We start from the raw sequence: 40,735 nt of genomic DNA, 5'->3' as shown, positions 1-40,735 counted from the left end.
CGGCGCAGCCGACCGCCACAGTCAGCGCCACCGTCGGCTGCCGCCTGTCGCGCCGGGCCGCGCCGCGCCGCACCGCACCGCACCGCGCGGATCGTCGGACGGAACGACCGGCTGCAATCAGCCCGAAGACAACGACCGCGCCCAGGTCACCACTGCGGCGCCACCGTGGCGAGGTGGCTGAGCCCCAGCAGGGCCTGCAGGCCGGCTGCGATGAAGAACGCCAGGCCCAGCGGCTCGAGGCGGCGGCGCATCAGCGCGCCCAGCAGCAGCGACACCGCGGCGCATTGCAGCGGCACACGGCCCAGGCGTTGCCAGCGCTCGGCCAGCAGGGCCTCGATGGTGGCCTCGTGCTGCGCCTTGCGGCGAACAAGCGCCTGGCCTTCGTGGGCCCAGGCGGGCGTGCCTGTTGCCTGCGTGATCTGCTGTTCGACCGCGGCCAGCTCGGTGCGGGCGGCGGCCAGGCCGGGCTGGGCATCGAGCGCCACGTACAGGCCGAACTGCATCGCCAGGGCCAGCGCCCAGGCCACCGCCACACGCGGGCCGCGCCATTCGGCCAGGGCCAGCAGGGCCGATGCCAGCCCGAGCACGATGGACCCGGCGGCCACCACGCCCTCGGTCGCGTGCCAGGGCCCCACCGAGAAGCCCAGCAGCAGCACCAGCCACAGCGCCGTGGCCACGGCCACCGCCCGCACCCGCCAACGCACCGCCAGCTGGGCACTGGCCCGCCATAGCCAGGCGGCGCCCCAGGCACAGGCGGCCATCGCCGGCACCAGGCCGACCATGAAGAACAACTGCATCACCGTCTCCCACCGCAGGGCCACGGCCAAGCCGACCAGCAGCGCGAGGACGCCGGGGAACAACAGGGCGGGTGCAGGCCGGTGGATCGACATGGTCGGCGGTCGGTGGGCTGGTGTTGGTGCGGGTGGGCTGGATCGTTCGAGGGGAGCCATGGGCCTGACAGCGATGGGGCGCGGCCGTGCTCGAGCGAACTCACGGCCTTGCTTCACTGGGGGCGGCCGCCGCAGCCCAGGTCTGCCACCAAGCCAGCCCCGCCTGCCGATGATGGCCGCGCGTGGCCGGTCGCGCAGTGCGCGCAATCAATGCGGGGCGCTGCGGCGCCGTGTCGGTATCGCACCGCGGCCGCCGCGCTGTCGGCAACCGAACAATCCCCACACACCCGGCCCACCGGCAAAAAAGTGCATCGGATCAAGCACTTGGCGTGGCGGCAGGCGGTGGCACAACGCTTGCAATCGCCTCTGTCCAGATGCCTGGAGCCGCCATGAACCGCCGCCCGCAAGACCCGCCCCCCGTCACGATCAACGACACCACCCTGCGTGATGGCGAGCAGACCGCGGGCGTGGCCTTCAGCGACGACGAGAAGCTGGCCATCGCTGCCGCGCTGGACGCCGCGGGGGTGCCGGAGATGGAGATCGGCATCCCGGCGATGGGCGCGCACGAGGTGGAGTTGATCACCGCCATCGCCGCATCGACGCGGCAGGCGCGCACGATGGTGTGGGCGCGCATGGCCGCCCCCGACGTGAGCGCAGCGCTGCGCTGCGGCGCCGACATCGTGCACGTGTCGGTGCCGGTGTCCGACATCCAGCTCACCCGCAAGCTGGGCCGCGACCGCGACTGGGCGCTGGCGCAGATCCGCCACTGGGTGGGCACCGTGGCCGACGCCGGCGCGGTGGTGAGCGTGGGCTTCGAAGACGCCTCGCGCGCCGATGCCGGCTTCCTGGCGCTGGCCGCCGAGACGGCGCAGCGCTGCGGCGCGGTGCGCGTGCGCTACGCCGACACGCTGGGCCTGCTCGACCCCTTCCAGACGCACCAGCGCATCGCCGCGCTGCGCCGCGCGGTGGACCTCGACATCGAGATCCACGCCCACGACGACCTGGGCCTGGCCAACGCCAACACGCTGGCCGCGGTGCTGGCCGGCGCCACGCACGCCAGCACCACCGTCAACGGCCTGGGTGAGCGCGCCGGCAACGCCGCGCTCGAAGAGGTCGTGATGGCCCTGCGCCACCTGTACGGCCTGGAATGCGGCATCGACACCGCCGCGCTCACCGGCATCAGCGCCCTGGTGGCACGCGCCTCCGGCCGCCCGGTGGCCGCCGGCAAGAGCATCGTCGGCGCCGCGGTGTTCAGCCACGAGTCGGGCATCCATGTGGACGGCCTGCTGAAGGACCGCCGCAACTACGAGGCCTTCGCGCCCGAGGAACTGGGCCGCACGCACCAGCTGGTGCTGGGCAAGCACTCGGGTTCGGCCGCCGTGATCGACCGTTATGCCAGGCTGGGCCTGCACCTCGAGCCCGAGCATGTGCCGGTGCTGCTGGAGCGCATCCGCACGCATGTGATGGACACCAAGCGCGAGCCGTCCAACCAGGATCTCACGCATTTCTTCCTCGAGTCCTGCACGCGCCTGCCGGCGCTGGCGCAGGCCTGATGACCGCCGTTCCCCCACCGGCGCACGCCCACGCCACCACCCTGCCAGCCGACAACCACGAGGAGCAAGCCACCATGGACCCGACCCTGATCCAACGCCTGAAGGCCCTGTCCAGCGCAGAGGACTTCCTGGACTTCTTCGGCGTGCCGTACGAGCCGCGCATCGTGCAGGTGAACCGCCTGCACATCCTGAAGCGCTTCTACCAGTACCTGCACAAGACCCCGGGCCTGTCGAACCTCGACGAGATCGAGATGTTCCGCCGCTACCGCGAACTGCTGGTGCAGGCCTATGCCGACTTCGTGGCCTCCACGCCGGCCAAGGAGAAGGTGTTCAAGGTCTTCCAGGACGCCGACGGCCGCCAGAGCGTGCCGGTGAGCGCGCTGCTCGACAGCCTGGCCCAACGCCGCCCGATGGCCGCCTGAGCGGCCTTCCTCTTCCACCGCACCGGAGCCCCTCCATGCACATCGTCGTCTGCATCAAGCAGGTGCCGGATTCGGCGCAGATCCGCGTCCATCCGGTCACCAACACCATCATGCGCCAAGGGGTGCCGGCCATCGTCAACCCCTACGATCTGTTCGCGCTGGAAGAGGCCCTTCGGCTGAAGGACCAGTTCGGCGGCCGCGTCACGATGCTGTGCATGGGCCCGCCGCAGGCCGAGGACGCGCTGCGCAAGTGCATCAGCTTCGGGGCCACCGACGCCATCCTCGTCACCGACCGCGCCTTCGCCGGCGCCGACACGCTGGCCACCAGCTATGCGCTGGCCGCCGCCATCCGCAAGATCGGCCAGGAGCAGGCGGTGGACCTGGTGTTCACCGGCAAGCAGACGATCGACGGCGACACCGCACAGGTGGGCCCGGGCATCGCCAAGCGGCTGGGGATGAACCTGCTCACCTACGTGAGCCGCATCGTCGAGGTCGACCTCGACAAGCGGCGCCTGAAGGTGGAGCGGCGCGCCGAAGGCGGCGTGCAGGTGCTCGACACCACGCTGCCCAGCCTGATCACCATGCTCGAAGGCACCAACGAGATGCGCTTCGCCACCATGGACGACATGCTGCGCGCCGGCCGCTGCCCGGTGCGCAAGTGGAGCAAGGACGACGCCGGCATCGAGGACGTCGCCAAGATCGGCCTCAAGGGCTCGCCCACCATCGTCAGCAAGGTGTTCGGCGCCAAGCCGCGCAACGAGCGCGCCGACATGCAGGTGGTCGAGGACTCGAGCGTCAACGACGTCTGCCTGAACCTGCTGCAGAAGATCTTCACCACCCACCCGACGCTGGAAGAAGAAACCGTCGAGCGGCTTTCGGCCTGAAGTAGGAGCACCCCAAATGAGCGCCGCCCCCAACCCAGTCACCCCCGCCGCACCGGCCGCCGCCAAGGCCGCCGGCCGTGCCGGACGCAACACCGAGCTGCCCGAACACCTGAAGTCCTACAAGGGCATCTGGGTCTTCATCGAGCACGACCGAGGCCACGTCAACCCGGTGAGCTGGGAACTGCTGGGCGAAGCCCGCAAGCTGGCCGACAAGCTGCAGGTCAGCGTGGCCGGCGTGCTGCTGGGCGGGCCCGCCGAGCCGCTGGACGCCTTCGCGAAGGAGGCCTACACCTACGGCGCCGACCGCTGCTACATCATGCGCGACCCGGTGCTCAAGGGCTACCGCAACGAGCCCTTCACCAAGGGCCTGACCGACCTGGTCAACACCCACCAGCCCGAGATCATGCTGCTGGGCGCCACCACCATGGGCCGCGACCTGGCCGGCTCGGTGGCCACCACGCTGGGCACAGGCCTCACTGCCGACTGCACCGAGCTGAACATCGACGGCCGCGCGCTGGCCGCCACCCGGCCCACCTTCGGCGGCAGCCTGCTGTGCACGATCATGACGCTGGCCTACCGGCCGCAGATGGCCACGGTGCGGCCGCGCGTGATGCAGATGCCGCGCCGCGACGACACGCGCACCGGCGACGTGGTCGAGATGCCGCTGGGCATGATCGAGACCGACATCGTCACCAAGCTGGTCGACTTCATCCCCGACGCGACGCGGCAGACGATCAACCTGGCCTACGCCGACATCATCGTCACCGGCGGCAAGGGCCTGAAGAACGCCGACAACTTCAAGCTGGTGTGGGACCTTGCCCGCGTGCTCGGCGCCGAGGTGGGCGCCACCCGCGCGGTGACGCAGGCCGGCTGGACCGAGACCGAGCGCCAGGTGGGCCAGACCGGCAAGACGGTGCGGCCCAAGCTCTACATCGCCGCCGGCGTGTCGGGCGCGATCCAGCACCGGGTGGGCATGGAGGGCTCGGACGTGATCGTCGCGATCAACACCGACCCCAACGCGCCGATCTTCGATTTCGCGCACCACGGCATCGTCGGCAACGCGATGCAGGTGCTGCCGGTGCTCACGCAGGCCTTCCGGGCCCACCTCGACAAGCGCGTGCGCAAAGTCGCCTAACTGGAGAACCACATGTCCAAAGAGAAGTTCGACGCCATCGTCGTCGGTGCGGGCCCCTCTGGCAACACCGCGGCCTACACGATGGCCAAGGCCGGGCTGAAGGTGCTGCAGATCGAGCGCGGCGAGTACCCCGGCAGCAAGAACGTGCAGGGCGCCATCCTGTACTCCGACGCGCTGGAGAAGGTGATCCCCGACTTCCGCGACGACGCCCCGCTCGAACGCCACATCATCGAGCAGCGCATCTGGGTGCTCGACGACAACAGCTTCGTCGGCACGCACTACCGCAGCGACGACTACAACAAGCCGCCGTACAACCGCTACACCATCATCCGCGCGCAGTTCGACAAGTGGTTCTCCAGCAAGGTGCGGGCCGCCGGCGCGCTGCTGATCTGCGAGACCACGGTGGAAGAGCTGCTGATGGACGGCAACCGCTGCATCGGCGTGCGCTGCGACCGCCAGGGCGGCGAGGTGTATGCCGACGTGGTGATCCTGGCCGACGGCGTGAACAGCACGCTGGCGCGCAAGGCTGGCTTCCACGGCGACATCCTGGCCAAGGACGTGGCGCTGGCGGTGAAGGAGATCCTGTTCCTGCCCGAAGAGGTGATCCAGTCGCGCTTCAACATCAAGGAAGACGAGGGCGTGGTCATCGAGATGATGGGCACGGTGACCGAGGGCATGGTGGGCACCGGCTTCCTGTACACCAACAAGGATTCGCTGACCATCGGCGTGGGCTGCATGCTCAGCGACTTCAAGGCCAACCCGCAGCGCACCGCGCCGTACACGCTGCTCGAGAAGCTGAAGAAGCACCCCAGCATCGCGCCGTTGATCGAGGGCGGCGAGATGAAGGAGTACTGCGCCCACCTGATCCCCGAGGGCGGCTTCCACGCCGTGCCCAAGGTCTACGGCGACGGCTGGATGATCGTCGGCGACTCGGGCGGCTTCGTCAACGCGGTGCACCGCGAGGGCAGCAACCTGGCCATGACCACCGGCCGCCTGGCCGCCGAGACGGTGATCGCCGCCAAGGCCGCCGGCGCGCCGCCCACCGCCAAGACGCTGAAGGCCTACAAGGACAAGCTCGACGAGAGCTTCGTGATGAAGGACCTGCACAAGTACCGCGACATGCCGCAGGTGCTGCACGACAGCCCGCACTTCTTCACCACCTACCCCGAACTCGTCAACCGCGCCGCCAAGACCATGTTCACGGTGGACGGCATCGACAAGAAGGCCAAGGAGAAGGCGATCTTCGGCAGTTTCAGGACCGCCCGCCGCGTTCGCGGCCTGGTGGGTGACGCACTCAAGCTCTGGAGGGCCTTCCGGTGATGGGCCCACCCCCGAGCGGCTTTGCCGCTCCCCCTCGAGGGGGCGCCGCCAGCGGTCTGGCAAAGCCAGTCCCGCGGCGTCCGCTTGGCGGCGTCGCGCCAGCGCAATGATCCACGAAGAGGTTCCGTCATGAACGTCAATGTCGAAGAGAAGCTGTTCCAGAATCGCTACAAGGTCGACCACGGTCGGCCGCACATCACCATCAAGGACGCGGCCGTCTGTGCCAACGACTGCAAGCTGCAATCGTGCACCTACGTCTGCCCGGCCAGCTGCTACAAGGCCGAGGGCAACCGCACCGTCACGCTGATCACCGACGGCTGCCTCGAATGCGGCAGCTGCCGCGTGGTCTGCACCGAGCACTTCAACGTCGCGTGGGAGTACCCGCGCGGCGGCCACGGCATCCTGTTCAAGTTCGGCTGACACCATGACCTCCAATGATCCGACCGGGGCCGACGACACGCCCGACGACGCCACCGCACCCTGGGGCATCCCGAGCAGTGTGGAACGCAGCGCCGTCGAACGCTTCCTGGCCCACGCCATCCAGCTCGAGGCCGAGGCCGCGCGCCGCTACGAAGAGCTGGCCGCGGCCATGCAGACCGACGGCAACGCCGAGCTGAAGGCCTTCTTCCTGCGCATGGCGCACTTCTCGCGGCTGCACCTGGCCGACGCGAAGGCGCGCGGCGGCTTCCGCGAGCTGCCGAAGATGGCGCCCGAGGAGTACGAGTGGCCCGAGGGCACCTCGCCCGAAACCGCCGAATGGGCGGGGGTCGACGCGCAGATGGACGCCGGCGACGCGCTGCGGCTGGCGATCGGCAGCGAGCGGCGCGGCCACGCCTACTACGCCGCCATCGCGGCGTCCACCACCGACCAGGAGCTGTCCGCCATCGCCCGCGAATTCGCGGACGAGGAGGCGCAGCACGTCGTCGAGCTCGAGAAGCTGATCGCCGCGCGCGCGACCGCCTGACCGCCCTCCGGCGGCCGGGCGGCGGCGCAGGCTTCGGCGCCGCCCAGGTGGGTGCGCTCAGCGCTCAGCGCTCAGGTCGGCGTGCCGCCGCGCGTCTCCACGTAGACGGCGTAGAGCGACTGGCTGCCGCACATGAACAGCCGGTTGCGCTTGCTGCCGCCGAAGCACACGTTGGCGATGATCTCCGGCATGCGGATCCAGCCGATGCGCACGCCGTCGGGGGCGAACACGTGCACGCCGTCGAAGCCGTCGCCGGCCCAGCCCATGCCGGCCCAGACGTTGCCGTCCTCGTCGCAGCGGATGCCATCGGCAAAGCCGACCTTGCCGTTGAACGTCATCTCGGCAAACACCCTGGCATTGCGCAGGCGCTTGCCGTCGACGTCGTAGACCCAGATCACGCTCTTGGCGTTGGGGTAGTGCGAGATGCCGGTGTCGGCGACATAGCACTTCTTGTAATCAGGCGAGAAGCAGATGCCGTTCGGCTTGAACGGCTCGTCGGCCACCTTTTCGAGCTGCCCCGGGGCATCGATGCGGTAGACGGCCTCCTTCTGGATGGGCTGAGGGCTGCTGGCGCTGGACGGCAGGCGGTTGCCTTCGTATTCCATCAGGCTGCCGTAGCCGGGGTCGGTGAAGAACAGCCAGCCGTCCGGGTGCACCGCGCCGTCGTTGGGCGCGTTGAGTTCCTTGCCGTTGGCCCGGTCGGCCAGCACGGTGACCTTGCCGCTGTGCTCGTAGCGGACCACGTTGCGCGTGCCGTGGCAGAACGAGATCTGCCGGCCCTGCGCATCGAAGGTGTTGCCGTTGGCGTTGCCCGACGGGTAGCGGAAGCGCCGGCCGACATGGCCGTCTTCCTCGGACCAGCGCAGCACCTCGTTGTTCGGGATGTCGCTCCACACCAGGCAGCGCGCGGCGCCGTTCCAGGCCGGGCCCTCGGCCCACATCGTGCCGCGGTACAGCCGCACGATGGGGGTGTTGCCCAGCTTGTACTTGAAGCGCTTGTCCAGGCCGATGACGTCGGGCTCCGGGTAACGCACCGGCGGCGCGTCGGCGGCATAACGGTCGGTCGCCTGGGCGAAGACCTGGCCGGTGGCACTGGCCGCGAAGGCGGCCATGCCGGCCGTGCGCAACATCGAGCGGCGCTGCTTCAGTCGGGCCGACGCATCGTCGGGCGCCTCGATGGTCAGATCGACGAGCCGCAAGCCTTGAACGGTTTCCATGGGTGTCTCCTCTGGGTGGGTCGAGGGTTCGTCGACCCTCGCTTGTCGCTGAGCCGGCCAGTCCGGGGGCGGCCAGTGTGCGCCGCCCGGCGCCGTAGATCAAACATGCGTCAAACAGGGTTTATTCCTCGGTCGCGCGATGGCCGATCGGCGGCACGGGGTGGCGCTGCGGCCCAACGGCATTGCCCTGGCCGGGCAGGGTCGCGAGCTCGCGACCCGGGCCGATTCGGTGTCACGGGCGCTGCAGTGTTGCGCTTGCGCACCACTCCGGGGCCTGCGCGCGCGTTGGCGGCGTCCGCTCAACGGTGATGGGCCGGGCAGCGGAGATGATGCGGGCAACCACCACCCTGAGAAGGACCACCATGGCCACTCGCCAACCCAAGAAGTCGGAACTCGCACAAGCCACCGGGCACCTCAGCAAGGCGGCGAAGGAAGTCGGCACCGCGCTGTCGCACAAGGTGGAGGCCGTGGGCGACGCCGTCGCCGCAGGCGTGGGCAAGGCCCGCAAGAAGGTGCTGAAACAGCGCGACCAGGTCCAGCGCCGCATCGGCGGACTGGTGAAGATGGCCGAAGCCGAACTGGGCAAGGCCGAGAAGCAATTGAAGAAGGCCACCGCCGCCGCACGCAAGGCCGTGGTCGCGGCCGAGAAGAAGCTCGAATCCACGCAGCGCGACGCGTCGCGGCAGTTGGCGGCGCTGCAGTTGAGCGTCGAGCGCAAGGCCAAGGCCGCGAAGAAGGCGGTCGAGAAGGAGGCCAAGGCGCTGAAGAAGACGGCCGGCAGCACGAAGGCCGCCGTGACGAAGGCCGTGGCCAAGGCCGCACCCGCCAAGCCGGTGGCCGCCAGGAAGGCCGCCGCCAAGCCGGCACCCGCCAAGCCGACACCAGCCAAGAAGGCAGCACCCCGGCGAGCCGCAGCCAAGCCCGCCGTGAAGGCGGTGGCAAAGAAGGTGGCAAGGAAGACCGCCAAGTAGTCCCCGGGCGGGCCGGACACCGCGCCGGCCCCGTCACCGCCCGCACCGCCGGTTGCTCCGCCAACCGCACCGACCGCGACCCTGCCGGCCCCGCCGCCCGGCGGCGCATCGGCGCGCGCTGACACGCACGGACGCGCCCCATTTCTTGACATGCATCAAGATTGGGTGGTCCGTGCCCTGCGCCGGGTCCGCGGTGGCCCGATCCGGCGTGCTTCTTGCACTTGACGTCCGACAGGCCCGCCGTGCGGCGCCGCGCGCCCGACAACGATGCGCGGCATGCACTGGCGGACGGCGCGCCGCACCGGCGGGCCGCTCACACTGGACGAAAGAGGTGCGTGATGCTGGCCCGTACGTCGACCACAGACCGCTCGCATGTCGAGCTGATCACCGTCTACGAAATCTGCCGAATCCTCGGCGCTTCGCTCGACATCGCGCGCACCTTCCGCGCCTCGCTCAACGTGTTGGCGGCGCACCTGGCGCTGCCCCGCGCCATGATCGTGATGGCCGGCCAGGGCGATGACGACGACGTCCGCCTGCGCGTGCACAGCTCGGTCGGCCTCGACCGCGACCAGGAGACCCGTGGCCATTGGCAGTACGGCGAGGGCGTGATCGGCCATGTCTATGCGTCGGGCATGCCCATCGTGGTGCCAGATGTGGCGCAGGCCGACGAGTTCATCGACCGCACGGGCGCCTTCGGCGGGCAGCCCGACCGCATGATGGCCTTCGTGGTGGTGCCGCTCAAGACCGACCGCGGCGTGGTGGGCGTGCTCGCCGCGCAGCGCGAGGTGAGCGGCGCCGCGCGTCTGTCCGACGACCAGCGCATCCTCACCATGGTGGCCACGCTGCTGGCCCAGGCCGTGGGCCTGCACAGCGCCGTGCGCGACGAGCACCAGCGCCTGCAGCAGGAGACCACCCGGCTGCAGAAGGCCCTGGCCCGCGAACCGCGCGGCCGCCACTCGATCGAGAACGTGATCGGCGAATCGCGCCCGATGCAGAAGGTGTTCAACGAGGTGCACCAGGCCGCACCGTCGCGCGCCACGGTGCTGCTGCGCGGCGAGAGCGGCACCGGCAAGGAGGCCATCGCGCGGGCCATCCACTTCCAGAGCCCGCGCAAGGACGCGCCCTTCATCAAGGTGAACTGCGCGGCGCTCACCGAATCGCTGCTCGAAAGCGAGCTGTTCGGCCACGAGAAGGGTGCCTTCACCGGTGCCATCGGCGACCGAAAGGGCCGCTTCGAGCTGGCCCACGGCGGCACGCTGTTCCTCGACGAGATCGGCGACATCTCGCCGGGTTTCCAGGCCAAGCTGCTGCGCGTGCTGCAGGAGCGCGAGTTCGAACGCGTCGGCGGCACCAAGGCGGTGAAGGTGGACGTGCGCCTGATCTGCGCCACCAACCGCGACCTCGAGAAGATGGTGCAGCGCGGCGACTACCGCGCCGACCTGTACTACCGCATCAACGTGGTCAGCATCTTCCTGCCGCCGCTGCGCGAGCGCCGCGCCGACATCCCGCCGCTGGTGACGCACTTCGTCGACCGCTTCAACAAGGAGAACCGCCGCCAGCTCAAGGTGACGCCCGAGGCGATGAAGGTGCTCTCGAGCTGCTACTGGCCGGGCAACGTGCGCGAGCTCGAGAACTGCATCGAGCGCACCGCCACGATGGTCAATGGCGACGTGATCCGCGAGTTCGCCTTCCCCTGCAAGCAGAACCGCTGCCTGACGCAGACGCTGCACTTCCTGGACAAGGCCGATGCGGTGGCCGCGGCTGCACCGGTGCCGATGTCGGGGCCGGTGTCGCGCCTGCCGCCCCCGGGCAGCCACCCCGGCCAGCCTTCGGGCGGACACTCGCCGGCCCACAACGGCAGCCACCACGGCGGCGGCCACGCCCACGGCCATCCGCACGAAGACGACGACGGTGGCCACGCGGTCGACGACGACGCGCCGCCCGACGGCGACGACGTGATCCGCATCGGCCCCACCGAGCACGTGAGCAGCCCGCGCAGCTTCGGCAACGAGCCGCCCGACGGCGAGCGCGACCGCCTGATCTGGGCCATGGAGCAGTGCGGCTGGGTGCAGGCCAAGGCCGCCCGGCTGCTGAAGGTCACGCCGCGGCAGCTGGGCTACGCGCTGCAGAAGAACCGCATCGAGGTGCGCAAGTTCTGAGGCAGCGGCGCGGGGTCGACGCCTTCAGGCCGGCGGCGCCGGATCGGCCGGTTGAGCCTTCGCTGGGGGCGTGAACCACTTCGCCGGCGGCACCACCTGCGGTTCGAGCGGGTCGGATCGGTAGTGCGGCGACATGATCTGCACGCCGTGCTCGTTGAACACGTCCTGGATGTTTCCGTGCAGCTGGTTCATGGCCTCGGCGCGGCGGCGCGGGGCACCGCGGTCGGCCTGGGCGCAGAGCCGGTACTCGACGTAGAAGTCCGACAAGGCCGTCTGCATCACGTAGGGCGGCGGCTCCTGCGCCACGCCCGGCGTGCGCCGCGCCGCCTCGAGCAGCATCGCATGCACCTGGCGCCAGGGCGTGCCGTAGCCGATGGTCAGCGGCGTGTGCAGCACGAACTGACCGTCCTGCACCAGGCGCGAGAAGTTGCGCACCGACTGGCTGAAGACCACCGCGTTGGGCAGGCTCACCTCCTCGCCCAGGCCGGTGTGGACCTTGGTGGCGAACATGCCCACCAGCGTGACCGTGCCCTCGACATCGCCGATCTTCACGTATTCGCCGACGCGCAGCGTGCGCGAGTACATCAGGCTCAGGCCCGAGACCACCTGCCCCACCACGCCCGAGGCGCCCAGCGACAGCATCAGGCCGGCCAGCACCGACACGCCCTTGAAGGCCTCGCTGCTGGCCCCCGGCAGGAAGGGGTAGGCCAGGGCCAGCGCGAACAGCCAGATGACGAAGTTGCCCAGGCGGCGCGTCGGCCCGGCGGTGTCGCGGTCGAGCCAGCCGACGTGCACGTCGCCGCGCTCCACCCGGCGCATGAACAGCGAATTGGTGCGCGTGATGAGCCGGGCGATGACGAAGATCAGCGCGGCAGTCAGCAGCCCCGGCACCGCGCCGGCGGCGGCCAGCGCAAACTGCTGCAGCACGTCCAGCAGCCAGGCGGTCGAGCGCTCGCCCCACGGCCGGGTGTAGGCGAACTGCCGCAGCACGAAGGTGACCCAGACGTCGGCCAGCAGCAGCGCCAGGCCCCAGGTGAGCGCGGTGGCGGTGGAACGGGCCGCCGTCTGCGCATGGTCGGCGTAGGTGTTGACCACGCTCTTGCCGGGATGGTCGCGCTGCCAGCGCTCGAGCTGGCTGTCGAGCCGCGCCACCACGCGGCGCCGCAGTGCGAAGAGCAGCCGCCACAGCAAGAACGCCAGCACGCTGGCACCGGCGGCCCAGGCCGCCCCCAGCGCCAGGCGCCGCGGGTCGGTGGCCTCGCGGGCCTCCTGCACGGCCATGCGCAGCCGCGCCTCGGTCTTCTGTGCCGCCGCGTCCAGCATCGCCACGGGCCGCGGGCCGGGCACGTCGTCGGGCACGAGGAAGAAGAGCGTGGTGCCGTCCAGCTCGAAGCGCACCGCCTCGCCGGCCGCCGTCCGCGTGACCACGCCGGCGCTGCCTTGGGCCACCGCGGCCTTCAGTGCCTCGCGCGCCATCGCGGCCCGCTCGGCCGGCGAATCGCCGAGCAGCGTGGCGCGGAAGCTGACGATGCGGCGGTTGTTCAACGACACCGTCGCGGCCTCCTCGGGCGAGGCGGTCGAGCCGATGGCGGCGGGGGCAGCCGCGGTGTCGTCCTTGGCCGGCGCGGCCGCCGGCAGGTCCAGCGGCTGCGCCCAGGCGGGCGATGCGCCCACGGCCACGACCGTCACGAGCGCACAGGTCAGCGCGAACGCCGCCACCGCGCTCACGGCCCCCCGGCACAGCCCCCCATCGTCCCTGCGCCGCTTGGCCGCGATCTGTTCCGTCAATGCACACCTCGCTCCGACACGCCCTGCCCCCGAGCTTGCCGCAGCTTGACAGCCCCGTCGAGGGGTGCAGACCACAGGTGGGCGCGTCGCCGGCCGGCTGCTGCGCGTTCGGGCAGGGGCCCACGGCGCGCGTGGCGCCTCGCTGGAGCGCCCGGACGCCGACGACGCGCCATCGGCTGGATCACCCCGGCGCCGTCGGCGCCGGATCGAGCGTGAACTCGGCCACCGTGCCCACGCCGGGGGCGCTGCGCAGGCGCACCTCGCCGCCATGGTGATCGACGATGCGCCGCACCACGCTCAGGCCGACGCCGGTGCCTTCGAAACGGCCGCCGGCGTGCATGCGCTGGAAGGGCTGGAACAGCGCCTGGGCGCGGGCCATGTCGAAACCGTCGCCGTTGTCGGTGACGCGGTACCAGGTGCCGCGTTCGTCGCGCCAGCTGTCCACGCGCACCTTCGGCTGCGCCACGTCGGCGCTGTACTTCGCAGCGTTCTCGAGCAGGTTCTGCCACACCTGGGCGGCCAGGTCGGGGTCGGCCTGTGTCGGCAGCAGATCCTCGATGCGGCACTCGGCCCGACGCTCGGGGTGCGACGACGACTGCAGCGCCCACGTGTCCTGCGCCAGCTGCCGCATGTCCACCGGCCGGCGCTGCAGGGGCTGGCGCGCCACCTGGGCCAGACGTGCCAGCGAATCGATCATCGAGTTCATGCGCCGCGCGGCGCGCTCGATGTGCTCGGTGTGCTTCAGCGCCTCCTGCACATGGCCGGCCACCAGGCGCTGACGCAGCAGGCCGGCGAAGCCCTGCACCGCGTGCAGCGGCGTCTTCAGGTCGTGCGCCACCGTGCGGGTGAACTCGTTCAGCGAGCCCTCGGCACGGGCCTGTGCCTCGCGGGCGGCCTCCAGCTCGCGGCGCGACTGCGCCAGCTGCTCGGACAGCGCGTCGTAGGCGCTGCGCAGGGCCGCGTCACCGGCCAGTTGCTCCGAGATGTCGCGCACGATGCAGAAGACATGCCCCGCGCCGTCGATCTCCACCACGTCGGCGCTGACCAGGCAGTCGAGCGCGCGGCCATCGCCGCGCCGCAGCCGCAGCGGCACGGCCGCGAGCGCACCGTCGCTGGCCAGCGACTGCACCAGGTGGTGCAGCGCGGCGCCATCCACGTGGCGGTCCAGGTCAGCCAGCGCGCGGCCGATCACGGCCTCGGCCGGCGCGGCCAGCAGGGCCAGCAGCGCGGCATTGGCGTCGCGCACCAGGCCGCTGCCGCGCTCGACGATGAGCATCGGGTCGGGGTGGTGGGCGAAGGTGCGGGCCAGCAGGTCTTCGGCGCGCAGCAGCGCGGCTTCGACCTCGGCGCGGCGCTGCCGTTCGGCGGCGATGCGCCGGCCGCGCCACCACAGGCCGCCGCCCAGCGCCATCACGGCCAGGGCCGAGGCGCCGGCCAGGCCCCAGGTCCAGCTGCGCTGGCGGCTGAGGCCCTGCTCCAGCACGGCGCGCTGGGCCAGGTCGCGGTGGCTGCTCAGCCAGCGCTGGCGCAGCGCCTCGAGGCGGCCGTTGCCTTCCAGTTGGTCGAGGGCCTGCTGCAGGGCGGCACGCAGTGCATCCTGGCCGGGCGCGACGGCAAAGGCATAGGCCTGCAAGGCGAGGTTCAGGTGGCTGGCCACCAGGCCACCGGCGTTGTCCTTGGCCAGCAGCGGATCGGCATAGGCACGGGGCAACAGCGCCACGTCGGCCAGGCCCTGCTGCACGGCCAGCAGCGCCAGGCGCGCATCAGCCGCCTTCACGAAGGGCCCCGGCACGCCGGCCAGCCAGGTGCCCAGCGTGTCGCGCATGGCCTCGCGATCGAGCACCGCGATGCGCAGCCCCACCAGCCCCTGCAGGCTCTGGGCCTGGGCCTGGCCGGGCCGCTGGTACAGCGCCATGGCCGGGGTGGCGTGGCCACGGGCGAAATGCGCCCACTGGCGCCGCGAGGCGGTGTCCACCATGGCCACCAGGTCGACACGGCCCTGGCGAAAGGCGGCCTCGGTCTGCGCCCAGGGCTGCAGCGCGATGTCGAACTGCACGCCCATCAGCGCCCCCAGGTCCGCCAGCAGGTCAATCTGGAAGCCTTGGGGCCGGCCCTGGCCGTCCAGCGATTCAAAAGGGGCGAACCCGGCATCGCCGCCGTAGCGCAGGCGCTTCGGTTCCGCGGCGGCCCGGCCCTGCTCGACGACGAGCGCGGCCACCGCGCCGCCGAGAAGGTGTCGCTTGCTCACTTGCCAGACCGCCGTGCACGGGCCATGTGCCCCTCCAGGGTCCATGGTAATGCCGCGGACGCTTGCCACCATGCCGGTTTGACGCACATCACGCCAGGTGAGCGGCCTGCATCGGCGCTGGGGTCCGGCGCGCCGACGGTCTCAGCGCGTCATCGGCAGTGCCAGGCCCATGGCCACGAACATGCCGCCGCAGGCGCGGTTGAAGCGCCGCCCGGCCCGCTGCAACGCCGGGCGGATGCGGTGGGCCAGCCGCGCCAGCAGGATCTCGACGACGATCTCGACCAGCACGAAGACGATGGCCATGACGACGAACTGCAGCAGCAGGTCGCGCGCGGGGTCGATGAACTGCGGCAGGAAGGCGCCGTAGAAGAGCAGCGCCTTCGGATTCGACACCGCCGTCAGCAGCCCCTGGCGGAACAGCGTGGCGCCGCGCGCATCGGCCCTCGGGGCGGCCGGATCGAGTTGCAGCGCAGGCGCACGCCAGAGCTGCACGCCCAGCCACACCAGGTAGGCGCCGCCCAGCAGCTTGAGCACGGCCAGCGCATGGGCCGAGGTCTCGAGCAGCGCGCCGATGCCGGCCATCGACAGTGCGATCAGCGCCAGGAAGCCGAGCGCACCGCCGCCGATGGTGAACAGCGTGCGGCGGTGGCCGTGCAGGGCGCCATGCGTCAGCACCAGCAGGCTGTTGGGCCCGGGCGTGAGCGACAGGCCGACGGCCGCGACGAAATACAACAACCAGGTGTTCAGGGCCATCGTCGGATGCGCAGGCAGGTCGGTGCGGGGCGGCCAGTCTACGGCCGCCCGTGCGATCGGCGCCGCATGGGCGGCGCGGGCCCGCGGCAGCCCCTACCATCGCGGGTCCACGACGACCGCCCCCGGAGACCCGCTTGAAGCTCAAGATGTCGGAGAACTCGCTGTTCGCGATCCTGCTGCGCAAGCCGTGGTGGATCAGCCTGCTCATCTTCGCGGTGGTCGGCCTGGTGTGCGCGGCCCTGTTCCCGGCCGAGTTCCGCGTCGTCGGCGCGATGTCGGGCCTGCCCTTCGCAGTGATCGCCATCATCGCCGCGCGGCGCCAGTGGCACCTGCCCAGCAGCGCGCGCATCGAGCAGACGCACCAGGCCGTGGCCGCGATGGCCTGGCCGGCCTTCTCGGCGCTGCTGGCGCAGACCTTCCGGCAGGATGGCTACACGGTGCGCCAGGGCGGCGCCTCGGGCGCAGACTTCGAGCTGGAGCGAAAGGGCCGCCTCATGCTGGTGAGCGCGCGCCGCTGGAAGTCCGCCCACACCGGCCTGGAGCCCTTGCGCACATTGCAGACCGCTCGCGACGCCACCGACGCCCCCGACGCGCTGTACATCGGCCTGGGCCCGCTGAGCGACAGCGCGCGGGCCTTCGCGGCCGAACATCGCATCGCGGTGTGGGGCGCGGCCGAGCTGGCGCAGGCCTTGAAGAGCCTGCCGGGCTGACGCGCTCCGATCGGCGGACGGTGAACCGATGGTCGGCCACCCCCCTGATTCGAGGGGGCGTGGGCGACATCACGTATCTGACGCGGCTTTCTCGCTCTGTTGCGTCGGTTCATGGCCTGCTCGCCAGCAGCATCGACCGCAATCCACCTCCTGCGCTTGGAGCACCCATGACCCGCTGTACCGCCTCCCCGACCTTCCTTCTGCCCTGGCTGCTGGCCGCCGCAGTGCTGCCGGCGCACGCCGCCGTGCAGCCGGTGTCGCTGGATTTCGAGTCGAACTGGGGCGATCTGGCCGTCAACAGCTTCGTCCAGCTCACCACGTTGGCACCCACGCCGGGCGGGCTGAACTGGGGCGATGGCTGGTACGGACAGACCACCTCGACGCCGCTGGTCAACAACAACGAACTGCGGCTCGGCGGCATCGGCACCTTCACCGTCGACTACTTCGGCAATCCGTTCTTCCTGGACAGCGTCGACTTCCGCAAGCTGCAGTTCGGCGGCAACATCGTCTTCGACTTCGTGGTGCGCACCTACGACGCCGCCAGCCCGAGCGGCATCGGGACGCAGATCGTCTACAACCTGAAGATCGACGGCGCTACCGATGTCGCGCAGCCGCTCGTGTTCGCCACCGTCACCGACACCGCCGCGCTGGGCCCGCTGCACAGTTTCACCTTCGCGAACTTCAAGGCCGGCGGCGAGACCACCGACCGCAACCTGTTCGTGATGGACAACCTGCAGCTGCGGCTGGACCCGGCCCTGGCCCCGGTGCCCGAACCCGGCGCCGCCGGGATGATGGTCGCCGGCCTGGCGCTGCTGGGCTGGGCCCGCCGCCGGCGCGCCGCCGTCGAGCGCTGACCGCGCGCTGAACCGCTGCACGGGCACCCGCCAGGCAGGCGCCTGCTCACTCTGCCGGTGAGCCGGTCGAGCCGCCCGCGTGGGCCGGCGGCGGCGCGCTCAGCGCGGCAGCACCGTGGTCACCGCCTCGGCCACGGCCGTGACGATGCGGTCGACGGTGGCCTCGTCGCTCACCAGCGCCGGCCCCAGGTACAGCGTGTCCCCGCGCCCGCGGGTGATGACGCCCAGGCGGCGCAACTCGGCCAGCACCTGCGGGCCGATCTTGCGTGCCGGGTCGAAGCTGGCCTTGCGGCCGCGGTCCTCCACCAGTTCCACCGCGGCGATCAGGCCCAGGCCCCGGATGTCGCCCACGTGCGGGTGGCTGGCCAGGGTCTCGCGCAGGCCCGCATGCAGCCGCTCGCCCAGCGTGGCCGCACGCGCCACCAGCCCTTCGCGCTGCACCACGTCGATGGCGGCCAGCGCCACCGCGCAGGCCACCGGGTGGCCGCTGTAGGTGTAGCAGTGCATCCAGGTGTCGGCGCCGGGGCGGTCGAAGACCGCCGCCACCTTGTCCGACAGGCCGATGCCGCCGAGCGGGACATAGCCGCTGGTGATGCCCTTGGCGAACTGCACCAGGTCGGGCGTGACGCCCCAGTGGTCGAGCGCGAACAGGCGGCCGGTGCGGCCGAAGCCGGTGATCACCTCGTCGGCCGCGAAGAGCACGTCGTACTTGTCGCAGATCTCGCGGATGCGCTTGAAGTACCCGAGCGGCGGCACGTAGGCCCCGCCGCCCATCACCGGCTCGGCGATGAACAGCGCCACGCTGTCCGGCCCCTCGGCCAGGATGGCGCGCTCGAGTTCGTCGGCGGCGGCGGTGTCGGGGTCGGCGCCCGGCGGCACCGAGTAGCGGTAGACGTCGTGGTTGGGGATGTGCGCGAAGCCCGTCATGCGCGGCTCGAAGGCGGGCCAGTAGGCCGGCATGCCGGTGGCGCACATCGCGGCCAGCGTGACGCCGTGGTAGCCGCCCAGCAGGCTGATGGTCTTGAATTTGCCGGGCCGCCCCATCGCCTTCCAGTAGTAGCGCGCCGTCTTGATGGTGCTGTCGGTGGACTCGCCCCCGCCGGACGTGAAGAAGAAGCGGTGGATGTTCGGGTAGACGCACTCGGACAGCACCTCACCCAGCTCCAGCGCGCGCAGGTTGGAGTTGCCGGCATAGCCCGAGGCGTAGGCCAGTTCGCCCATCTGCTTGGTGGCCGCGTCCACCAGCTCGCGGCGACCGTAGCCCAGCGTCACGTTCCACAGGCCGGACATCGCGTCGACGTAGCGCTTGCCATCGCCGTCGATCAGGTCGGTGCCCTCGCCGCGGACCCACACATTGCCGGCCAGGTGGGCGGCCTCGTTGTGCAGCGAGTGCACCAGGTGGCGGTGGTCGCGCCGCAGCAGTTCGGCGTTCAGGCTGTCGGTCATGGCAGGTCTCCTTCGAAGGGGTTCAGGCCGCGGGCGTGCGCAGCGCGTGCTCGGTGACGAACAGCCGCTCGCGGCGCGCCACGTGGGCCATCGAATCGGCGGCGACGGCGCGGCCATGCTCGGTGGCGTAGGCGGCCTCGAACGCGGCCTGGCTGTCGAACCACAGCTCCGACACGCCGTCGACGTCGCCCGCGGCGTCGCCCTCGACCAGGTTGAAGCAGAGGCCGCGCAGCCCGGGCAGGCCCAGCGCCAGCTGGGCATGGGCCCCCAGCCACCAATGGCTGAACTCGGCGCGGCTCATGTCGGCGCGCCGCTGCAGCAGGATGATCGCCTTGAACATGGCCCGGCCCTCACTTGACCGGCTGCACGCGGTGCAGCGGACGGCCGCCGATGCCCAGCACCAGCGCCACCAGCACCTCGTCGGGCCGCGGCGAATCGGGCACGGTGATCTCGGCCGCGTCCATGTCGTCGAAGTTCCAGATCCGGTTCTTGTTGGTCACCGGCATCACGATCGTCGAACCCGGGCCGCCGACCTTCTTGGTCGACGGGATGATGTCGTCGCCCTTGTGCACCGCACGCCGCACCGGCGCGCCGAAGCGCGGGTGCAGCAGCGCCGCGGCATGCTCCAGCTCACCGGCGGTGCCGACGATGGCGCCCTTGCCGTAGCTCGTCACATCGTCCGGCGCCACGCCCAGCGCGGCCACGCCGCGCGCGGCCAGCAGCTCGGCCACCTGGGCGCCCAGGTCGACCAGCACCGACAGGTCTTCGACGTACTGCCCGGCGCAGGGGTTGGCGATCACCGCCGCCACCGTGACCTTGCGCGACGGCGGGTCGACCGCGCGCCCCATCTCGGTGTGGGTTTCCTCGAGCTGGATCACCAGCTTGCGCAGGCGCAGATCGGCCATGGGGTCTCGCTTGGAAGTTCGACAGAAGCGGCCACTGTAGGGCGACGCCGCGTTGCTGAAAACATAAACTTCGTGAGCTGACAGTTCACGGTTCGTCAACTGACCCATGCTCCTGGATCTCGAACAACTGCGCACCCTGGTGGCCTTCGCCGACGCCGGCAGCTGCCGTGGCGCGGCCCATCTGGTGCACAAGACGCCGTCTGCGGTGAGCATGCACCTGAGCAAGCTCGGCCAGCAACTGGACCGCGACCTGCTGCAACGCCAGGGGCGGCGGCTGGCGCTCACCCACGACGGCAACGAGCTGGTGCGCTATGCGCGCCGCATGCTGGCGCTGCAGGCCGAGGCGCTGGCGCACTTCCAGGCGCCGGAGTTCGGCGGCAACCTGCGCGTGGGCCTGCCGGACGACTACATCGCGGCGCTGATGGGCCCGCTGCTGGCCACGCTGGCCCGCCTGGCGCCGCAGGCGCACATCGAGGTGCTGTGCGCGCCCAGCGCCGAACTGCGGCCGCTGGTGGCCGACGGTCAGCTCGACCTGGCCATCCTGTCCGCGGAGACCGACACGCAGGAGGGCATGGTGCTGCGCACCGAACGCGTCGTGTGGACGGCGTCCGCCCATTTCGATGCCACCAGCACCGACTGCCTGCCGCTGGCGCTGTTCCCCGACGGATGCATCTTCCGCAAGTGGGCCCTGGCGCAACTGCGCCAGCGCCGCCGCGAGCACCGCATCGTCTGCACCAGCCGCAGCATGTCGGCCATCCAGGCGGCCGTGCGCGCCGGCTTCGCGGTCTCGGTGGTCGCCGAAAGCTGCGTCCCGGCCGACGCCGTGGTGCTGACCCCGTCACAGGGGTTTGCGGCCCTGCCCGGGGTGACGATCATCCTGGCGGCATCGCCGTCCACCGACGCCGCCCTGGTGCAGCGCCTGAGCGAGCAGATGCGCGGGCCCATGCAGCGGCTGACATCGTTGTGATGCCGCCGCTGTCGGCCGCGGCGCGCGCGGCCGACGCCCGGCCGATCAGCCGCGCGCCGCCGCCAGCACCGAGTTGAGCGTGGCGCTCGGCCGCATCACGGCTTCGCACTTGGCGGTGTCGGCCAGGTAGTAGCCGCCGATGTCGGCTGGCTTGCCCTGCACGGCGGCCAGTTCCTGCACGATCTTCTGCTCGTTGTCGGCCAGCGCCTTGGCCAGCGGGGCGAAGCGGGCGGCCAGCGCCTTGTCGTCGGTCTGCGCGGCCATCTCCTGGGCCCAGTACATCGCGAGGTAGAACTGGCTGCCGCGGTTGTCGAGCTGGCCGGTCTTGGGGCTGGGGCCCTTGTTGTGGTCGAGCAGCTTGCCGGTGGCGGCGTCCAGCGTCCTGGCCAGGATCTTGGCCGGGCCGTTGCCGGTCTTGATGCCGAGGTCTTCCAGGCTCACCGCCAGGGCCAGGAATTCGCCCAGCGAATCCCAGCGCAGGTGGTTTTCTTCCACCAGCTGCTGCACGTGCTTGGGCGCCGAGCCGCCGGCACCGGTCTCGTACATGCCGCCACCGGCCATCAGCGGCACGATCGACAGCATCTTGGCGCTGGTGCCCAGCTCCATGATCGGGAACAGGTCGGTCAGGTAGTCGCGCAGGATGTTGCCGGTGACGCTGATGGTGTCCAGCCCGCGCACCACGCGCTCCAGCGTGTAGCGCATGGCCCGCACCTGGCTCATGATCTGGATGTCCAGGCCGGTGGTGTCGTGGTCTTTCAGGTAGAGGTTGACCTTCTTGATCAGCTCGTTCTCGTGGGGGCGATACGGGTCGAGCCAGAACACCGCCGGCATGCCCGAATTGCGCGCACGGGTGACGGCCAGCTTGACCCAGTCGCGGATCGGCGCGTCCTTCACCTGGCACATGCGCCAGATGTCGCCCGGCTCGACGTTCTGGCTCATCAGCACCTCGCCGGTGGCGATGTCGACGATGTTGGCCACGCCGGCCTCGGCGATCTCGAAGGTCTTGTCGTGCGAGCCGTACTCTTCGGCCTGCTGCGCCATGAGGCCCACGTTGGGCACCGTGCCCATGGTCTTCGGGTCGAAGTTGCCGTGCCACTTGCAGAAGTTGATCATCTCCTGGTAGATGCGGGCGAAGGTGCTCTCGGGCATCACGGCCTTGACGTCCTTCAGGCGGCCGTCGGCGCCCCACATCTTGCCGCCGTTGCGGATCATCGCGGGCATGGACGCGTCCACGATGATGTCGTTGGGCGAGTGGAAGTTGGTGATGCCCTTGGCCGAATCGACCATCGCCAGCTCGGGGCGGTGCTCGTGGCAGGCGTGCAGGTCGCGCTTGATCTCGTCCTGCGTGCTCTGCGGCAGCGTGGCGACCTTGTCGTACAGGTTGGCCATGCCGTTGTTGACGTTCACGCCCAGCTCGTCGAAGAGCTTGCCGTGCTTGGCGAAGGCATCCTTGTAGAAGATCTTCACGCAGTGGCCGAAGACGATCGGGTGCGAGACCTTCATCATCGTGGCCTTGACGTGCAGCGAGAACATCACGCCGGTCTTGTGCGCGTCCTCGATCTCCTTCTCGTAGAAGTCGCACAGCGCCTGCTTGCTCATGAACATGCTGTCGATCACCTCGCCGGCCAGCAGCTTGGTCAGGGGCTTGAGCACCACGGTCTTGCCGCTGGCCGTGACCAGCTCCATGCGCACGTCGCGGGCCTTGTCCAGCGTCATCGACTTCTCGCCATGGTAGAAATCGCCGTGGTGCATGTGCGAGACGTGGGTGCGCGAGGCCTGGCTCCAGTCGGACATGCTGTGCGGGTTCTTGCGGGCGTATTCCTTCACCGCACGGGGCGCCCGGCGGTCGGAGTTGCCTTCGCGCAGCACCGGGTTCACCGCGCTGCCGATGCACTTGGCATAGCGCGCGCGGATGGCCTTCTCTTCGTCGGTCTTCGGGTCTTCGGGGAAGTTGGGGATCGCGTATCCCTTGCCCTGCAGTTCCTTGATGCAGGCCACCAGCTGGCCCTGCGAGGCGCTGATGTTGGGCAGCTTGATGATGTTGGTCTCGGGCTCCAGGGTGAGCTTGCCCAGCTCGGCCAGATGATCGGGCACGCGCTGGGCCTCGGTCAGGCGCTCGGGGAAGGCCGCCAGCACCCGCGCCGCCACCGAGATGTCGCTGGTGGCCAGCTCGATGCCCGCCGGCGCCGTGAAGGTGCGGATGATCGGCAGGAACGCGCAAGTCGCCAGCAGGGGCGCTTCATCGGTGAGGGTGTAGATGATCGTGGGCTGCTTGGTCGTCATGGACGCGTCTCCTGGATGTGGGGTCGGGCGTCTCCAGCCGGCGGCGAACCCGCGGCCTGGCAGTGTGCCCGCGCAGCGCACTCTGCCACCGGTTGCTGTACCGGCGCTGACTGGCAGGCGCTCCGGCGGGTGTTCGATGGCGGCGCAGTTGACGCCCGTCAGGTGCCGCGGCCGGCCGCGGGTGTGTCGGCCCGTGACAGCGGTGAGCGGAAGCGCCGCGCCGGTGTCACCCGGCGGGGTGCAGCCGCCGCCCGAAGAGGCTGAACAGCCGCTCCCAGTGCCGCTCGGCTGAGGCCTTGTGGTAAGCGCCGGCGCGCAGCGGGAAGGCGAAGCCGTGCTCGGTGCCCGGGTACCACTCCACCCGGTGCGGCGCGGCCGACGCCTGCAGGCCGGCCTGCAGCGCCTGGATGTCGGCCGGCGGCGCCCAGCGGTCGGTCTCGGCACAGGCGAAGTAGCTCTCGCACTGCAGCGTGGCGGCCACGCGGTGCGGCGAATCGGGCTGGTCGGTGGCCATGTTGGCACCGTGGATCGACGCGATGCAGCGCAGCCGGTCGGGAAATGCCGCCGCCGCCCACACCACGAACGGCCCGCTCATGCAGTAGCCGACGGCACCCAGCCGGCGGGCGTCGGCCAGCGGCTGCGCGTCGACGTACGCCAGCATCGCGCGGGTGTCGCAGACGGTGCTGGCGCGGTCCAGCGTGGCCATCAGCGCGAACATCTCGGACAGCGCCGGCTCGGTGCGCTCGAGCAGCTTGAAATCGCGCGAGCGCCGGTAGTAAAGGTTGGGCAGCACGACGAAATAGCCCACCGAGGCCAGGCGCCGCGCCATGTCGTGCAGCTCTTCGCGCTTGCCGGGCGCGTCCATGTAGAACAGCACGACGGGGAACGGCCCGCCCTCGTCGGGGTGGACGACGAAGGTGTTCATCGCGCCGTCGGCGGTGGGCAGGTCGAGGTGGTGTTCGATCATCGCGGCGCGCCAGCGGGTCGGTTCAGCGGGCCACGCGCGCCGCGGCGGCCGCGTCCAGCGCGCCTTCGCCGCGCGCGATGGCGGCATCGAACATCGCCGCCACGCCGGGCATCACGAACAGGTCGACCCCGCCGCGCTGCGCCTCCTCGATCATCAGGCGCACGTCCTTGCGGGCCATGGCCATCTCGAACGAGGGCTGGGTCAGGTCGCCGGTGGCGATGCGCTCGGCCCGCGCCGGCAGGAACTGGCCCGGGTTGAAGTGCTTGAACAGCGAGAACGCGTCCTGCGTGGAGATGCCCACCGACTGCGCCAGGCGGTTGACGTCGCCCAGCACGCCCATGATGCCCAGCAGCGTGAGGTTGCCGAAGAGCTTGAAGGCCGCCGCCCGCTCGGGCGCCTCGCCCAGGTAGAGCACGGTGCCGGTCATCTTCTGCAGCGACGGCAGCAGCACGTCGTGGCGCGCCTGCGCGCCGGACACCAGCATCAGCCCGGTGCCTTCCAGCGCATTGGCCGGGGCCATGAAGACCGGGGCGTGCACGAAGCTGCGGCCACGCACCGTCCAGCGCGCGATGCGCGCGGCGGTGGGCGCCACGGCGGTGGTGGTGTGGTCGACGATCCAGGTGGTGGTGGAAATGCTGGCGGCGATCGGCTCGAGCACCGCATCGACCGACGCGTCGTCGCCCAGCGACAGATGCAGCCGGTCGGCGCCGGCCAGCGCCTCGGCGGGGTCGTCGAAGGCGCGGATGCCGTCGGCCTCGAGCGCGCGGGCCTTGGCGGGGCTGCGGTTCCACACCTGCAGTTCGTGGCCGGTGGCGCGCAGCCGGCGGACGAAGCCCGAGCCCATCAGGCCGGTTCCGAAAAAGGCGATCTTCATGGGCGGGTGTCCTGGCATGGCGATGCGCCACCATACCCGCATCGGCCGCCCACGCGGGTCGGGCCGACCCCTTAGGCGCAACGCCCGCCCGCCACCCTAAACTGGCGTGATGAAGTGGTTTCGGGCCTGGCTGGAGCGGCGTCGACCGAAGGTGCTGTCGGAGCGCCAGCGCGCGCTCGACCTCATCGCCGCGGTGGATGCCGGCGGCGTGCCGCTGAACCCGGCGCGGGTGAACGACATCGCGCGGCAGCTGGGGCTGGAGGTGTCCACCCGGGCGCGGGTGGAAGACACCATCGAGCGCATCCGCGCGGCGCTGGCGCGGCAGCCGACGCCCTGACGAGGCTCGGCGCAGCGACCGGCGGCGGACGGGGGCCGAGACCGCGAGGGGCCCTCTGGCAAGGGCCGGGGCTCAGCGGACGACCGCGATCGCCTGCGCGAAGACGATCTGGTCGAAGGTGCGACCCAGCGACTTGGCGTTGAAGTTGCGCATCTCGGCGCCGCCTTGCCACTGCACCTTGTCGCCGGGCTTCATCGGGGTTTCCATTGCGGCCACCCAGACCACCTTGCCGCCGCGGTCGACCTCGACGTAGCTGTAGCCGCCGGCCACGGCCACGCTCTTGACGACACCCGTGTTGTTGGCGTCGGCCACGTCGGCCACCGTGGGCGTGGGCATGCTGCCGTGCACCGGTGTGGCCACTACGGGCGCGCCGGCCTTGCCCCAGCTGTTGACGAACAGGATCGAGTCGAAGGTGCGGCCGATCGACTTGGCGGTGAAGTTGCGCATCACCGAATAGTCGCCCCACTGCACCTCGTCGCCGACGTTGACGGCGATCACCGTGCCGGCGATCCAGGCGCGCTGTCCGTTGGGGCCTTCGACCTCGGCGTAGGTGTAGCTGCCGGCGTGCTGCACCTGCATCACCTTGCCGGTGTTGGGCGCGGGCTCGAGCGAGCGAACCTGTGACGGCACTGACGGTGCCGCCGGCGCAGCCGCCGGAGCGGGCGCGGCGGGGGCGGCAGCGGTGGTCGCAGGTGCGGCCGCCTGCTCACCCTTGGAACAGGCCGCCAGGCACACGGTGGCAGCCAAGGCCAGGACGATCGAGCGTTTCACGGTGTTCTTCCCCAGGGCGCTGCACTGCAGCAAAAGCTGGCGATTCTATGCAGCCGGGATGAACACGTCGTCAGCAGGGCGCCAGGGCCTACGCCGCGGGCCCCGTCGGGGGCGGCCGGCCCTGGCGGGCCTTGGGGCGTTCAGAACTGCACGCCCTTGGTCAGCGCGCCGTCGACCACCAGGTTGGTGCCGGTGATGAAGCTGGCCGCCGGGCTGGCCAGGAAGGCCGCCGCATTGGCCATCTCCTGCGGCGTGCCCATGCGCCCGGTGGGGTTCAGGCTCATGGCCAGCTTGAATAGTTCGGGGTTGCCGTGCTCGATCTGGTCCCACACACCGCCTTCGAAATAGGTGTTGCCGGGCGACACCGAATTGGCGCGGATGCGCTTGCCCGCCAGGTGGTAGGCCACGCCCTGCGTGTAGTGGATGATGGCCGCCTTGAACGCGCCGTAGGGGCCGGAGGCGAAGTCGATCTCGCGGCCCGACACGCTGGAGATGGTGACGATCGACGCGTTCGTGCTCTTCTCGAGCCAGGGCATCGCGGCATTGACCAGCCGCACCGTGCCCATCATGTCGACCTCGAAGCCCTTCTGCCACGCCGCCTCGTCGGGCGCGATGGCCAACGCGCTGACGTTGGCCACCACGATGTCGATGCCGCCCAGCGCGGCGGCGGACTCGTCGACCCAGGCGGCCAGGCCGGGGCCGTCGGCCACGTCGACGGCGCGGCCGACGACCTTGACGCCATAGCGCTGGCCGAAATCGGCCGCGGTGGCCGCGACCTCGGCGGCGTTGCGGGCGCACAGCGCCACGTCGGCGCCCTCGGCGGCCAGCGTCTGCGCGATGGCGCGTCCGATGCCCTTGGTGCCGCCGGTGACGATGGCCTTCAGGCCCTTGAGTCCGAGATCCATCTGCGTTCCTTCGGTGAGGGGGTTCGAGGAGGCGCGGCGACCCCGTCGCGACCCGACGGTGCCGTGGCCGGGCCCGGTGGCCCCGGGCCGGCCCGCGGATCATAGCCACGCCCCGCCCGCCGTGCGAGCGCTCCGCCACCTGTCGGGTTTGTCGCCAACCCAACAGCCGGCACGGCCCGGCCGACAGCGCCAAGCCCCTGATCCACAAGGCTTTTTCCGGCCGGCACGGTCTGGCACGCCTCTCGCAATGGGGGACTCAACTCCCACCTGCACACCGAGGCGTCCCCCATGTCCAGCACCACGGCGTTTGTTTCGATCGGCGACCTGCGCAAGGGCCGCAGTGCGGTCAGTGCCCCCGTCGAGGTGGCGGCCGGCGGCTGCAGCACGCAGGGCGGCGAGGGAAAGGCCAGCTGCGGCTCGTCCGGTGGCCCCGACGACATGCCGGCCGAGATCTGGGAGAAGGTCAAGAACCACCCCTGCTACTCGGAAGAGGCGCACCACCACTTTGCGCGCATGCACGTGGCCGTGGCGCCGGCCTGCAACATCCAGTGCAACTACTGCAATCGCAAGTACGACTGCAGCAACGAAAGCCGCCCCGGCGTGGTGAGCCAGAAGCTCACGCCCGAGCAGGCGGTGAAGAAGGTGCTGGCGGTGGCCAGCGAGATCCCGCAGATGACGGTGCTGGGCATCGCCGGCCCGGGCGACGCGCTGGCCAACCCGAAGAAGACCTTCGACACCATGCGCGAACTGTCAGAGAAGGCGCCGGACATCAAGCTGTGCCTGTCCACCAACGGCCTGGCGCTGCCGGACATGGTCGACGAGATCTGCAAGTACAACATCGACCACGTCACCATCACCATCAACATGGTCGACCCGGCGGTGGGCGAGAAGATCTACCCCTGGATCTTCTGGGACCACAAGCGTGTGACCGGCTACGAGGCCGCGAAGATCCTGCACGAGCGGCAGATGCTGGGCCTGGAGATGCTCACCGCCCGCGGCGTGCTCACCAAGATCAACTCGGTGCTGATCCCGGGCATCAACGACGAGCACCTGATCGAGGTGAACCGCGAGGTGAAGAAGCGCGGCGCCTTCCTGCACAACATCATGCCGCTGATCAGCGAGGCCGAGCACGGCACCGTCTTCGGCCTGACCGGCCAGCGCGGCCCCACCGCACAGGAGCTGAAGGCCGTGCAGGATGCGTGCATGGGCGGCGCCAACCTGATGCGCCACTGTCGCCAGTGCCGCGCCGATGCGGTGGGCCTGCTGGGCGAGGACCGCAGCGAGGAGTTCACCCTCGACAAGATCGAGGCGATGGACGTGGTGTACGACATCGACAAGCGCCGCGCCTACCAGCAGAAGGTGGAGGCCGAGCGGGCGGCCCAGCACCAGGCCAAGGTGGACGCGCTGGCCGATGCGCTGGACGCCAGCCTCATTGCCGGTGAAGAGGACCTGAGCGTGCTCGTGGCCGTGGCCACCGAGGGCCAGGGCCGCGTCAACCAGCACTTCGGCCACGCCACCGAATTCCAGATCTATGAAGTCAGCCGCAAGCAGGCGCTCTTCGTCGGCCATCGCCGAGTGGACCTGTACTGCCAGGGCGGCTTTGGCGAGGACGAGCAGCTGCCGTCCATCGTCAGCGCCATCAACGACTGCCATGCGGTGCTGGTGTCCAAGATCGGCGCCTGCCCGCGCGACGAACTCACCGCCGCCGGCATCGAACCGGTCGACCAGTACGCGCACGACTTCATCGAGAAGGCCGCGCTGCAGTGGTTTGCCGACTACTGCGCCCGCGTGGCCAGCGGCGCCATCGTGCACCAGCCGCGCGGCGATGCGCGCATCCGCCAGGGTGCGTTCACCGGCGCCGTCGAATCCGCCGCCTAGCCTTCCAAAAACGCGTCCAGCCGGCAACCGCTTCCCCCTCCCCACCACACCCCCCAGGAGAACCCCATGGCCCTGAAGATCATCGCCTCCATGTGCACCGCCTGCTCGGCCTGCGAGCCCGAGTGCCCCAACGTTGCCATCCGCGAGAAGGGCGGCACCTACACCATCGACCCGAAGAAGTGCACCGAGTGCGAAGGCCAGTTCGACGCGCCGCAGTGCGTGGCCGTGTGCCCGGTCGACGGCTGCATCAAGAAAGCCTGAGGCCCCCGATGCTGCAACCCCAGATGACCGTCACCGCCGCGGCGGAAAAGTTCATGGCCCGCATGGTGCGGTTCTCCGAGCACCCCACCGGCGGCTTCCGCCTGACGGTGTCGCCCGGCGGCTGCTCGGGCTACTCGAGCGAATTCACGGTGGAAGCCGCACCACGCGACGGCGACGCCGTGGTGGCGGTGAACGGTCTGCGCCTGTTCCTGCCCGCCGAGAGCCGCCTGATGCTCGACGGCGTGACGGTGGACTTCTCCGAGTCGCCCACGCAGGGCGGCCTGACCTTCTTCAACCCGGCGCAGGCGGCCTGCGGCTGCTCGACCTCGGGCGATGCCGCCCCGGCGCGACCGGCCGAGGCCAGCGTGCTGGCCGGCTCGATCAAGCGCGTCGCCAAGGTGTGACGCATGCGGCCTGACGCCATGGACCCGGCCGTCGACTTCGACGACGCGGTGCTCGGCGCCGGGCTGCCGGCGCAGGCCGAAGCGGCCTTGCGCCTGGCCGGCGAACTGCGCGGCCAGGACCCCAGCCAGGCCATGGCCCAGCTGATGCGGGCGCAGGCCCTGGCGCCGGGGCACCCGGCGGTGCTGATCGCCTTCTACCGCCACCACTTCTACGGCCACCGGCTGGCCGCCGCGCGCGACGTGGCGCGCCGGGCGCTGGTGGTCGGTGCGCAGGCGCTGGGCCTGCCACCGGTGTGGCGCGACGTGCCGGGGCAGCCGCTGCCCGGCGCGCGCACCGAGGCGCGCACCCGCTTCTACCTGTTCGTACTGAAGGGCTACGCCTACCTGAGCCTGCGCCTGGACGACGCCGTCGAGGCCCGCGACGCGCTGGCCAAGCTGCGCGAGCTCGACCCCGAAGACCGCGTCGGCGGCGCGCTGATCGAGGCCGTGCGCGTGCGCGCGCTGGTCGGCGAACTCGACGACGACGCGCCCACCGGCGACGAGGCCCCGCCGGTCTTCGGCGCGGCGGCCTGGGCCCGCGCCTCCGGCCGGCCGAACGCCGCCGAACGCCCCCTGGCGCCGCCGGATGCCGCCTGACGCCGCCATGGACACGCCCGCGCCGGCTGCCGCAACCCTGCCCGACGGATCGGGCAGCCGGTCACCGGCGTGGGACGACATCCCCGCCCGCGACTGGCAGGGCCGCGCCATCGACTGCACCGCCTGCGCCCATCACGTGCTGCGCGCACGCAGCGCCGACGACGGCGGCTGCGAGCCCGGCCGCTGCTGCATGCAGGACGCCTACGCGCGCCGCATCGACCGCTTCTTCCGCCGCCACCCGACCCTGGCCGGCGCGCACCTGCAGCACCCCTACTTCGAGGTGCGGGCGATCGCGGCACGGCATGTCGAGCTGTTCAGCCTGCCGGCGTTGATGGACGACCCCGACGAGACCGTGCGCCTGCAGGTGGCCCTGCGGCTGCCGCAACGCCTGCTCGCTCGGATGCGCCAAGACCCGCACCGCGAGGTGCGCCTGCGCGTGGCCTGGCGCCTGGCCGAGGCCGAACTGCCGGCCCTGCTGGGCGATGTCGACGAGGCCGTTCGGCTGGTCGTGGCCCGCCGCATCGCGCCGCCGCTGCTGGCCGCGCTGATGCACGACCCCGACCGCCAGGTGCGCGGCGAGGTGGCACTGCGGCTGCCCATGCCGGCACTGCTGGGCCTGGTGGCCGACCCGGCGCCCGAGGTGCGCCGCGTGGTCGCCGAGCGCCTGCCGGCGCCGCTGCTCGATGCGCTGTCGCACGACACCGACTGGACCGTGCGCTGGACCGTGGCCGGCCGCGCACAAGGCGCGTTGCTGCAGCGTCTGCTGCGCGACGACGAACCCGACGTGCGCGAGCGCGCCGCCCAACGACAGGACGAACTGGAGGCCTCCCATGGCTGACATCGCCCGCGACGACGGCGAGGTCGAACTTGCCCACCCGCCGCGCTTCGACATCGGCGAGCGCGTGGTCTGCCGCAGCGTGGTGCGCAACGACGGCACCTTCCAGGGCCGCGACATCGGCGAGGTGCTGGTGCAGAAGGGCCAGCTCGGCTACGTGCGCTCGGTGGGCACCTTCCTGCAGCAGTTCTACATCTACGAGGTCGAGTTCGTCGAATCGGGCCACCGCGTCGGCATGCGCGCCAAGGAGCTGTGCACGCTCGACCACCTGCCGCCCGAGGTGCTGGCCGTGCTGGCCGAGAAGTTCGGCCCGGCCGGTGGCACCCCCGGCGCCTCGCTCACCGACCCCATCACCGCCCTGCGCGCGCTGCGCTGATCCAACGAGGAACCACCCGCCATGATCGATCCACGCGAACCCAAGTACGCCTGGGGCCAGTCCGTCGTCGCGGCCGTCGACCTGTACAACGACGGCAGCGTGCCCGAGGTGCCCGAGGACCACCTGCTGATCGTCGCCGGCGGCCCCGGCGAGATCGTGCAGATCGGCCACCACGCCGAGGCCAACCTGCCGCTGTACATGGTCGACTTCGGCCTGTGCGTGCTGGGCTGCCTCGAGGAAGAGCTGCTGCCCGCCGCCGAGGCCGGGCGCCTGCTGGCAGCCCCGGCGGCTGCCCCGGAGGCGCTGGCGTGACCCCACGGCCCGCCCCGGGACGGCGCGGCGGCGGCAATGGCCGCTCGCGCCCGCCGCCCACACGCCAGGGTGGGCCAGGTGGCCCGGGTAACCCGGGCGGCCCGGGCGGCGCCGTGGTCGAACTCGACCGCCGCCGCATCGAAACTGCCCTGCGCCGCCGCACCCGCTACCGCTACGTGCAACCGCACGTCGAGCGCGACGGCGACGGCTGGCGCATCGCCAGCCCCAACTGCTCGCGCAGCATCGACAAGCAGGGCGGCGAGATCGACATCGCCCGCTTCGTGCCCGAGGGCGACGGGCGCTGGTCGGTGCTGTCGCGCGACCACGCCGCCGGCGCCTGGCAGCCGCGCGCCGACGACCTGTCGCTGGCCGAGGCGCTGGCCCTGGTCTGCGAGGACCCCGACCGGGTGTACTGGCCATGATCTACCTCGACCACAACGCCACCACCGCCCCCTCGCCCGAGGTGGTGACCGAGATGCTCGACGCCCTGCAGGGCGCCTGGGCCAACCCGTCGTCCACCCACGCGCCGGGCCAGCGCGCGCGCCGGCTGCTGGTCGATGCGCGCACGCGGGTGGCCAGCTTCCTGGGCTGCCAGGGTGCCGAGCTGGTGTTCACCAGCGGCGCCACCGAGGCCAACCACATGGCGGTGCGCGGCGCCCTGGCGCTGGCCCGCGGCACCGAGCGGCGCCGGCTGGTGCTGTCGGCGGTGGAACACCCCGGCCTGCTGGCCCTGGCGCGCCGGCTGCAGGCCGAGGGCGTGCCGGTCGACCTGATCCCGGTGGACGCGCAGGGCCGGCTCGACCTGGCGGCCGCCCGCGCGCTGATCGGCCCCGACGTGGCCCTGGTCAGCGTGATGGGCGCCAACAACGAGACCGGCGTGCACCTGCCGATCGCCGCCCTCGCCGCGCTGGCGCACGAGGCCGGCTGCCCGCTGCACGTGGATGCCACGCAGCTGGTGGGCAAGTCGCACTTCGACTTCGCCGGCAGCGGCATCGCCCTGGCCAGCGTGTCGGCGCACAAGCTGCACGGCCCCAAGGGCATCGGCGCGCTGCTGGTGCGCAAGGGCCTGGCGCTGCAGCCGCTGCTGGAAGGCCGGCAGGAGCGCCACCGCCGCGGCGGCACCGAGAACCTGCCCGGCATCGCCGGCTTCGCCGCCGCCTGCGAGCGCACCGCGCACACGCTCAGCGCCGACCTGGCCCGCATGGCGCAGCTGCGCCAGCGGCTCGAATCCGGGCTGCTGCAGGCCCTGCCCGAGGCGCGCTTGCTGGGCGATGCGGCCGAGCGGCTGCCGAACACCTGCTGCCTGCGCTTCGGCACGCTGGACAGCGAGCGCGTGCTCGACCGCCTGGAGCGCGCCGGCGTGGTGGCCTCGTCGGGCGCGGCCTGCAGTGCCGGCGGCACGCAGCCCTCGCACGTGCTGCTGGCCATGGGCCTGAGCGCCGCGCAGGCCAAGGCCGGCGTGCGCTTCTCGCTGGGCCGCGACACCCGCGCCGACGAGATCGAACGGGCCCTGGACGCCGCGGTGCGCGCGATCGCCCCGCTGCTGGCCCGCGAGGCCGCCGACACCTGTGCGGCCCTCGACTGACACGAACCGAACCGATCGACCCCCTGGAGAAAACCCATGAAAGTGATGATGCGCCGCAATGCGGCCGGAGTGCTCTCGGCCTACGTGCCGAAGAAGGACCTGGAGGAGCCGGTGGTGTCGCAGGAGCTGCCCGGCCTGTGGGGCGGCACCATCACGCTGGCCAACGGCTGGACCCTGGCGCTGCCCGAGATGGCCGAGGGCACCTCGCTGCCGATCACGGTCGAGGCGCGCAGGCTGTCGGCGGAATGAGCACCCTGCCTGCATCGTCCACCATGGACGCCGTGGCGCTGCAGGAGGCCCTGGCCATCGCCGAGGCCGCTGGCACCGTGCGCGAGGCCGCGGCCGCGCTGCGGGCACGCCACGGCGCGCTGAAGGTGGTGGTGGTCGATGCCTTCGACATGCGCGGCGAAATCCCCGTCGCCAGCGGCAGCCGCCGCGCGCTGTACTTCGGCGCCAGCGACGGCCATTGCTGGCAGGTCACCACCGATGCGGCGCGGGCCGCCGGCCTCTTCGTGTCCGACCTGGCCTGAACATGGACAAGGCCCTCGTCCCCGAACTCGTCGATCCGGCCGAGGGCGACCCCCGCGCGGCCGATGCGGACCTCGGCGAGGTCGAGGCCGAGATCCCGCTGAGCCAGCCCGACCTGGGCGACGTCGAGCTCGGCCTGGTGCAGGCCGCGCTGGCGCAGCCTCGCCTGTCCGGCGGGCGCATGGTCGCTCACTTCGAGCGCCAGTTCGCCGACTCGCTGAACCGCCGGCACGCCGTCGCGGTGGCCAGCGGCACGCTCGGCACCTGGCTGGCCCTGCGCGCGCTGGGCATCGGGCCGGGCGACGAGGTGATCGCCTCGCCCAACGGCTGGCACCAGGTGGCCCACGCGGTGACGCTGACCGGCGCGCGGCTGGTGCTGTCGGACATCCACTACTGGACGGGCTGCCTCGACCCGCTGCGCGCGGCGGCGCAGATCGGGCCCGCCACCCGCGCCATCCTGGCCGGCAACGTGAACGGCCACCCCGCCGACTGGACGGCCCTGCGCGCCCTGGCCACCCGCCAGGGCCTGGCGCTGATCGAGGATTCCACCGAGGCCATCGGCTCGCTGTGGCGCGGCCAGCCGGTGGGCCGCTTCGGCGACCTGTCGGTGTTCGACTTCTCGCAGCCGGCGGCGCTGTGCTGCGGCGAGGGCGGCATGGTGGTCACCGACGACGACGCGCTGGCCACCGAACTGCGCTACCTGCGCTCGCGGTCTCTGGCCGACCGGCGCTCGGTGTCGGTGGGCGCGCGCGTGCCCCTGCAGGCCGGCATGGGCGAGCTGACCGCCGCGCTCGGCGCCGGCCAGCTGGCGCGGCTGCCCGAGCTGCTGGAGCGGCGCGCCGCCGTGGCCGCGCTGTACCTCGACCGCATGCAAAGCTTCGAGGGCATCAAGCCGCCGTTCCGCGCGGCCGGTGTGGACGCCGTGCACTGGATGCTCTTCGTCGTGCACCTGGGCCAGCGCTTCACCGCCAGCGCCTGCGCGCAGATCGTCGACGACCTGGCCGGCGAGGGCATCGAGGCGGCGCGCTGGTGCCAGCCGCTGCACCAGCAGTTCGCCTACCGCCAGCAGGGCTGGCTGCGTGGCCAGTTCCCGCTGGCCGAGCGCATCGCCGACCGCGCGGTGGCCCTGCCCTTCCACGCCGGGCTCGACGCCGACCACGTGCGCTTCATCGTCGAGACGCTGAAGGACTCGTCGGTCAACGTCGGCGCGGGCGCCGCCATCTACTGATCCCTCCCCCTCGAAAGCCCCCCATGCCGTCTTCCACTCTGTACGACCTGCCCGCCACCGTGGCCGATGGCCTGGCCGCCGGCACGCTGGCGCCCTACCTCGGGCCCGGCATGCTGGCGCTGTGCGACGGCCCCACGCCGCCGGCCGACCCGGTGGCCCTGGCCGCCGTGCTGACCGCCCGCGTGTCGGTGCCCGGCAAGATCCGCAACCGGCTCACCGCCGCGGCGCAGTTCATCGAGAACTTCAAGCACCGCAAGACGCTGGTGTCGGCGATGAACGAGGCGTTCAAGCAAGCCGCCGCGCCGTCTGCGCTGCACCGCTGGCTGGCCACGCTGGGCAGCCCGGTGATCGTCGACACCTGGTACGACGACACGCTGCGCCAGGCGCTGGCCGCGCGCAGCGACTGGGCCGAGGTGCAGGGCCTGAGCCAGAGCGAGCACTTCGGCACCTGGACCGGCTGGACGCTGCCCGACGGCACGCCCAGCCCCGACCCGGTGGCCGCGCGCACGGTGCTCTACAAGCCCTGGGGCGGCCGCGTGCCGTCGGGCAACTTCCTCGTCTCGGACTCCGACTTCGTCGAGGTGCTGACCGAGATCGACATCCAGACGCCGATCCCCGCGCTCGTGCAGCAGCGACGCGCCAGCCTGGGCTTCGTCTTCCTGGGCTGCCGCTTCAACGACCAGTTGCCGCGGGCCTTTGCGCGGCAGATCATGAAGCGCAGCGCCGGCCCGCACTTCGCGGTGCTGCCCGACGAGCCCACGCGCATGGAAGCGCGCTTCCTCGAGGAGCAGGGCATCACCCGCATCGCGCTGCCGCTGACCGAGGTGGCGGCGCGCCTGGCCGCAGGCGCCACGGCCACCGCCTGACCCCATCGATTCCACCGACCGACCCCACGGACACCCCCTGCCATGACCACCATCACCCTCCGCCCCTCGGGCAAGACCGTCGAAGTCGAGCCCGGCACCGTGCTGCTCAAGGCCGTGATCGACGCCGGCGAGCAACTGCTCGACAAGTGCACCGGCAAGGCCGAATGCGGCTCATGCCACATCTTCGTCACCGAAGGCCGCAAGGGCATCAACCGCATCGGCCCGGCCGAGAACGCCAAGCTCGACACGCTGGTGGGCATCGGAGCCAAGTCGCGCCTGGCCTGCCAGGTGGTGGTGGGCACCGAGCCCCTGACGGTGGAACTGCTCGGCGCCATGTCGGGCTGAACCTCCGCCACGACATGGCCCCATCGCCGCACCAGCGCCCGCCCGACCGGGGTTCGCTCGACGGTCCGCCGCTGGCCCAGGTGGCGGAGCACGGCTGGGCCATCGCCACGCTGCTGGCCCCGATGCAGGACGAGGACGAGCTGTTCGCCAGCGCGCTGACGCTCGGTGCGGTCGAGGGCCACCTGCGCGCGATGGTCGACGCGCTGGGCCGCACCACGTCGGCGCAGCAGCAGGCGCTGGTGCAGCTCGACTGGCGGGGCTGGGCCGTGCTGCCCGCCGCACTGCAGGGCAGCGCGCAGCCGCGCCGCGAGGCCACCTGGTACGCCATCAACGGCCTGGTGCCGCAGACGCTGGAGCTGCTCGACGCGCTGCGCCGCCGGCAGCCCGGCTGGTTCGGCGAATCGCCGTGACGGCCGCCACCCAGCCCACGGGGCCGCCGCGGTGAAACACTACGCGCGCAGCCGCGCCTGGTGCGAGTGGGAAAACTTCGACACCTGGCGGCCGCGCGCGCTGGCCGCGCTGGCCGACCCCGACGCGGCGGCCACGCCGCCCTTCCACCTGCTGTCGCTGCCCGGCATCACCGCCGCCGAGCAGCGCCGCTGCGCCGAGCGCTGGATGGCCGCACGGCTGCGCGCCAACCAGGGCGACCGCGACCGGCTGGCCGCCGAGTTTGCGGGCCAGCACCACGGGCCGGGCGCCGACCGGCCCACCGAGCACGGCACGGCTGGCGACAGCGCGCCGCGCCGCCTGCGCCTGGGCTACCTGTCGGGCGACCTGCAGCAGCACGCCACCGCCTGGCTGATGGTGGAGATGCTGGAGGCCCACGACCATGCGCGCTTCGAACTGCACGCCTACAGCCACGGTGCCGATGTCGGCGGCGGCATGCGCCAGCGGCTGGCCGCCGCCTTCGACGGCTTCCACGACATCGCCGCGCTCGACGACACCGCCGCGGCACGCGCCATTCATGCCGACGGCATCGACATCCTCGTCGACCTGAAGGGCTACACCGCCGGCAGCCGCACCAGCCTGCTGACCTACCGGCCGGCGCCGGTGCAGGTGGGCTTCCTCGGCTACCCGGGCACGCTGGGCGGCGATTTCTGCGACTACCTGGTGAGCGACCGCTTCGTCACGCCGGCGGCCGCGGCGGCCGACTACAGCGAGGCGCTGGCCTGCCTGCCGCACAGCTACCAGCCGCACGGCCGGCCGGCCACGGTGGCCGCCACGTCCACGCGCGCAGCCGCCGGCCTGCCCGACGACGGCCTGGTGCTGTGCTGCTTCAACCAGGCCTTCAAGTTCACGCCCGAGGTCTTCGGCCTGTGGTGCACGGTGCTCGACCAGGCGCCGGGCAGCGTACTGTGGCTGCTGGGCAGCGAGGCCGCCGAGGGCAACCTGCGGCGCGAGGCCATGGCCCGCGGCGTCGCCCCGCACCGGCTGGTGTTCGCACCGCACCTGCCGCAGGACGAGCACCTGGCCCGCCTGCCGCTGGCCGACCTGGTGCTGGACACGCTGCCCTGCAACGCCCACACCACCGCCAGCGACGCGCTGTGGGCCGGCGTGCCGATGCTCACCTGCGCCGGCGACACCTTCGCGTCGCGCGTCGCCGGCAGCCTGCTGCACGCGGTGGGCCTGCCCGAGCTGGTGACGCATTCGCTGGACGACTACGCCGCGCTGGCCGTGGCCCTGGCCACCGACGCCCCGCGGCTGGCCGCGCTGCGCGCGCGGCTCGAGGTGCTGAGGCGGGACGCGCCGTTGTTCGACGTGCCGGCCTACACCACCGACCTGGAATCGCTGTACGACGCGATGTGGCGGCGGCACTGCAGCGGCCTGCCGCCGCAGGCCATCTGCTGACGGGGCCGCGTCGCCATCAGCGACCGCGGGCCGGCCAGCGGCGCTATTGCGACACGTGGATCACGTCCCGCACCACCGGGTAGATGTGGTTCTGCCAGCGCTTGCCGCTGAACACGCCATAGTGGCCGACGTTGGGCTGCACGTAGTGCGTGCGCATGTAGGGCCGCAGGCTGGACGCCAGGTCCTGCGCGGCCAGGGTCTGGCCGATGGCGCAGATGTCGTCTCGCTCGCCCTCCACCGTCAGCAGCGCGGTGCGGCGGATCGCGGCCGGGTTGACCAGGCGGTCGCGGAAATGCAACTCGCCCTTGGGCAGCGCGTACTCCTGGAACACCAGGCGCACCGTCTCGAGGTAGAAATCGGCGGCCAGGTCGGCCACCGCCATGTACTCCTCGTAGAAGGTGCGAGTGATCTCGGCCTGCTCGAACTCGCCGTCCACCAGGTGCTTGTAGTACGACTTGAAGGCCTGGGTGTGGCGCTCCTTGTTCATGCTGATGAAGGCCGACAGCTGCACGAAGCCCGGGTACACCCGGCGGCCCGCACCGCGGTGGCGCCAGGGCACGCGGCTGATCAGGTTCTTCTCGAACCACTCGATCGGCTTGGTGGTGGCCAGCTTGTTGACCTCGGTCGGGCTGATGCGGCAGTCGATCGGGCCGGCCATCAGCGTCAGGCTGGCGGGCGTGGCGGGGTGGTCGTCCTCGGACATCAGCGCCACCGCGGCCAGCGAGGCCACGCAGGGCTGGCACACCGCGATGATGTTGGCGCCCGGCCCCATCGCGGCCAGGAAGTCGATGATGTGCTGGGTGTACTCGTCCAGCCCGAAGCGGCCGTCCGACAGCGGCACGTCGCGCACGTTGTGCCAGTCGGTGACGTGCACGTCGTGGTCGGCCAGCGCGGTGCGCACCGTGTCGCGCAGCAGCGTGGCGAAGTGGCCCGACATCGGCGCCACCACCAGCACCTTGGGTTGATCGGGCGCACCGGCCTTGCGAAAGCGCCGCAGCGTGGCGAAGGGCGTGACCATCACCTCTTCCTCGGTCACCGGCACCGCCTCGCCCTTGACGTCCACGCTGTCGATGCCCCAGGGCGGGCAGCTGTGCGTCACCTGCGCCAGGTCCAGCACCTTGCAGGCCGCCGCCAGCCGGCGCGACAGGCGCGGCGCGGCCAGCGAGGCGCCATGGAGATCGAGCGCGGGCGGCATCAGCGATGCCAGCGTGCGCATCGGCCACATCAGATCCGACTGTGCCTGGTAGGCCTGGTACATCATGGGATCTCCGATCGCGGCAGGGGCAGCGAGTGCAGCGGCGCATGCAACAAGCGAGCCAGCGACGCCCCAGGGTCGACCATCGGCGCCCCCGAAGCGGGCCCCGGCACCCCGGCGGTGCATGTGGCACAGGGCTTGCGTGATGACCGGGGCTGCACCAGCCCTGGAGTCCGCCGATGCCCTCTGCCACCGTGTCCAAGCCCCGCCGCGCCGCGGCCTCCGGTGGGCGCGCACGCGTGCCCGCAGCCAGCACCACCACCACGCTGACGCTGAGCAGCCGCAACTATTCGTCGTGGTCGCTGCGCGGCTGGCTGCTGGTGCGCTTCGCGGGGCTGCCCTTCACCGAGGTGATGGTCTCGCCCGACGATGCCGACGCGCGCAAGGAACTGCTGCTGCTGGCCCCGTCGATCCGCGTGCCCTGCCTAGAGCACGACGGCGCGAAGGTGTGGAACACCATGGCCATCGCCGTGTACCTGCATGAGCTGCACCCCGAGACGGGGCTGCTGCCGGCCGACCGCCTGGCCCGCGCGCACTGCCTGGCGGTGTGCGGCGAGATGAACTCGGGCTTCGCCAACCTGCGTTCGTCGCTGCCGGTGAACCTGAAGGGGCGCTTCCCCAAGCACAAGGTGTGGGCCGGCGCCCAGCCCGACATCGACCGCGTGATCGACATCTGGACCGACTGCCTGGCCACCTATGGCGGCCCGTTCCTCTTCGGCAAGCAGCGCAGCGCGGCCGATGCGATGTTCGCGCCGGTGGTCACGCGCTTCATCACCTACGACGTCAAGGTGCCCGCGGTCTGCGCGGAGTACGGCAAGACGATCATGGCGATGCCCGAGATGAAGGAGTGGGTGGCCGCCGCCAAGCTCGAACCCGACGAGATCGAGGAACTGGACATGGATTTCTGAAGCGGTCCGGGACTCTCCGCCTCGACTTCTTGTGCGGCTTGGGGCTCATAGCAGCAGTTCATTCCGTCCGACGATCTGCGCGGCGCGGCAGGCGGCAGCCGACGGTGGCGCTGACTGTGGCGGTCGGCTGCGCCGACTGCGCTGCGA

The 40,735-nt window shown here is 71.3% G+C and carries 44 protein-coding genes; 30 read left to right on the top strand and 14 right to left on the bottom strand.

Annotated features, from left to right (window positions below; genetic code table 11):
- Positions 1-146 precede the first annotated feature (146 nt).
- The gene (locus EOINJALH_RS23205) at positions 147-890 is read right to left on the bottom strand and encodes a hypothetical protein (RefSeq protein WP_088284594.1); all 744 of its coding nucleotides are present in this window, start codon (positions 888-890) and stop codon (positions 147-149) included.
- Between the two features lie 389 nt (positions 891-1,279).
- Between EOINJALH_RS23205 and nifV the strand changes: the two genes are divergently transcribed.
- The 7 genes from nifV to EOINJALH_RS23170 all read left to right on the top strand — a co-directional run bounded on the left by nifV (position 1,280) and on the right by EOINJALH_RS23170 (position 7,168).
- Positions 1,280-2,443, top strand: a complete 1,164-nt coding sequence (nifV, locus tag EOINJALH_RS23200) for a homocitrate synthase (RefSeq protein WP_088284592.1) — start codon at positions 1,280-1,282, stop codon at positions 2,441-2,443.
- Between the two features lie 74 nt (positions 2,444-2,517).
- Positions 2,518-2,865 (top strand): nitrogenase stabilizing/protective protein NifW, encoded by a 348-nt coding sequence (gene nifW, locus EOINJALH_RS23195; protein ID WP_088284610.1) that lies wholly within the window; start codon positions 2,518-2,520, stop codon positions 2,863-2,865.
- 35 nt (positions 2,866-2,900) lie between these two features.
- Positions 2,901-3,749: an electron transfer flavoprotein subunit beta/FixA family protein gene (locus EOINJALH_RS23190; RefSeq protein WP_088284590.1), complete on the top strand. Its 849-nt coding sequence runs from the start codon at positions 2,901-2,903 to the stop codon at positions 3,747-3,749.
- 16 nt (positions 3,750-3,765) lie between these two features.
- Positions 3,766-4,884, top strand: coding sequence for an electron transfer flavoprotein subunit alpha/FixB family protein (locus EOINJALH_RS23185; RefSeq protein WP_088284588.1), 1,119 nt, complete (start codon positions 3,766-3,768; stop codon positions 4,882-4,884).
- A gap of 12 nt (positions 4,885-4,896) precedes the next feature.
- The gene (locus EOINJALH_RS23180; RefSeq protein WP_088284586.1) at positions 4,897-6,204 is read left to right on the top strand and encodes an FAD-binding protein; all 1,308 of its coding nucleotides are present in this window, start codon (positions 4,897-4,899) and stop codon (positions 6,202-6,204) included.
- A gap of 129 nt (positions 6,205-6,333) precedes the next feature.
- Positions 6,334-6,624 carry a ferredoxin family protein gene (locus tag EOINJALH_RS23175; protein WP_088284584.1) on the top strand — a complete coding sequence of 97 codons (291 nt, stop codon included), beginning with the start codon at positions 6,334-6,336 and terminating at the stop codon, positions 6,622-6,624.
- A gap of 4 nt (positions 6,625-6,628) precedes the next feature.
- Positions 6,629-7,168, top strand: a complete 540-nt coding sequence (locus EOINJALH_RS23170) for a ferritin family protein (protein WP_144290137.1) — start codon at positions 6,629-6,631, stop codon at positions 7,166-7,168.
- A gap of 71 nt (positions 7,169-7,239) precedes the next feature.
- On the opposite strand, the gene EOINJALH_RS23165 is transcribed toward EOINJALH_RS23170, so the two are convergent.
- Positions 7,240-8,385, bottom strand: a complete 1,146-nt coding sequence (locus EOINJALH_RS23165; protein WP_088284582.1) for an SMP-30/gluconolactonase/LRE family protein — start codon at positions 8,383-8,385, stop codon at positions 7,240-7,242.
- Positions 8,386-8,747: 362 nt separating this feature from the next.
- On the opposite strand from EOINJALH_RS23165, the gene EOINJALH_RS23160 reads away from it, so the two are divergent.
- Both EOINJALH_RS23160 and nifA read left to right on the top strand, forming a co-directional pair.
- Positions 8,748-9,356, top strand: a complete 609-nt coding sequence (locus EOINJALH_RS23160; protein WP_088284580.1) for a histone — start codon at positions 8,748-8,750, stop codon at positions 9,354-9,356.
- A gap of 338 nt (positions 9,357-9,694) precedes the next feature.
- Entirely contained in the window at positions 9,695-11,515 is a 1,821-nt protein-coding gene (gene nifA, locus EOINJALH_RS23155; RefSeq protein ID WP_088284578.1) for a nif-specific transcriptional activator NifA, read from the top strand.
- 24 nt (positions 11,516-11,539) lie between these two features.
- Here nifA and EOINJALH_RS23150 read toward each other — a convergent pair whose 3' ends face one another.
- From EOINJALH_RS23150 to EOINJALH_RS23140, 3 genes are all read right to left on the bottom strand, one after another.
- Complete coding sequence (locus EOINJALH_RS23150) at positions 11,540-13,204, bottom strand: mechanosensitive ion channel family protein (RefSeq protein ID WP_158219860.1); 1,665 nt, start codon at positions 13,202-13,204, stop codon at positions 11,540-11,542.
- A 280-nt stretch (positions 13,205-13,484) separates the two neighbouring features.
- Positions 13,485-15,551, bottom strand: a complete 2,067-nt coding sequence (locus tag EOINJALH_RS23145) for an ATP-binding protein (RefSeq protein WP_158219859.1) — start codon at positions 15,549-15,551, stop codon at positions 13,485-13,487.
- Between the two features lie 141 nt (positions 15,552-15,692).
- On the bottom strand, positions 15,693-16,304 hold the full coding sequence (locus EOINJALH_RS23140) for a LysE family translocator (RefSeq protein ID WP_088284572.1): 612 nt from the start codon (positions 16,302-16,304) through the stop codon (positions 15,693-15,695).
- Positions 16,305-16,438: 134 nt separating this feature from the next.
- Between EOINJALH_RS23140 and EOINJALH_RS23135 the strand changes: the two genes are divergently transcribed.
- Together EOINJALH_RS23135 and EOINJALH_RS23130 are read left to right on the top strand one after the other, a co-directional pair.
- Positions 16,439-17,014: a restriction endonuclease gene (locus EOINJALH_RS23135; RefSeq protein ID WP_234413999.1), complete on the top strand. Its 576-nt coding sequence runs from the start codon at positions 16,439-16,441 to the stop codon at positions 17,012-17,014.
- Between the two features lie 167 nt (positions 17,015-17,181).
- On the top strand, positions 17,182-17,868 hold the full coding sequence (locus EOINJALH_RS23130; protein ID WP_088284570.1) for a PEP-CTERM sorting domain-containing protein: 687 nt from the start codon (positions 17,182-17,184) through the stop codon (positions 17,866-17,868).
- A 99-nt stretch (positions 17,869-17,967) separates the two neighbouring features.
- On the opposite strand, the gene EOINJALH_RS23125 is transcribed toward EOINJALH_RS23130, so the two are convergent.
- Genes EOINJALH_RS23125 through EOINJALH_RS23115 form a run of 3 tightly spaced genes read right to left on the bottom strand, consistent with a single transcriptional unit; the run spans position 17,968 to position 20,219 of the window.
- Complete coding sequence (locus tag EOINJALH_RS23125; RefSeq protein ID WP_088284568.1) at positions 17,968-19,314, bottom strand: aspartate aminotransferase family protein; 1,347 nt, start codon at positions 19,312-19,314, stop codon at positions 17,968-17,970.
- A 22-nt stretch (positions 19,315-19,336) separates the two neighbouring features.
- Positions 19,337-19,654: an EthD family reductase gene (locus EOINJALH_RS23120; protein ID WP_088284566.1), complete on the bottom strand. Its 318-nt coding sequence runs from the start codon at positions 19,652-19,654 to the stop codon at positions 19,337-19,339.
- 10 nt (positions 19,655-19,664) lie between these two features.
- Entirely contained in the window at positions 19,665-20,219 is a 555-nt protein-coding gene (locus EOINJALH_RS23115) for an amino acid synthesis family protein (protein ID WP_088284564.1), read from the bottom strand.
- A 106-nt stretch (positions 20,220-20,325) separates the two neighbouring features.
- Between EOINJALH_RS23115 and EOINJALH_RS23110 the strand changes: the two genes are divergently transcribed.
- Positions 20,326-21,186, top strand: coding sequence for a LysR substrate-binding domain-containing protein (locus tag EOINJALH_RS23110; RefSeq protein ID WP_088284562.1), 861 nt, complete (start codon positions 20,326-20,328; stop codon positions 21,184-21,186).
- A 45-nt stretch (positions 21,187-21,231) separates the two neighbouring features.
- On the opposite strand, the gene EOINJALH_RS23105 is transcribed toward EOINJALH_RS23110, so the two are convergent.
- The 3 genes from EOINJALH_RS23105 to EOINJALH_RS23095 form a co-directional block, all read right to left on the bottom strand.
- Positions 21,232-23,469: an NADP-dependent isocitrate dehydrogenase gene (locus EOINJALH_RS23105; RefSeq protein ID WP_088284560.1), complete on the bottom strand. Its 2,238-nt coding sequence runs from the start codon at positions 23,467-23,469 to the stop codon at positions 21,232-21,234.
- A 226-nt stretch (positions 23,470-23,695) separates the two neighbouring features.
- On the bottom strand, positions 23,696-24,436 hold the full coding sequence (locus tag EOINJALH_RS23100; protein ID WP_088284604.1) for a dienelactone hydrolase family protein: 741 nt from the start codon (positions 24,434-24,436) through the stop codon (positions 23,696-23,698).
- A 22-nt stretch (positions 24,437-24,458) separates the two neighbouring features.
- Positions 24,459-25,310 (bottom strand): NAD(P)-dependent oxidoreductase, encoded by an 852-nt coding sequence (locus tag EOINJALH_RS23095; RefSeq protein ID WP_158219858.1) that lies wholly within the window; start codon positions 25,308-25,310, stop codon positions 24,459-24,461.
- Between the two features lie 109 nt (positions 25,311-25,419).
- Between EOINJALH_RS23095 and EOINJALH_RS23090 the strand changes: the two genes are divergently transcribed.
- Positions 25,420-25,647 (top strand): hypothetical protein, encoded by a 228-nt coding sequence (locus EOINJALH_RS23090; protein ID WP_088284556.1) that lies wholly within the window; start codon positions 25,420-25,422, stop codon positions 25,645-25,647.
- 72 nt (positions 25,648-25,719) lie between these two features.
- On the opposite strand, the gene EOINJALH_RS23085 is transcribed toward EOINJALH_RS23090, so the two are convergent.
- A complete protein-coding gene (locus EOINJALH_RS23085) occupies positions 25,720-26,418 on the bottom strand; it encodes a hypothetical protein (protein WP_199873464.1) in 699 nt (232 codons plus the stop codon).
- 140 nt (positions 26,419-26,558) lie between these two features.
- A complete protein-coding gene (locus EOINJALH_RS23080) occupies positions 26,559-27,323 on the bottom strand; it encodes an SDR family NAD(P)-dependent oxidoreductase (protein ID WP_088284554.1) in 765 nt (254 codons plus the stop codon).
- 288 nt (positions 27,324-27,611) lie between these two features.
- On the opposite strand from EOINJALH_RS23080, the gene nifB reads away from it, so the two are divergent.
- From nifB to EOINJALH_RS23000, 16 genes are all read left to right on the top strand, one after another.
- On the top strand, positions 27,612-29,201 hold the full coding sequence (nifB, locus tag EOINJALH_RS23075) for a nitrogenase cofactor biosynthesis protein NifB (RefSeq protein ID WP_088284552.1): 1,590 nt from the start codon (positions 27,612-27,614) through the stop codon (positions 29,199-29,201).
- A gap of 66 nt (positions 29,202-29,267) precedes the next feature.
- The gene (locus EOINJALH_RS23070) at positions 29,268-29,462 is read left to right on the top strand and encodes a 4Fe-4S binding protein (RefSeq protein WP_088284550.1); all 195 of its coding nucleotides are present in this window, start codon (positions 29,268-29,270) and stop codon (positions 29,460-29,462) included.
- A gap of 8 nt (positions 29,463-29,470) precedes the next feature.
- Positions 29,471-29,866, top strand: a complete 396-nt coding sequence (locus EOINJALH_RS23065; RefSeq protein WP_199873463.1) for an iron-sulfur cluster assembly accessory protein — start codon at positions 29,471-29,473, stop codon at positions 29,864-29,866.
- 3 nt (positions 29,867-29,869) lie between these two features.
- A complete protein-coding gene (locus EOINJALH_RS23060) occupies positions 29,870-30,502 on the top strand; it encodes a hypothetical protein (protein ID WP_234413998.1) in 633 nt (210 codons plus the stop codon).
- Positions 30,492-31,340, top strand: a complete 849-nt coding sequence (locus EOINJALH_RS23055; protein ID WP_234413997.1) for a 4Fe4S-binding leucine-rich repeat protein — start codon at positions 30,492-30,494, stop codon at positions 31,338-31,340. Before EOINJALH_RS23060 ends, EOINJALH_RS23055 begins: the two co-directional genes overlap by 11 nt.
- Complete coding sequence (locus tag EOINJALH_RS23050) at positions 31,333-31,713, top strand: nitrogen fixation protein NifZ (RefSeq protein ID WP_088284546.1); 381 nt, start codon at positions 31,333-31,335, stop codon at positions 31,711-31,713. Before EOINJALH_RS23055 ends, EOINJALH_RS23050 begins: the two co-directional genes overlap by 8 nt.
- 21 nt (positions 31,714-31,734) lie before the next feature.
- Positions 31,735-32,025, top strand: a complete 291-nt coding sequence (locus tag EOINJALH_RS23045; protein ID WP_088284544.1) for a nitrogen fixation protein NifZ — start codon at positions 31,735-31,737, stop codon at positions 32,023-32,025.
- Positions 32,022-32,447: a hypothetical protein gene (locus EOINJALH_RS23040; protein ID WP_234413996.1), complete on the top strand. Its 426-nt coding sequence runs from the start codon at positions 32,022-32,024 to the stop codon at positions 32,445-32,447. The genes EOINJALH_RS23045 and EOINJALH_RS23040 overlap by 4 nt, the downstream gene beginning before the upstream one ends.
- Positions 32,444-33,610 carry a cysteine desulfurase family protein gene (locus EOINJALH_RS23035; RefSeq protein ID WP_088284539.1) on the top strand — a complete coding sequence of 389 codons (1,167 nt, stop codon included), beginning with the start codon at positions 32,444-32,446 and terminating at the stop codon, positions 33,608-33,610. The genes EOINJALH_RS23040 and EOINJALH_RS23035 overlap by 4 nt, the downstream gene beginning before the upstream one ends.
- Positions 33,611-33,646: 36 nt before the next feature.
- Positions 33,647-33,859, top strand: coding sequence for a putative nitrogen fixation protein NifT (nifT, locus tag EOINJALH_RS23030; RefSeq protein WP_088284537.1), 213 nt, complete (start codon positions 33,647-33,649; stop codon positions 33,857-33,859).
- A complete protein-coding gene (locus EOINJALH_RS23025) occupies positions 33,856-34,140 on the top strand; it encodes a hypothetical protein (RefSeq protein WP_234413995.1) in 285 nt (94 codons plus the stop codon). The genes nifT and EOINJALH_RS23025 overlap by 4 nt, the downstream gene beginning before the upstream one ends.
- Positions 34,141-34,142: 2 nt before the next feature.
- Positions 34,143-35,366 carry a DegT/DnrJ/EryC1/StrS aminotransferase family protein gene (locus EOINJALH_RS23020; RefSeq protein WP_088284535.1) on the top strand — a complete coding sequence of 408 codons (1,224 nt, stop codon included), beginning with the start codon at positions 34,143-34,145 and terminating at the stop codon, positions 35,364-35,366.
- Between the two features lie 23 nt (positions 35,367-35,389).
- On the top strand, positions 35,390-36,232 hold the full coding sequence (locus tag EOINJALH_RS23015; protein ID WP_088284534.1) for an SIR2 family protein: 843 nt from the start codon (positions 35,390-35,392) through the stop codon (positions 36,230-36,232).
- A gap of 42 nt (positions 36,233-36,274) precedes the next feature.
- Positions 36,275-36,577, top strand: coding sequence for a 2Fe-2S iron-sulfur cluster-binding protein (locus EOINJALH_RS23010; protein ID WP_088284532.1), 303 nt, complete (start codon positions 36,275-36,277; stop codon positions 36,575-36,577).
- A 14-nt stretch (positions 36,578-36,591) separates the two neighbouring features.
- The gene (locus EOINJALH_RS23005) at positions 36,592-36,987 is read left to right on the top strand and encodes a hypothetical protein (RefSeq protein ID WP_088284530.1); all 396 of its coding nucleotides are present in this window, start codon (positions 36,592-36,594) and stop codon (positions 36,985-36,987) included.
- 31 nt (positions 36,988-37,018) lie between these two features.
- Entirely contained in the window at positions 37,019-38,425 is a 1,407-nt protein-coding gene (locus EOINJALH_RS23000) for a UDP-N-acetylglucosamine-peptide N-acetylglucosaminyltransferase (protein WP_088284528.1), read from the top strand.
- A gap of 43 nt (positions 38,426-38,468) precedes the next feature.
- Here the strand turns inward: EOINJALH_RS23000 and EOINJALH_RS22995 are convergent, their stop codons facing one another.
- Entirely contained in the window at positions 38,469-39,686 is a 1,218-nt protein-coding gene (locus tag EOINJALH_RS22995) for a polyhydroxyalkanoate depolymerase (protein WP_088284526.1), read from the bottom strand.
- A gap of 173 nt (positions 39,687-39,859) precedes the next feature.
- On the opposite strand from EOINJALH_RS22995, the gene EOINJALH_RS22990 reads away from it, so the two are divergent.
- Entirely contained in the window at positions 39,860-40,588 is a 729-nt protein-coding gene (locus EOINJALH_RS22990) for a glutathione S-transferase (protein WP_088284524.1), read from the top strand.
- The last annotated feature ends 147 nt before the right edge of the window (positions 40,589-40,735 follow it).

The sequence above is a fragment of the Ideonella sp. A 288 genome, from assembly GCF_002198735.1.
Taxonomy (GTDB): domain Bacteria; phylum Pseudomonadota; class Gammaproteobacteria; order Burkholderiales; family Burkholderiaceae_C; genus Pseudaquabacterium.
The sequence above is the reverse complement of the archived record's forward strand: the minus strand, read 5'-3'. Positions and strand labels throughout refer to the sequence as shown.

Bases quoted from the DNA above. Each gene is read 5' to 3' on its own strand.
- EOINJALH_RS23190 (WP_088284590.1), top strand. From the start codon at position 2,901: ATGCACATCGTCGTCTGCATCAAGCAGGTGCCGGATTCGGCGCAGATC.
- EOINJALH_RS23065 (WP_199873463.1), top strand. From the start codon at position 29,471: ATGCTGCAACCCCAGATGACCGTCACCGCCGCGGCGGAAAAGTTCATG.
- EOINJALH_RS23160 (WP_088284580.1), top strand. From the start codon at position 8,748: ATGGCCACTCGCCAACCCAAGAAGTCGGAACTCGCACAAGCCACCGGG.
- EOINJALH_RS23095 (WP_158219858.1), bottom strand. From the start codon at position 25,310: ATGAAGATCGCCTTTTTCGGAACCGGCCTGATGGGCTCGGGCTTCGTC.
- EOINJALH_RS23120 (WP_088284566.1), bottom strand. From the start codon at position 19,654: ATGTTCAAGGCGATCATCCTGCTGCAGCGGCGCGCCGACATGAGCCGC.
- nifW (WP_088284610.1), top strand. From the start codon at position 2,518: ATGGACCCGACCCTGATCCAACGCCTGAAGGCCCTGTCCAGCGCAGAG.
- EOINJALH_RS23015 (WP_088284534.1), top strand. From the start codon at position 35,390: ATGCCGTCTTCCACTCTGTACGACCTGCCCGCCACCGTGGCCGATGGC.
- nifV (WP_088284592.1), top strand. From the start codon at position 1,280: ATGAACCGCCGCCCGCAAGACCCGCCCCCCGTCACGATCAACGACACC.
- nifT (WP_088284537.1), top strand. From the start codon at position 33,647: ATGAAAGTGATGATGCGCCGCAATGCGGCCGGAGTGCTCTCGGCCTAC.
- nifB (WP_088284552.1), top strand. From the start codon at position 27,612: ATGTCCAGCACCACGGCGTTTGTTTCGATCGGCGACCTGCGCAAGGGC.
- EOINJALH_RS23090 (WP_088284556.1), top strand. From the start codon at position 25,420: ATGAAGTGGTTTCGGGCCTGGCTGGAGCGGCGTCGACCGAAGGTGCTG.
- EOINJALH_RS23010 (WP_088284532.1), top strand. From the start codon at position 36,275: ATGACCACCATCACCCTCCGCCCCTCGGGCAAGACCGTCGAAGTCGAG.
- EOINJALH_RS23140 (WP_088284572.1), bottom strand. From the start codon at position 16,304: ATGGCCCTGAACACCTGGTTGTTGTATTTCGTCGCGGCCGTCGGCCTG.
- EOINJALH_RS23020 (WP_088284535.1), top strand. From the start codon at position 34,143: ATGGACAAGGCCCTCGTCCCCGAACTCGTCGATCCGGCCGAGGGCGAC.
- EOINJALH_RS23025 (WP_234413995.1), top strand. From the start codon at position 33,856: ATGAGCACCCTGCCTGCATCGTCCACCATGGACGCCGTGGCGCTGCAG.
- EOINJALH_RS23130 (WP_088284570.1), top strand. From the start codon at position 17,182: ATGACCCGCTGTACCGCCTCCCCGACCTTCCTTCTGCCCTGGCTGCTG.
- EOINJALH_RS23005 (WP_088284530.1), top strand. From the start codon at position 36,592: ATGGCCCCATCGCCGCACCAGCGCCCGCCCGACCGGGGTTCGCTCGAC.
- EOINJALH_RS23035 (WP_088284539.1), top strand. From the start codon at position 32,444: ATGATCTACCTCGACCACAACGCCACCACCGCCCCCTCGCCCGAGGTG.
- nifA (WP_088284578.1), top strand. From the start codon at position 9,695: ATGCTGGCCCGTACGTCGACCACAGACCGCTCGCATGTCGAGCTGATC.
- EOINJALH_RS23125 (WP_088284568.1), bottom strand. From the start codon at position 19,314: ATGACCGACAGCCTGAACGCCGAACTGCTGCGGCGCGACCACCGCCAC.
- EOINJALH_RS23070 (WP_088284550.1), top strand. From the start codon at position 29,268: ATGGCCCTGAAGATCATCGCCTCCATGTGCACCGCCTGCTCGGCCTGC.
- EOINJALH_RS23105 (WP_088284560.1), bottom strand. From the start codon at position 23,469: ATGACGACCAAGCAGCCCACGATCATCTACACCCTCACCGATGAAGCG.
- EOINJALH_RS23115 (WP_088284564.1), bottom strand. From the start codon at position 20,219: ATGGCCGATCTGCGCCTGCGCAAGCTGGTGATCCAGCTCGAGGAAACC.
- EOINJALH_RS23110 (WP_088284562.1), top strand. From the start codon at position 20,326: ATGCTCCTGGATCTCGAACAACTGCGCACCCTGGTGGCCTTCGCCGAC.
- EOINJALH_RS23185 (WP_088284588.1), top strand. From the start codon at position 3,766: ATGAGCGCCGCCCCCAACCCAGTCACCCCCGCCGCACCGGCCGCCGCC.
- EOINJALH_RS23060 (WP_234413998.1), top strand. From the start codon at position 29,870: ATGCGGCCTGACGCCATGGACCCGGCCGTCGACTTCGACGACGCGGTG.
- EOINJALH_RS23055 (WP_234413997.1), top strand. From the start codon at position 30,492: ATGCCGCCTGACGCCGCCATGGACACGCCCGCGCCGGCTGCCGCAACC.
- EOINJALH_RS22990 (WP_088284524.1), top strand. From the start codon at position 39,860: ATGCCCTCTGCCACCGTGTCCAAGCCCCGCCGCGCCGCGGCCTCCGGT.
- EOINJALH_RS23080 (WP_088284554.1), bottom strand. From the start codon at position 27,323: ATGGATCTCGGACTCAAGGGCCTGAAGGCCATCGTCACCGGCGGCACC.
- EOINJALH_RS23205 (WP_088284594.1), bottom strand. From the start codon at position 890: ATGTCGATCCACCGGCCTGCACCCGCCCTGTTGTTCCCCGGCGTCCTC.
- EOINJALH_RS23045 (WP_088284544.1), top strand. From the start codon at position 31,735: ATGATCGATCCACGCGAACCCAAGTACGCCTGGGGCCAGTCCGTCGTC.
- EOINJALH_RS23175 (WP_088284584.1), top strand. From the start codon at position 6,334: ATGAACGTCAATGTCGAAGAGAAGCTGTTCCAGAATCGCTACAAGGTC.
- EOINJALH_RS23170 (WP_144290137.1), top strand. From the start codon at position 6,629: ATGACCTCCAATGATCCGACCGGGGCCGACGACACGCCCGACGACGCC.
- EOINJALH_RS23165 (WP_088284582.1), bottom strand. From the start codon at position 8,385: ATGGAAACCGTTCAAGGCTTGCGGCTCGTCGATCTGACCATCGAGGCG.
- EOINJALH_RS23050 (WP_088284546.1), top strand. From the start codon at position 31,333: ATGGCTGACATCGCCCGCGACGACGGCGAGGTCGAACTTGCCCACCCG.
- EOINJALH_RS23100 (WP_088284604.1), bottom strand. From the start codon at position 24,436: ATGATCGAACACCACCTCGACCTGCCCACCGCCGACGGCGCGATGAAC.
- EOINJALH_RS22995 (WP_088284526.1), bottom strand. From the start codon at position 39,686: ATGATGTACCAGGCCTACCAGGCACAGTCGGATCTGATGTGGCCGATG.
- EOINJALH_RS23180 (WP_088284586.1), top strand. From the start codon at position 4,897: ATGTCCAAAGAGAAGTTCGACGCCATCGTCGTCGGTGCGGGCCCCTCT.